56 protein-coding genes, 1 tRNA gene and 1 pseudogene (2 of these 58 running past the window's edge) are annotated in these 55,873 nt (G+C 64.0%); 28 read left to right on the forward strand and 30 right to left on the reverse strand.

Features of this window, described 5'->3' with window-relative positions:
- The 4 genes from LB532_RS17500 to sppA all read right to left on the reverse strand — a co-directional run.
- Positions 1-328, reverse strand: partial view of an ornithine cyclodeaminase family protein gene (locus tag LB532_RS17500; protein WP_140640542.1) — the 5' end (the start) only. Its footprint begins 638 nt before the window's first position; the window shows 328 of its 966 coding nt (coding positions 1-328); it begins with the start codon at positions 326-328; its stop codon lies beyond the left edge, outside the window.
- 57 nt (positions 329-385) lie between these two features.
- A complete protein-coding gene (locus tag LB532_RS17505) occupies positions 386-718 on the reverse strand; it encodes a DUF1049 domain-containing protein (RefSeq protein WP_140640544.1) in 333 nt (110 codons plus the stop codon).
- Between the two features lie 53 nt (positions 719-771).
- Positions 772-1,056, reverse strand: coding sequence for an integration host factor subunit beta (locus LB532_RS17510; RefSeq protein WP_006200394.1), 285 nt, complete (start codon positions 1,054-1,056; stop codon positions 772-774).
- An 80-nt stretch (positions 1,057-1,136) separates the two neighbouring features.
- Positions 1,137-2,093, reverse strand: coding sequence for a signal peptide peptidase SppA (sppA, locus tag LB532_RS17515; RefSeq protein ID WP_140640546.1), 957 nt, complete (start codon positions 2,091-2,093; stop codon positions 1,137-1,139).
- Between the two features lie 383 nt (positions 2,094-2,476).
- Between sppA and lptC the strand changes: the two genes are divergently transcribed.
- The 6 genes from lptC to ptsN all read left to right on the forward strand — a co-directional run bounded on the left by lptC (position 2,477) and on the right by ptsN (position 7,688).
- Positions 2,477-3,190: an LPS export ABC transporter periplasmic protein LptC gene (gene lptC, locus LB532_RS17520; protein WP_140640548.1), complete on the forward strand. Its 714-nt coding sequence runs from the start codon at positions 2,477-2,479 to the stop codon at positions 3,188-3,190.
- Positions 3,177-3,761: an LptA/OstA family protein gene (locus LB532_RS17525; RefSeq protein ID WP_140566097.1), complete on the forward strand. Its 585-nt coding sequence runs from the start codon at positions 3,177-3,179 to the stop codon at positions 3,759-3,761. The genes lptC and LB532_RS17525 overlap by 14 nt, the downstream gene beginning before the upstream one ends.
- Positions 3,761-4,579, forward strand: coding sequence for an LPS export ABC transporter ATP-binding protein (gene lptB / locus LB532_RS17530; RefSeq protein ID WP_140500202.1), 819 nt, complete (start codon positions 3,761-3,763; stop codon positions 4,577-4,579). The genes LB532_RS17525 and lptB overlap by 1 nt, the downstream gene beginning before the upstream one ends.
- A gap of 193 nt (positions 4,580-4,772) precedes the next feature.
- Positions 4,773-6,299: an RNA polymerase factor sigma-54 gene (gene rpoN / locus LB532_RS17535; protein ID WP_140640550.1), complete on the forward strand. Its 1,527-nt coding sequence runs from the start codon at positions 4,773-4,775 to the stop codon at positions 6,297-6,299.
- Positions 6,300-6,564: 265 nt separating this feature from the next.
- On the forward strand, positions 6,565-7,143 hold the full coding sequence (gene hpf, locus LB532_RS17540) for a ribosome hibernation-promoting factor, HPF/YfiA family (protein ID WP_140640552.1): 579 nt from the start codon (positions 6,565-6,567) through the stop codon (positions 7,141-7,143).
- Between the two features lie 80 nt (positions 7,144-7,223).
- Positions 7,224-7,688, forward strand: a complete 465-nt coding sequence (gene ptsN / locus LB532_RS17545; protein ID WP_135898701.1) for a PTS IIA-like nitrogen regulatory protein PtsN — start codon at positions 7,224-7,226, stop codon at positions 7,686-7,688.
- 69 nt (positions 7,689-7,757) lie between these two features.
- On the opposite strand, the gene LB532_RS17550 is transcribed toward ptsN, so the two are convergent.
- Both LB532_RS17550 and LB532_RS17555 read right to left on the reverse strand, forming a co-directional pair.
- On the reverse strand, positions 7,758-8,027 hold the full coding sequence (locus tag LB532_RS17550; RefSeq protein ID WP_140500195.1) for a DUF1150 family protein: 270 nt from the start codon (positions 8,025-8,027) through the stop codon (positions 7,758-7,760).
- Positions 8,028-8,103: 76 nt separating this feature from the next.
- Positions 8,104-8,529 (reverse strand): Hsp20 family protein, encoded by a 426-nt coding sequence (locus LB532_RS17555; protein WP_013893014.1) that lies wholly within the window; start codon positions 8,527-8,529, stop codon positions 8,104-8,106.
- A gap of 301 nt (positions 8,530-8,830) precedes the next feature.
- On the opposite strand from LB532_RS17555, the gene LB532_RS17560 reads away from it, so the two are divergent.
- Complete coding sequence (locus LB532_RS17560; protein WP_140640554.1) at positions 8,831-9,772, forward strand: nucleoside hydrolase; 942 nt, start codon at positions 8,831-8,833, stop codon at positions 9,770-9,772.
- A 118-nt stretch (positions 9,773-9,890) separates the two neighbouring features.
- Here the strand turns inward: LB532_RS17560 and LB532_RS17565 are convergent, their stop codons facing one another.
- The 4 genes from LB532_RS17565 to LB532_RS17580 all read right to left on the reverse strand — a co-directional run bounded on the left by LB532_RS17565 (position 9,891) and on the right by LB532_RS17580 (position 14,013).
- Positions 9,891-10,505: a LysE family translocator gene (locus tag LB532_RS17565; protein ID WP_140640556.1), complete on the reverse strand. Its 615-nt coding sequence runs from the start codon at positions 10,503-10,505 to the stop codon at positions 9,891-9,893.
- Between the two features lie 111 nt (positions 10,506-10,616).
- A complete protein-coding gene (locus LB532_RS17570; protein WP_140640558.1) occupies positions 10,617-12,062 on the reverse strand; it encodes an amidase in 1,446 nt (481 codons plus the stop codon).
- Positions 12,063-12,072: 10 nt separating this feature from the next.
- The gene (locus LB532_RS17575; RefSeq protein ID WP_140640560.1) at positions 12,073-12,978 is read right to left on the reverse strand and encodes a ribokinase; all 906 of its coding nucleotides are present in this window, start codon (positions 12,976-12,978) and stop codon (positions 12,073-12,075) included.
- Between the two features lie 156 nt (positions 12,979-13,134).
- Positions 13,135-14,013 carry a methylated-DNA--[protein]-cysteine S-methyltransferase gene (locus LB532_RS17580; RefSeq protein ID WP_140640561.1) on the reverse strand — a complete coding sequence of 293 codons (879 nt, stop codon included), beginning with the start codon at positions 14,011-14,013 and terminating at the stop codon, positions 13,135-13,137.
- Positions 14,014-14,126: 113 nt separating this feature from the next.
- Between LB532_RS17580 and LB532_RS17585 the strand changes: the two genes are divergently transcribed.
- Positions 14,127-14,942: a class I SAM-dependent methyltransferase gene (locus tag LB532_RS17585; protein ID WP_140640563.1), complete on the forward strand. Its 816-nt coding sequence runs from the start codon at positions 14,127-14,129 to the stop codon at positions 14,940-14,942.
- Between the two features lie 47 nt (positions 14,943-14,989).
- Here the strand turns inward: LB532_RS17585 and LB532_RS17590 are convergent, their stop codons facing one another.
- Complete coding sequence (locus LB532_RS17590; protein ID WP_140640565.1) at positions 14,990-15,484, reverse strand: DUF2244 domain-containing protein; 495 nt, start codon at positions 15,482-15,484, stop codon at positions 14,990-14,992.
- 22 nt (positions 15,485-15,506) lie between these two features.
- Here LB532_RS17590 and nth point away from each other — a divergent pair, with 22 nt between their 5' ends.
- The gene (gene nth, locus LB532_RS17595; RefSeq protein WP_140640567.1) at positions 15,507-16,316 is read left to right on the forward strand and encodes an endonuclease III; all 810 of its coding nucleotides are present in this window, start codon (positions 15,507-15,509) and stop codon (positions 16,314-16,316) included.
- Here the strand turns inward: nth and LB532_RS17600 are convergent.
- From LB532_RS17600 to LB532_RS17610, 3 genes are all read right to left on the reverse strand, one after another.
- Positions 16,313-17,821, reverse strand: a complete 1,509-nt coding sequence (locus LB532_RS17600; protein WP_140513750.1) for a tripartite tricarboxylate transporter permease — start codon at positions 17,819-17,821, stop codon at positions 16,313-16,315. The genes nth and LB532_RS17600 overlap by 4 nt on opposite strands.
- 10 nt (positions 17,822-17,831) lie before the next feature.
- Entirely contained in the window at positions 17,832-18,305 is a 474-nt protein-coding gene (locus LB532_RS17605) for a tripartite tricarboxylate transporter TctB family protein (protein ID WP_140640569.1), read from the reverse strand.
- A 73-nt stretch (positions 18,306-18,378) separates the two neighbouring features.
- Entirely contained in the window at positions 18,379-19,356 is a 978-nt protein-coding gene (locus LB532_RS17610; RefSeq protein WP_140640571.1) for a tripartite tricarboxylate transporter substrate-binding protein, read from the reverse strand.
- Between the two features lie 309 nt (positions 19,357-19,665).
- Between LB532_RS17610 and LB532_RS17615 the strand changes: the two genes are divergently transcribed.
- Positions 19,666-20,205 carry a GNAT family N-acetyltransferase gene (locus tag LB532_RS17615; RefSeq protein ID WP_140640573.1) on the forward strand — a complete coding sequence of 180 codons (540 nt, stop codon included), beginning with the start codon at positions 19,666-19,668 and terminating at the stop codon, positions 20,203-20,205.
- Between the two features lie 112 nt (positions 20,206-20,317).
- Here the strand turns inward: LB532_RS17615 and LB532_RS17620 are convergent, their stop codons facing one another.
- A complete protein-coding gene (locus LB532_RS17620) occupies positions 20,318-21,166 on the reverse strand; it encodes an IclR family transcriptional regulator (protein ID WP_224557010.1) in 849 nt (282 codons plus the stop codon).
- A gap of 183 nt (positions 21,167-21,349) precedes the next feature.
- Here LB532_RS17620 and LB532_RS17625 point away from each other — a divergent pair, with 183 nt between their 5' ends.
- From LB532_RS17625 to LB532_RS17645, 5 genes are all read left to right on the forward strand, one after another.
- Entirely contained in the window at positions 21,350-22,327 is a 978-nt protein-coding gene (locus LB532_RS17625; protein WP_140640575.1) for a Bug family tripartite tricarboxylate transporter substrate binding protein, read from the forward strand.
- A 127-nt stretch (positions 22,328-22,454) separates the two neighbouring features.
- Entirely contained in the window at positions 22,455-22,991 is a 537-nt protein-coding gene (locus tag LB532_RS17630; protein ID WP_140640577.1) for a tripartite tricarboxylate transporter TctB family protein, read from the forward strand.
- Positions 22,992-22,995: 4 nt separating this feature from the next.
- Positions 22,996-24,519 carry a tripartite tricarboxylate transporter permease gene (locus LB532_RS17635; RefSeq protein ID WP_140640579.1) on the forward strand — a complete coding sequence of 508 codons (1,524 nt, stop codon included), beginning with the start codon at positions 22,996-22,998 and terminating at the stop codon, positions 24,517-24,519.
- A gap of 15 nt (positions 24,520-24,534) precedes the next feature.
- A complete protein-coding gene (locus LB532_RS17640; protein WP_140640581.1) occupies positions 24,535-25,719 on the forward strand; it encodes a CaiB/BaiF CoA transferase family protein in 1,185 nt (394 codons plus the stop codon).
- Positions 25,716-26,567 carry a citryl-CoA lyase gene (locus tag LB532_RS17645; RefSeq protein ID WP_140640583.1) on the forward strand — a complete coding sequence of 284 codons (852 nt, stop codon included), beginning with the start codon at positions 25,716-25,718 and terminating at the stop codon, positions 26,565-26,567. The genes LB532_RS17640 and LB532_RS17645 overlap by 4 nt, the downstream gene beginning before the upstream one ends.
- A gap of 5 nt (positions 26,568-26,572) precedes the next feature.
- Here the strand turns inward: LB532_RS17645 and LB532_RS17650 are convergent, their stop codons facing one another.
- Together LB532_RS17650 and LB532_RS17655 are read right to left on the reverse strand one after the other, a co-directional pair.
- Positions 26,573-27,049, reverse strand: a complete 477-nt coding sequence (locus tag LB532_RS17650; protein WP_140640585.1) for an NUDIX hydrolase — start codon at positions 27,047-27,049, stop codon at positions 26,573-26,575.
- Between the two features lie 123 nt (positions 27,050-27,172).
- Positions 27,173-27,481: a hypothetical protein gene (locus LB532_RS17655; protein WP_140513740.1), complete on the reverse strand. Its 309-nt coding sequence runs from the start codon at positions 27,479-27,481 to the stop codon at positions 27,173-27,175.
- A gap of 148 nt (positions 27,482-27,629) precedes the next feature.
- On the opposite strand from LB532_RS17655, the gene LB532_RS17660 reads away from it, so the two are divergent.
- Complete coding sequence (locus LB532_RS17660; RefSeq protein ID WP_224557011.1) at positions 27,630-28,397, forward strand: invasion associated locus B family protein; 768 nt, start codon at positions 27,630-27,632, stop codon at positions 28,395-28,397.
- A gap of 73 nt (positions 28,398-28,470) precedes the next feature.
- Here LB532_RS17660 and coaBC read toward each other — a convergent pair whose 3' ends face one another.
- From coaBC to ubiE, 3 genes are read right to left on the reverse strand one after another with little or no spacing between them, the layout of a single operon-like run.
- Positions 28,471-29,949 (reverse strand): bifunctional phosphopantothenoylcysteine decarboxylase/phosphopantothenate--cysteine ligase CoaBC, encoded by a 1,479-nt coding sequence (coaBC, locus tag LB532_RS17665; protein WP_210239892.1) that lies wholly within the window; start codon positions 29,947-29,949, stop codon positions 28,471-28,473.
- 56 nt (positions 29,950-30,005) lie between these two features.
- Positions 30,006-31,580, reverse strand: coding sequence for a 2-polyprenylphenol 6-hydroxylase (gene ubiB / locus LB532_RS17670; protein ID WP_140640589.1), 1,575 nt, complete (start codon positions 31,578-31,580; stop codon positions 30,006-30,008).
- 13 nt (positions 31,581-31,593) lie between these two features.
- Entirely contained in the window at positions 31,594-32,370 is a 777-nt protein-coding gene (gene ubiE / locus LB532_RS17675; RefSeq protein WP_140640591.1) for a bifunctional demethylmenaquinone methyltransferase/2-methoxy-6-polyprenyl-1,4-benzoquinol methylase UbiE, read from the reverse strand.
- 133 nt (positions 32,371-32,503) lie between these two features.
- On the opposite strand from ubiE, the gene LB532_RS17680 reads away from it, so the two are divergent.
- The 3 genes from LB532_RS17680 (at position 32,504) to LB532_RS17690 (ending at position 34,989) form a co-directional block, all read left to right on the forward strand.
- On the forward strand, positions 32,504-33,478 hold the full coding sequence (locus tag LB532_RS17680; RefSeq protein WP_140640593.1) for an adenosine deaminase: 975 nt from the start codon (positions 32,504-32,506) through the stop codon (positions 33,476-33,478).
- Positions 33,479-33,608: 130 nt separating this feature from the next.
- Positions 33,609-34,238, forward strand: a complete 630-nt coding sequence (gene upp / locus LB532_RS17685) for a uracil phosphoribosyltransferase (protein ID WP_140496366.1) — start codon at positions 33,609-33,611, stop codon at positions 34,236-34,238.
- 187 nt (positions 34,239-34,425) lie between these two features.
- A complete protein-coding gene (locus LB532_RS17690) occupies positions 34,426-34,989 on the forward strand; it encodes a TIGR02281 family clan AA aspartic protease (protein WP_140640595.1) in 564 nt (187 codons plus the stop codon).
- 45 nt (positions 34,990-35,034) lie between these two features.
- Here LB532_RS17690 and deoA read toward each other — a convergent pair whose 3' ends face one another.
- The 6 genes from deoA to LB532_RS17720 form a co-directional block, all read right to left on the reverse strand.
- Positions 35,035-36,354, reverse strand: a complete 1,320-nt coding sequence (deoA, locus tag LB532_RS17695) for a thymidine phosphorylase (protein WP_140640597.1) — start codon at positions 36,352-36,354, stop codon at positions 35,035-35,037.
- A complete protein-coding gene (locus tag LB532_RS17700; RefSeq protein WP_140640599.1) occupies positions 36,354-37,160 on the reverse strand; it encodes a purine-nucleoside phosphorylase in 807 nt (268 codons plus the stop codon). Before LB532_RS17700 ends, deoA begins: the two co-directional genes overlap by 1 nt.
- On the reverse strand, positions 37,157-37,549 hold the full coding sequence (gene cdd, locus LB532_RS17705) for a cytidine deaminase (RefSeq protein ID WP_140640601.1): 393 nt from the start codon (positions 37,547-37,549) through the stop codon (positions 37,157-37,159). Before cdd ends, LB532_RS17700 begins: the two co-directional genes overlap by 4 nt.
- Positions 37,550-37,618: 69 nt before the next feature.
- A complete protein-coding gene (locus LB532_RS17710) occupies positions 37,619-38,590 on the reverse strand; it encodes an ABC transporter permease (protein ID WP_140640603.1) in 972 nt (323 codons plus the stop codon).
- Entirely contained in the window at positions 38,590-39,729 is a 1,140-nt protein-coding gene (locus tag LB532_RS17715) for an ABC transporter permease (protein WP_140640605.1), read from the reverse strand. Before LB532_RS17715 ends, LB532_RS17710 begins: the two co-directional genes overlap by 1 nt.
- Complete coding sequence (locus LB532_RS17720; protein WP_140640627.1) at positions 39,726-41,258, reverse strand: ABC transporter ATP-binding protein; 1,533 nt, start codon at positions 41,256-41,258, stop codon at positions 39,726-39,728. The genes LB532_RS17715 and LB532_RS17720 overlap by 4 nt, the downstream gene beginning before the upstream one ends.
- Before the next feature lie 215 nt (positions 41,259-41,473).
- On the opposite strand from LB532_RS17720, the gene LB532_RS17725 reads away from it, so the two are divergent.
- The gene (locus LB532_RS17725) at positions 41,474-41,683 is read left to right on the forward strand and encodes a SlyX family protein (RefSeq protein ID WP_140513732.1); all 210 of its coding nucleotides are present in this window, start codon (positions 41,474-41,476) and stop codon (positions 41,681-41,683) included.
- Between the two features lie 18 nt (positions 41,684-41,701).
- Positions 41,702-42,109 carry a hypothetical protein gene (locus LB532_RS17730; RefSeq protein ID WP_140640607.1) on the forward strand — a complete coding sequence of 136 codons (408 nt, stop codon included), beginning with the start codon at positions 41,702-41,704 and terminating at the stop codon, positions 42,107-42,109.
- Positions 42,110-42,232: 123 nt separating this feature from the next.
- Here LB532_RS17730 and LB532_RS17735 read toward each other — a convergent pair whose 3' ends face one another.
- From LB532_RS17735 to LB532_RS17745, 3 genes are all read right to left on the reverse strand, one after another.
- Positions 42,233-43,222: a BMP family protein gene (locus LB532_RS17735; RefSeq protein WP_140496350.1), complete on the reverse strand. Its 990-nt coding sequence runs from the start codon at positions 43,220-43,222 to the stop codon at positions 42,233-42,235.
- A 192-nt stretch (positions 43,223-43,414) separates the two neighbouring features.
- Complete coding sequence (locus LB532_RS17740; RefSeq protein WP_140513730.1) at positions 43,415-43,732, reverse strand: hypothetical protein; 318 nt, start codon at positions 43,730-43,732, stop codon at positions 43,415-43,417.
- Positions 43,733-43,858: 126 nt separating this feature from the next.
- Positions 43,859-44,500 carry a hypothetical protein gene (locus LB532_RS17745; RefSeq protein ID WP_224557012.1) on the reverse strand — a complete coding sequence of 214 codons (642 nt, stop codon included), beginning with the start codon at positions 44,498-44,500 and terminating at the stop codon, positions 43,859-43,861.
- A 478-nt stretch (positions 44,501-44,978) separates the two neighbouring features.
- Between LB532_RS17745 and LB532_RS17750 the strand changes: the two genes are divergently transcribed.
- The 4 genes and pseudogenes from LB532_RS17750 to LB532_RS17765 all read left to right on the forward strand — a co-directional run.
- Positions 44,979-45,068, forward strand: a tRNA-Ser gene (locus LB532_RS17750).
- A gap of 281 nt (positions 45,069-45,349) precedes the next feature.
- Positions 45,350-45,652 carry a DUF982 domain-containing protein gene (locus LB532_RS17755; protein WP_140640609.1) on the forward strand — a complete coding sequence of 101 codons (303 nt, stop codon included), beginning with the start codon at positions 45,350-45,352 and terminating at the stop codon, positions 45,650-45,652.
- A gap of 651 nt (positions 45,653-46,303) precedes the next feature.
- Positions 46,304-52,411: an autotransporter domain-containing protein gene (locus LB532_RS17760; RefSeq protein ID WP_224557014.1), complete on the forward strand. Its 6,108-nt coding sequence runs from the start codon at positions 46,304-46,306 to the stop codon at positions 52,409-52,411.
- Between the two features lie 218 nt (positions 52,412-52,629).
- Positions 52,630-52,983: pseudogene (locus LB532_RS17765) on the forward strand (3-oxoadipyl-CoA thiolase); the annotation flags it as partial.
- Positions 52,984-53,259: 276 nt separating this feature from the next.
- Here the strand turns inward: LB532_RS17765 and LB532_RS17770 are convergent.
- A complete protein-coding gene (locus LB532_RS17770; protein WP_140641748.1) occupies positions 53,260-53,427 on the reverse strand; it encodes an Arm DNA-binding domain-containing protein in 168 nt (55 codons plus the stop codon).
- A 354-nt stretch (positions 53,428-53,781) separates the two neighbouring features.
- On the opposite strand from LB532_RS17770, the gene LB532_RS17775 reads away from it, so the two are divergent.
- The 3 genes from LB532_RS17775 to kdpA form a co-directional block, all read left to right on the forward strand.
- Positions 53,782-54,084: a DUF982 domain-containing protein gene (locus LB532_RS17775; protein WP_140641746.1), complete on the forward strand. Its 303-nt coding sequence runs from the start codon at positions 53,782-53,784 to the stop codon at positions 54,082-54,084.
- A 431-nt stretch (positions 54,085-54,515) separates the two neighbouring features.
- Positions 54,516-54,605, forward strand: coding sequence for a K(+)-transporting ATPase subunit F (gene kdpF / locus LB532_RS17780; RefSeq protein WP_140641745.1), 90 nt, complete (start codon positions 54,516-54,518; stop codon positions 54,603-54,605).
- A gap of 22 nt (positions 54,606-54,627) precedes the next feature.
- Positions 54,628-55,873, forward strand: partial view of a potassium-transporting ATPase subunit KdpA gene (gene kdpA, locus LB532_RS17785; RefSeq protein WP_140641743.1) — the 5' portion only. It continues 455 nt past the right edge of the window; only the first 1,246 of its 1,701 coding nucleotides appear in the window; its start codon is at positions 54,628-54,630; its stop codon lies beyond the right edge, outside the window.

Here is a 55,873-nt window from a genome sequence, read left to right on the forward strand (position 1 = left end):
GGCCGTCGATCAGGGCCTCCGGTTCGCCGGTGGCGCCGTTGAGCAGGAGATAGACCCCCATCACTGCCGGTTTGCCGATGGCATTGTTGTCGGGCGAGACGGTAACGATCTTGACGCCGATATGCCCCCCGGCCGAGATGCCGGCTGCGTTGAAATCGGTCCAGGCCGGCATCAGCAGCAAGGTCGAGGCCGCACCGTCCGGCCGTTCGACCGTGTGATGATGCCGGACGGGTTGCACCGCGCCGTCACGGAAAGCCACGCGCAGCGTGTCCACCAGCCCTGGGAAGGTCAACGCCTGGTCGACCTCTGCGGCCGAAATGGTCAGCATGGGAAACTCCGTGAAGAAAATCGCCGGCCCGAGAGGGCCCACAGCGCCGTGCGGCGGTCAGGTGGTCGGCTTCGGCAGCACCGGTCCCTGCGGTGTCGACGGGGTGCGGCTGATCGCCTGGCGCAGGTTCTCGGCCTCGACGCCGCGCTGGCGCGCCAGCTTGCGGTAGCGTCCCTGCTTGACCCAGGTCGCCAGGCTGCCGACGACCATGCCGACGGCGAGGGCCAGGAACAGGAAGATGAACAGCGGCAAAGTGAGCGTCAGCGCCGGATTGCCGGGATTGAACGGATCCAGCGTGAAGGCGACGAGTTCGCGATTGGCGACGGCCAGCGCGATCAGGATGACCGCCAGGGGCACGAAGACCACGATGAGCATGAAGCGATTGAGCATGATGTTTTCCGTCGGAAACCGGCGTCCCGGGAAGGGCCGGTCTGGCGTCGCGCCTACTTTCCGCCATTCAGCCTTTCGCGCAGTTCCTTGCCGGTCTTGAAGAAAGGCACCCATTTCTCCTCGACCTCGACGGATTCACCGGTGCGCGGGTTGCGGCCGGTGCGGGCGGGGCGATTTTTCACCGAAAAGGCACCGAAGCCACGCAATTCGACCCGGTTGCCTTCGGCGAGCGCGTCGGTGATCTCGTCGAAAATCGCACCGACGATGTTTTCAACGTCGCGCAGGAAAAGATGCGGATTGCGCGTGGCAATAATCTGCACAAGTTCGGACTTGATCATCGGACGGGTCCCCTGAAATCGGTGCGGTCGAAATTATGAGGATGATTTTGTTTGCTTTTTCATCCACCCCAAACGGCATCTCAAGGGTGCCAGACGGAAACGAGACCGTCAAGAAACAAGCGGTCGGCGCCAAGTTCATGGATGATATCGCCGCTGTAGTCCGGCAGGCCGAGCGCGCCGGCGATCGTTCTCACCATCGCTTTGGACAACAGGAAGCCGCCGCGCCGCTCCGTGTTCTTCCATTCGACCACGTTGAGTTTCGAGTCGACGCCCTTGGTCGCCAGCCAGTCGATCGCCTCGGTCTCGCCGCCAACGGCGTCGATCAGGCCGTTGGCGACCCCTTGGCGACCGGTGAAGATCGATCCGTCGGCGAGCGCCAGCGCTTGCTCGCGGGTCATCTTACGGCGTTCGGCGACGATGCCGACGAACCAGTCGTAGCTGTCGAGGATGAGCTTGCGGACCATGGCGCGCTCGTCGTCGTTGGTCGGCTTGAAAGGCGAGGGCGAGGCCTTGAGCGGCGAGGATTTCACTTCCTCCAGCTTGACGCCGAGCTTGTCCATCAGGCCGCTGACATCAGGATACTGGATCAGCACGCCGATCGAGCCGACGATCGAGGTCTTGCGGGCGACGATGTGATCGGTGGCGCTCGCGATCATGTAGCCGGCCGACGCGGCGAGCGTGCCGACCTCGGCCGCGACAGGCTTGTCGGCGGCGAGCTTGCGCACCTCCTCATAGATCGATTCACCGCCGACCGTCGTACCGCCGGGGGAATCGATGGCGAGGATCACGCCTTTTACTCTTGACGATTTGCGGATGGTTTCCAGCCGCTTGATCAACTCGTCGTCCTCGGTGATGGTGCCTTCGATCCTGACCTTGGCGATATGATCGACGGCCGAGCCGCTGAAATCATCGCGATAGAACCAGGCCGAGATCGCAACGATGCCGAGCGCAACGATGGCGATGGCCGCAACGCGCCAGAAAGTCAGCTTACGCCGCAAGCGGCGGCGGTCGATCAGGTCGTCGGCTCTCAATGCCATGGTCAGCCTCACGGTCGATGGAAAGAGATGCTTTTAGACCATGACGTCCCGGTCTGGAAGCAGTTCCGTCTGCGCATGACGCGGCAATCCGCGCGCGGCGCACGCGAGGCAAGTGCGCGTCAGCGTCCGCCAAGACGTCGGTTTCGTGATTGGTCCGTGAAACGAACGGCAGGTAAAGGGGAGAGCCGGTGGTAACGAAAAATGTACGCCAGACGTCTATTTCTGCTATGAAGCAGGGCTGCCGGTGTCGATCCGTTCTGATCTGCACGACCGCAACTGTCACATTTTCGCGGTTTTCGTCGGCTTGTGCTTGCTTGAAAGCGCCGACGTCCCACCTATAGGCGGTGTTGCCCGGCGGGCAGGGGTTTTAGAAGAAAGCAGTTATGTTAGCGCGAACGAGTGAAGCGAGCAGCACCGAGACGGAGTTGCCTCCCCCGGCGGACGGCCCGGCGAGGGGGGACGCGTTCGATCGCGCACGGCGGCATTCGCGCCGCGTGCGCGTGCTCAAATTCGCCGTGCCGGTGCTGGCGGCGTTGATCGCCATCGCCTTCCCGGTCTATTCCTACCTCGCCGCACCGGTGTCCGTCGCGGTCCAGGCGGAAGGCACCGCCTTTTCCAACGGCAAGCTGGTGATGGCAAACCCCAAGCTCAACGGCTTCACGAAGCAGAAATTGCCCTATTCCATGACGGCATTGCGCGCCATACAGGACGTCAGCACGCAAGGCATCATCGAACTCGACGGCATCGACGCCAAGGTGCCGATCGCGGCCGACAATGTCGCTGCGATCAAGGCCACGCATGGTACCTACGATCGCGAAGGCAATACGATGCACCTGACCAGCGACGTCACGATCGCCACGACCGACGGCCTTCAGGCCAGGTTCAAATCGGTCTTCCTCGACATGGGCAAAGGCACTATGAAGACGGATGATCCCGTGGACGTCAGCCGTGACGGGTCGCAGATCAGCGCGAATTCCTTGTCGGTGCAGGACAATGGCAAGGTTCTGGTGTTCGAGAACAAAGTGCGCGTCAATATCGATCCCGCCAATCTGAAGGCGGCAGAGGCAAAGGGCGAAGAAGCGAATGTGGCTCATTAGTTCGACACGGCTTGCCGCCGCAGCTTCGGCGCTGCTTTTGCTGGGGCTTGCGCCGGCGCTGGCGCAATCCAGCGCCGAGAGCGCGTCCGGGCTCAAATTATCGGGCGACAAGCCCATCCAGATCGAGAGCGACAAGCTGGAGGTCCGGCAGGCGGACAACGTAGCCGTGTTCACCGGCAACGTCACGGTCGTGCAGGGACCGACCCTGCTCAAGTCCGGCAAGATGATGGTCTACTACGTCAAGGACCCGAACGCGGCCGCAAAGGGGACGGAAGCAGCGGGAGCGGCGATGACCGGCTCCGCCAATATCGACCACCTTGAAGTCAGCGGAAAAGTCTACATCAAGTCGAATGACCAGATCGCGACCGGCGACAATGGCACCTTCGACATGAAGACGCAGGTGCTGGTCCTGTCCGGCAAGGAAGTGGTGCTGTCGCAAGGCCCCAATGTCCTCAAGGGCTGCAAGCTCACCGTGCAGATGAAGACCGGCCTCGCCAATGTCGACGGCTGCGGCGGACGTGTCATCATGTCGATGACGCCACCGCCGAAATCGGGAGCGACGAACCCCTGATGGCCAGCCTGTCGTCGCTGACGGCGCGTCTTCCGGGGCGGGCCGCCGGCAAGGTTTCGGCTCCGGCCACGGTCACCGCCGATAAGGCGAAGTTCAAGGGAACCTTGATCGCCAAGGGCCTGACCAAGAGCTACAAGGGTCGCAAGGTCGTCAGCGGCGTCACGCTCGGGGTGCGTGCCGGCGAGGCGGTCGGGCTGCTCGGTCCCAACGGTGCCGGCAAGACCACCTGTTTCTACATGGTCACCGGCCTGGTGCCGGTGGACGAGGGCACGATCGAGATAGACGGCTTCGATGTCACCTCCATGCCGATGTACCGGCGTGCGCGTCTGGGCATCGGCTATCTGCCGCAGGAGGCCTCGATCTTCCGCGGCCTCAGCGTCGAGCAGAACATTCGCGCCGTGCTGGAAGTGGTCGAAAAGAGCCGCAAGGAGCGCGAGCGCAGCCTCGACGAACTGCTCGAGGAGTTCCACATCAGCCATCTGCGCAAGGCGCCGTCTATGTCGCTTTCCGGCGGCGAACGTCGGCGCCTGGAGATCGCGCGTGCGCTGGCCACGCGCCCGGCCTACATGCTGCTCGACGAGCCTTTCGCCGGTATCGATCCGATCGCCGTCGCCGACATCCAGCAATTGGTGCGTCATCTGACGGCGCGGGGCATCGGCGTGCTCATCACCGATCACAATGTGCGCGAGACGCTCGGCCTGATCGACCGTGCCTACATCATCCATGCCGGCCAGGTGCTCACTCATGGCCGGGCCGACGAAGTGGTCGCAAATCCCGATGTGCGGCGGCTCTATCTGGGCGAGGGATTCACGCTCTGAGCGCGAAATTGTTTCCTGACGCGATTTTTGCCTGTCAGGGGCTGTTTTCTCGCGATTTTGCTCCGGGATAACGCTCCGGTAAGCGGGTTTTGCTAGCGTTTGCCTTGACAGGCAAAAGCCGGGCCAGTTTCTATCGGTCCGCGAAAATTCCTTCCGGCAGTCCGGATGCAGACGAGGCGTTTGAAACCGAACCATGGCGTTGGCGGCGAAACTACAGCTACGACAGTCGCAGTCGCTGGTGATGACGCCGCAACTGATGCAGTCGATCCGGCTGCTGCAGTTCACCCATGCCGAACTCGAGCACTTCATCGACGAGGAGATCGAGCGCAATCCGTTGCTGGAGCGCGCCGAGCCGCAGGACGACGCCGCCAGTGACCAGGTGCCGAGGACCGAGGCGGCCCCGGAAACGGCCGCCGATGGCGACTGGTTCGAGACCGAAGCGGGATGGAGCGCCGAGGCGATCTCGGAAAAGCTCGACACATCGCTGGAGAATCTGTTCCCGGACGACCCGGGCACCAGCGAGCGGCTCGGACCAGACCTCACGGCGCAGTGGAAATCGGCGACCGGCAATGGCGGCACTTCCTCGTCCGATGGCTTCGACGCCGGCGATATGGCGGCGACCGCGATCACGCTGCGCGATCATGTCAGCGAGCAGATTGCGCTCGCTTTCGCCGATCCGGCGGCGCGCCTGATCGCCGGCGAACTCGCAGATGGCCTCGACGAGACCGGCTATATGCGCGCCGATATGGCTGAGATAGCCTCGCGCCTTGGTAGCAGCGCCGACTCCGTGGCCAAGGTGCTGTCGGTATGCCAGACCTTCGAGCCCGCCGGCCTGTTCGCCCGCGACCTTGCCGAATGCCTGTCGCTGCAACTTGCCGTGCGCGACAGGCTCGATCCGGCGATGAAGGCGCTGATTGCCAACCTCGAACTCCTGGCGCGCCGCGATTTCCACACGCTGAAGCGGATCTGCGGCGTCGACGAAGAGGACCTGCTCGACATGCTGGCCGAGATCCGGGCGCTCGATCCCCGGCCGGGCATGGCATTTTCGGGCGGCGCCAGCGACGCCGTCATTGCCGATGTCGAGGTGCGCGCGGCCAATGACGGCAGCTGGACGGTGGAGCTCAACGCCGAAACGCTGCCGCGCGTGCTGGTCGACCACATCTATTTCGCCCAGGTTTCGCCGCACGCCAAGAACCAGGCCGAAAAGGATTTCCTGGCCGAGTGCCTGCAGAATGCCAATTGGCTGACGCGCAGCCTCGATCAGCGGGCAAAGACCATTCTCAAGGTGGCATCGGAGATCGTGCGCCAGCAGGATGCCTTCTTCGTCCATGGCGTGCGCCAGCTGAAGCCGCTCAACCTGCGCACGGTGGCCGACGCGATAGGCATGCACGAATCGACCGTCAGCCGGGTTACCGCGAACAAGTACATGCTGACGCCGCGCGGCGTGTTCGAACTGCGCTATTTCTTCACCGCCTCGATAGCCGCGTCGGGCGGTGGCGAGGCGCATTCGTCGGAAGCGGTGCGCGACCGCATCAAGCAATTGATCGACGAGGAAAAAACCGTCGACGTCCTGTCCGACGACGCGATCGTCGACATGTTGCGCGAAAGCGGCGTCGATATCGCCAGGCGCACGGTCGCCAAATACAGGGAAGGCATGAATATCCCGTCCTCGGTGCAGCGCCGGCGCGAGAAGCGGGCCCTTGCCAGCGCCGGGCGCTAGGTTCGGCGATTTTCCACAGCCTTCGCGCTTCATTGACAAGCTGCGGTGAAGTGGCTAGAAGCCCGCCCGCATGAGACGGGCTCGACGCCCGCTAGCGGATGGTCCGTCACGACAATGGCCTAGGGATGGTCAAGAAGGCGGCTTGTGATCAACCGGAAAGTTTGGATTTAAATCGGCGCGAGTGACGCCGCAAAGCTTGTGCGCACGGACCACGAGTATAAACTCCGGCCAGTTTGAAGCCTGAGCAAGGAAGGTCAGTTTTCAGATGAATCTGCGCATATCGGGAAAACACATGGATATCGGCGATGCGTTCCGTACGCGCATCAACGATCGTGTCGGCGAGGCGATCGGCAAATATTTCGACCGCGGCTTTGCCGGACATGTCACCGTCATCAAATCGGGCTCGCGCTATTCGGCGGATTGCATGATCCGGCTGGATTCCGGCGCTTCGCTGCAGGCGACCGGCGACGCCCAGGACCCGACGCTGGCCTTCGAGGCCGCGGCGGATCGTCTGGAAACCCGGCTTCGGCGCTACAAGCGCCGGCTGAAATCGCACAATTCGGGCAATGGCGAGCTCACCGATATCGCCTACACGGTGATGGCGCCGCTTGCCGATGACGACGAGGACATTCCGGAGGATTTTGCGCCGGCCATCGTCGCCGAATCGACCATGACGCTGAAGACCATGTCGGTGGCGTCAGCGGTCATCGAACTCGACACCAAGGACAGTCCGGTCTTCGTCTTCCGCAACGCCGGAAACGATCACGTCAACATCGTCTATCGCCGGCCGGATGGGAACATCGGCTGGATCGACCCGTCCACGACCAAGGTCGCACAAGCGTGACGACCGAGGTCGCACAGGGATAAGACCGGCCGCACGAGGGTGGGGACTGGTGACGGCAGGCGAACAAGGGATTTTCAAGTATGGATCTGAGCGATCTCATCAACGTTCCGGCGATATTGCCGGCGTTGAAGGCGAACTCCAAGAAGCAGCTTCTGCAATTGCTGTCGGAGAGGGCGGCCGCGATTTCCGGCATTCCGGAGCGGGAGGTGTTCGACACCATCCTGCAGCGCGAGCGGCTCGGCTCGACCGGGGTCGGCAACGGCATCGCCATTCCGCACGGCAAGCTGGCCGGCGTGAAGCGCATCGCCGGCGTGTTCGCCCGCCTGGAGACGCCGGTCGATTTCGAGGCGCTCGACGACCAGCCGGTCGACCTGGTGTTCCTGTTGCTGGCCCCTGAAGGGGCGGGCGCCGATCATCTGAAGGCGCTGTCGCGCATCGCGCGGGTGCTGCGCGATGCCGATACGGTGGCCAAGATCAGGGGAACGCGCGACGCCGTGGCGATCCACGCGCTTTTGTCGGACACCCAGGCCTCGCACGCGGCCTGACGTTTTCTGGATAAACGACGATCGAGGGCCGCCACGGGCGGCCCCGTTCGTTTTCAGCGGGAAATCGCTTTAATGGATGGCGACCGTGGTCAGGTCGTTTTCCATGGCGCCGGCCAGCGCGCGGTCGCGGGCATCCGAAAGCAGGATCGGCTGGCCATTGGCGGCAAACAGCGCCCACAATTCCATGCCGGGCGCGATTTCGCCAATGCCCGGGAAACGGCCGAGCAGTTCCTCGCTCGTGACCTTGCGCAGATAAGCGACCGAGCCCTCGCCGAGATGGGCGAATTCACCGCTGGTCATGGTGGGATTTTGGGTAGGATTTTGGTCAGTTCTGGTCATTTCAAGCCTCCTTGGCGCGAGACGCCGCCCTGGTCCTGGGCAGTAGGCCATCCCGCATGAGAGCCATCGGCAAAGATCAGTCTTTCACCGATATGTTTATTTTCCGTACCAGCCGCTCGGACTCGGGCCGATCGAGATCGATCGACAAAAGGCCGTTCTTCAGCTCCGCCGCGATCACCCGCATGCCGTCGGCCAGCACGAAGCAGCGCTGGAATTGGCGTGCGGCGATGCCGCGATGAAGAAATTCGCGCTCGGTATCGTCGGTCTGACGACCGCGCACGACCAACTGGTTTTCCTCCGTGGTGACATCGAGATCGCTTTCGGCGAAACCGGCGACAGCGAGCGTGATGCGCAGCCTTTCGGCCTTGCCGTCGGCGCCGCTGAGCCGCTCGATGTTATAAGGAGGATAGCTGTCACCGGATTTCGCCAGGCGCTCCAGCGTCTTTTCCATGGCGTCGAAACCCAGGAGAAGCGGGCTGGAGAAAGGCGTCATTCGGCTCATGTTACATTGTCCTCTCAAGAGCGACATAAACTGGAAAAACCCAGATGGCATTTTTCCCGATGGTCTTGATATGGTCCGCCCCACGACCAAGTTCAAGCCATCAAAACACCCGCCCAAAAAGACCACGTCGTGGACTCACAAGAATGATCGACATGGCGCTTGAAACGGCAGTGAGATGCAAGGAGAAGCGCTGCGCCGGGATTCGTCCCCCGGGCGGAGCGGTTCGGCAGCTCAAGGCCGGTTCGGTGCGTTTCGCATGCTCGCTCGGACGCATGAGCTCATGGCCAAACAAGGAATTGAAATGCCCCAAACACGCAAGATCATCATCGACACGGATCCTGGCCAGGACGATGCCGTCGCCATATTGCTGGCGCTTGGCAGCCCCGAGCTGGAGATCGTCGGCATATCCGCCGTCGCCGGCAACGTGCAGCTGAAGCTTACCGAGAAGAACGCCCGCAAGATCTGCGAACTGGCCGGCCGACCCGACATCAAGGTCTATGCCGGCGCCGTCCGTCCCTTGGCGCGTGAACTGGTCACGGCCGAGGCGGTGCATGGCCAAACCGGCCTCAACGGGCCGCAATTGCCCGAACCGACGATGAAGCTGCAGGAGAAGTACGCCGTCGATTTCATCGTCGAGACGCTGATGAAGGAGGAGAGCGGCAGCATAACCCTGTGCGCGCTCGGGCCGCTCACCAACATCGCGCTGGCGCTGATCCGCGAGCCGAGGATCGCGCCGCGCATCAAGGAAATCGTCCTGATGGGCGGCGGCTTCTTCGAAGGCGGCAACGTCACGCCGGCGGCCGAATTCAACATCTATGTCGATCCGCACGCGGCCGAGGTGGTGTTGAAATCCGGCATTCCGATCGTGTTGATGCCGCTCGACGTCACCCACAAGGCGCTGACCACCGCCAAGCGCACCCAGGCCTTTCGCAAGCTCGGCACCAAGGTCGGTACCGCGACGGCCGAGATGCTGGAGTTTTTCGAGCGTTTCGACGAGGAGAAATACGGCACCGATGGCGGGCCACTGCATGACCCCTGCGTCATCGCCTACCTGTTGAAACCGGAGCTGTTCGGGGGCCGCAACTGCAATGTCAGCGTGGAAACCAGCTCGGAACTGACCATGGGCATGACCGTGATCGACTGGTGGGGCGTCACCAAGCGGGAAAAGAACGCCAAGGTGATGCGCGACATCGACCATGACGGCTTCTTCGCGCTGCTGGTGGAAAGGCTCGGGCGGCTTTAAAAGCTCCCTTCTCCCCGTTCCACGGGAAGAAGGCGCCGGCAGGCGGATGAGAGGCGACGCAGGGGCCAACATTCTGCGGGGCGGCCCCGGGCTGCCCCGTAACTGCGAGGGAGGAGCCCTACTTTGACCGCGAAAAAGCCAGCCACAGGCCGCCGCCGACCATGAAGCTGCCGCTGATCCTGGACAGGAGCTTGACGCGGCCGGCGGACAGCATGCGACCGGCGCGGCCGGCGGCCAGCGCATAAGTCGAATCCGACACGGCGGCGAAGATCATGGCGGTGAGGCCCATGACGGCGATCTGCAGCGAATAATTGCCTTGCGGCGCAATGAACTGCGGAAAGAAGGCGCCGAAGAAGATCAGCGTCTTGGGGTTGCTGAGCGCCACCAGCAGGCCCTGCAGGAAAAACCCGCCACGCGGCTTCCGCGCTGTTCCGTCGGCATTCAGCTTGCCCTTGGACCGGAACATCTGCACGCCCATCCAGATCAAGTAGGCGGCGCCGATGAGCCGCACCCATTCGAACCAGTGCCCCATGCCCGATATCAGCGTGTTGAGGCCGATGCCGACGATGGCGATCATGACGGCCAGGCCGGCCTGCGTGCCGGCGACATTGGCGAGGCCGGCGCGGGAGCCATGGCGGATGCTGTTGGCGATGATCAGCGTGACCGTCGGCCCAGGCACCAGGATGATGACGACGCACGCAAGGACATAGGCGGCATAGAGTTCCAGCGACATGATTTTCCCTCGGGCAGAATGCCGCCTGCGCGGCGCCCTACAATCAATGCATGACGGCGATGCCGGTGCAAGCCGGCACATGAAGGCGCGCGATACGCAGATTCACCGGATTCAGGCGCCGGACGGCCACCGCAGCGTCGCCTCATAGGCCGCCGCCGCCTTCAGGACGGCCATGTCGCCGCGCGGCCGGCCGATCAGTTGCATGCCCATCGGACGGCCTCTGGCGTCGAAGCCGACCGGCACGCTGACGGCCGGGCAGCCGCCCATGGTGGCGGGCGCCGAGACCTGCATCCAGCGATGATAGCTGTCCATGGCGTGGCCGGCGACATCGCGCGGCCAATGCGTGCCGGCGTCGAACGGAAAGACCTGCGCGGTCGGCAATGCAATAAGGTCGAAGCGGTCGAACAGCGACAGCAGCGTCCGGTGCCAGGACGTGCGGACGACCGAGGCGGCGCGAATCCGAGGCGCCGTCAGGAGTTGCGCGTTCTCCACCTCCCAGACGGCTTCGGGCTTCAACAGGGCGCGCCTGGCAGGATCATCATAGTGCACTTTCAGCGCACAGCCGCTGCTGGCCTGGCGTAAGATCACGAAGGCCTGCCACAGCGCTTCGAAATCGAAGTCCGGCACCAGTGCCTCGGCCTTGAAGGATGCTTCCCCGAAGCGGTCGAGGGCGGCCTGGCAGAGCTCGAGAATGCCCGGCTCCATGGGCAGGTGGCCGCCCAGATCGCCGAGCCAGGCGACACGGCCGCCCGCGGCGGGCATCCGCAACCCTTCGAGGAAAGAGCCTTGTTTCTCATAGGACAAGGGTGCGTGCGGATGATAGCCCGCCTGCACGTCGAGCAGCAGCGCCATGTCGCCGACATTGCGTCCCATCGGCCCGTCGACGCCCATCTGGGCATGAAAGACCTCGACGTCCGGGCCGCCGGGGACGAGCCCCTGCGATGGCCGGAAACCATAGACATTGTTCCAGGCGGCTGGATTGCGCAACGAGCCGCCGAAGTCGCTACCGTCAGCGACGGGCACCATGTCGAGCGCCAGCGCCACCGCGGCGCCGCCGCTCGAGCCGCCGGCGCTCAGATCAGGATCAAAGGCGTTCAGCGTCGGCCCGAACACGGGATTGTAGGTGTTGGAGCCGAGGCCGAATTCGGGAACGTTGGTCTTGCCGATGATGATGGCGCCGGCCCTGCGCATGCGCTCGACGAAGAAATCGTCCTCCTGCGGCACGAACTCGGCAAAGATCGGCGAGCCGAAGGAGGTGCGCAGGCCGCTCGTCATTGCGAGATCCTTGACCGCGATCGGCAGGCCGAAAAGCGCACCGGCACCGGCGCGGTCCGGATGGGCATCGGCTGCATCGGCCTCGCGCAGGAGATCGCTACGATCGCGCAAGGAAACGATGGCGTTGACGAGCGGGTTGACGACTTCGATGCGGTCGAGGAATGCCGTCACCACCTCACGTGCCGAAAGTTTCCTTTGCCGGATCGCGTCGGCCAGTTCGACGGCGGACAGGCGACAGATGTCGCCGGCCGGTGGCGCGGCATGTTTCGTCTGGGGGCGCATTCTGGCTATCTCAACGGGATTTCAGGAGTGCCTGGTCGACATCGGCGGCCAACGGGATTGCCGGCTGGGCGCCCGGCTTCAGGCATGCCAGCGAGCCGGCCGCGCCGGCCCGGGCGAGCGCCTGCTCGAGAGGCAGGCCCGAGGATAGGCCGGCGGCGAAATAGCCGCAAAATGTGTCGCCGGCACCAACGGTGTCGACCGGGGTGATCTTCAATGCGGGAACGGTCAGGGAATCGGTCGGGGTCGCCGCCATCACGCCGTCGCCTCCGAGCGTGACCACGATGGTGCGGCCGGTTTTCCCGGCAAAGTCGCGCATCCGTGCCGCGCGGTCGCGCCCGCTCAGCGACAGCACCTCGCCATAGAGGTCGAACTCGGTCTCATTGGCGACGACATAGTCGGCCTTGCCGAGCAAGCCGGCTGCGTCGCGATGGAAGGGCGCCGTGTTGAGCACGGTGACGGCGTCGGCTCCCCTTGCCTGGTCGAGCGCGGCATCGATCGTCGCGAGCGGGATCTCGTGTTGCAGAAGCACGACATCGCCCTTTTTCAGAAAGGTCTTGGAGAGGTCTCCGGGCACCACGGAAGCATTGGCGCCTGGCACCACGGCGATGATGTTCTCGCCGTCGTCGCCGACCATGATCAGCGCGGTGCCGGTCGAGGCAAAAGTTTCGCTCACGCCAGACAGGTCCACCTTGGCCTGGCGCAGCAGGGCCAGGGCCTCGCCGGCGAAATTATCCTTGCCGACGGCTCCCACCATACGCACCTTGGCGCCGGCGCGCGCGGCGGCCAACGCCTGGTTGGCGCCCTTGCCACCGGGCGCGGTGGCGAAACCGGAGCCGCTCACCGTCTCCCCAGGGCTCGGCAAGCGGTCGACATTGGCGATAAGGTCCAGATTGATCGAGCCGACGACGATGATCAAGGATGCCTCCTGATGAATGCGAGGGAGGCTATCCTGTAAGATCACGGCTTTCCAGAGGATGCTGTTGGGACAGGCCTCAGGACGCTGCGCCATTTGCGCGGGGCGGCAGGGCGATGCTGGCGAAGGCCTTAGCCGATGTTGCCTTGTCCGGGGCCTTCAGGACGAAATCTGCCCAGCTTCCCAGCCCAGGATCGCGCGCTTGCGGGTCAGGCCCCAGTGGTAGCCGGTGAGGTCGCCGGACTTGCCGATGGCGCGGTGGCAAGGCACCACGAAGGAGAGCGGGTTGGCGCCGTTGGCGGCGCCGACGGCGCGGCTGGCGCTCGGCGCGCCGATGCTGGCGGCGATCGAGGAATAGGTGCGAGCCTTGCCCATCGGGATCTGGAGCAAGGCCTCCCAGACGCGAACCTGGAAGTCGGTGCCGATCATCACGACATGCAGCGGCTGGTCGGGGCGCCACAGCGTCGGGTCGAAGATGCGCGCGGCGTAGGGGCCGGTCGCGGCCATGTCCTCGACATAGACGGCATTCGGCCAGCGGCTGGACATATCGGCGAAAGCGGCGCGCTCCTCGCCCGGATCGCTGAAGGCGAGGCCGGCAAGCCCGCGGTCGGTGGCCATGATCAGGGCGGTGCCGAATGGCGAGGCATGATAGCCATAGCGGATGGTGAGCCCGGCGCCGCGCGTCTTGTAGTCGCCCGGCGACATCGCCTCATGGGTGACGAACAGGTCGTGCAGCCGGCCGGGGCCGGACATGCCGAGCTCGAATGAGGTTTCGAGCAGCGGCATGCCGGAATCGAGCAGCCTGCGGGCATGGTCCAGCGTCACCGCCTGCAGGAATGCCTTGGGCGACAGGCCGGCCCAGCGTGTGAACAGCTTCTGCAGGCCGGTCGGCGTCTCGCCGACCTCCTCGGCAAGCTCCTCGAGAGAAGGCTGGTCGCGATAGTCGAGGCTGATCTTCTCGATGGCGCGGCGCACGATTTCGTAGTCGTTGCCTTCGGGCGTGATGTCCTTCTTGAGGACCGCTGTCTGTGTGCTCATGGGACTTCTCCTTGAGCCGGAATATCAGCCCTTGGGACGCCGATCGCCACCCGAAACTTGCCTTCTTGCGGCGCATACCCAGATAAACTCTGGTTTTGAGCCCAGGAGTCGTCATGGCGGGCGAAAAGGTAAATCTCGCCGGCGCGAAAGAAACCTTGCTGATGACGCTCTACGGTAAGGCGCTGGAAAGCCGGATGCCCCATTCGCTGCTTGGGGATCGTTTCGCCGACGAGGCGGTGCGCAAGATCGACTATGATTTCTCAAGGCTCAAGGTCGACAGAAATCTCGGCATCGGCCTGGCGATCAGGGCAAAGACGCTGGACGTCCGCGTCGAGGAGTTTCTGGCCAGAAATCCTGGGGCCATCGTGCTGCATCTGGGGTGCGGGCTCGACACGCGCATCTTCCGGGTCGATCCCCCACCAGGCGTTGACTGGTTCGATGTCGACTATCCGGAAGTCATTGAACTCAGGCGCAAGCTTTATCCGCCGCGCGACCGCTACCGTCTCATCGCTTCGTCGGTGACTGAACCGGACTGGCTGGCTGAAGTGCCCCGCAACCGACCGGCCATCGTGGTGGCGGAGGGGCTGACGCCCTATCTTCCGGCCGAGGAAGGATTCCGCCTGTTCTCGCGCCTGGTCATACATCTTGCCGGCGGCGACCTGATTTTCGACGCTTACAGCGGTTTCGGCCTGAAGCTGCTGCGCCTCAATCCGGCGATCAAGGCGACCGGCGCCGAGGTCCACTGGGCGATCGAGGATCCGCACGAACTGGAGCTGGCTGTCCCGAAGCTGCGATTCATCGAAGACATTCCGGCCTATAGACCTGAACATGCCGCCCGCATGAGTTGGTCCGCGCAGCTGTTCGTTCGGCTTTGGAAACACATCCCCGCACTGCGCAAGATCGGCAGGCTTTTGCGCTATCGCTTCTAAGTCGTCGTACCACTTGTTCGAAGCGGGCTGGACGCAAATCGTTTCGGCTAGCGCGCCTTGGCGGTGGCGAGCGCACGTGAAAAGGCGGTGGCGAAGCTTTCGCGGGAATCGGGGTCGAGAAAGCTGCCGATCGGCACGTTTTGTCCCTGCGCCTCGACCGCCATCCGGGTGATGCCGATTTCGGCGTGACGGGCGACCGAAAAGCGTGCCCAGAACGGGTTGAAGCGGTGCGCTTCCGATTTTCCCGACGGCGCGGTTTTGCGGATATTGAGGCTGGTGCGCGAGATCGACACCTCCTCGCGGGCGCGGGCGGCGCGATAATTGATGCGGAAGGCGATATAGACGGCGACCACGTCCAGACCGAAGAAGCCGAAAACCGGCCAGGCGCCGCGCGACAGAAAAAAAGCCCCGGTCACCAGCCAGCCGAACAGCAGAGCGCCCATCAGCACGGCGAAGCCGGTCTTGCCCAGCGACCGATGCGGGGTCAGCAAGGCGCTGAAGAAGGGTTCGTCCGCCTGGAACGAGGCGTTTGTGTCGTCCATATCTGGATATTATAGGAAGGAAATGGCAAGCCCCAAGTCCAAAGTACCCGCACAATCCGAAAAGAAGCCGTTGCCTGGACGGCGCGACGGCTCGAACGCCAAGCCGCGTCCGAGGCCCGTCCGATCCAGGCCGCTCTACAGTCCGGCGGAGGTGCACGAGATTTTCCGACGCTTTGCCGTCCAGCGGCCGGAGCCGAAGGGCGAACTCGAACATGTCAACGCCTTTACGCTGCTGGTGGCCGTCGTGCTGTCGGCGCAGGCGACCGACGCCGGCGTCAACAAGGCGACGCGGGCGCTGTTCAAAGTCGCCGATACGCCGCGCAAAATGCTGGATCTGGGTGAGGCAAGGGTGGGCGACTATATCAGGACCATCGGTCTGTGGCGCAACAAGGCCAAGAATGTCATCGCGCTCTCGCAGGCGCTGATCCGAGATCATGGTGGCGAGGTGCCGGACAGCCGGGACGAACTGGTCAAGTTGCCGGGGGTCGGGCGCAAGACCGCCAATGTCGTGCTCAACATGGCCTTCGGCCAGCACACGATGGCCGTCGACACGCACATCTTCCGCATCGGCAACCGCATAGGACTGGCGCCCGGCAAGACGCCCGAACAGGTCGAGCAGGGGCTGTTGAAGATCATTCCCGACGAATATATGCGCCACGCGCATCACTGGCTGATCCTGCATGGCCGCTATGTCTGCAAGGCGCGCAAGCCGGATTGCCCGGCCTGTGTCATCGCCGATCTCTGCAAGGCGCAGGAAAAGACGACCAGCGTGCCGGCGCCGCTGGTCGAGATCGCACCGCTCGAGGAAGCTAGCGGAATTCAAATAAGTTAACTCTCCTCCACAAACACCTCTTCGCGCTTCTTCTTGACCGCGGGCAGGAAAACGATGACGAGCACAGCGAGCGCGATGAGGAGCAGGCCGGCGCTGATCGGTCTCGTCACGAAGGCGCTGGGATCCCCACGCGACAGAATCATGGCCCGGCGGAGATTTTCCTCAAGCAGGGGGCCAAGCACGAAGCCGAGCAGCAGGGGCGCGGGTTCGCAGCGCAGTTTGGTCAGGAGATAGCCGAGGAAGCCGAAAAAGGCGACGGCGTAGAGGTCGTAGACATTGGTGTTGACGCTGTAAACGCCGATCGAGCAGAACGCCATGATGATCGGGAAAAGCACGTAATAGGGGATCGTGAGCAGCTTCACCCAGAGCCCGATCAGCGGCAGGTTCAGGACGATCAGCATCAGGTTGCCGATCCACATGGAGGCGATGATGCCCCAGAAAAGCGCCGGCTGTTCGGTCGCGACATTCGGGCCGGGCACGATGCCCTGGATGATCATCGCGCCGATCATCAGTGCCATGACCGGATTGGCTGGAATGCCGAGCGTCAGCATGGGGATGAAGGAGGTCTGCGCGCCGGCATTGTTGGCCGATTCCGGTCCGGCGACACCTGCGATCGCGCCCTTGCCGAATTCTTCCGGATTTTTCGATACGCGCTTTTCGACCGTGTAGGAGGCAAAGGCCGCGAGGATCGCGCCGCCTCCCGGCAGGATGCCGAGCGCTGAACCGATGATCGTTCCGCGCACGATGGGCGCCGCCATGCGCCTGAAGTCGTCGCGGGTGGGCATGAGCCCTGAAACCTTTCGGATCATCACCGAGCGCTCATGCTCGTTCTCGAGGTTGCGCAGGATCTCGGCGATGCCGAAGACGCCGACCGCCACGGCGACGAAATTCAGTCCGTCGGCATATTCGGGGATACCGAGCGTGAAGCGCGGCGTGCCGGTGTAGATATCGGTGCCGACAATGCCGAGCAACAGACCGAGCACGACCATCGCCAGCGCCTTGACGATCGAACCGTGGGCAAGCGCGACCGACGAGACAAGGCCGACGACCATCAGCGAAAAATATTCGGCCGCGCCGAATTCCAGCGCAATCGAGGTCAGCGGCGGGGCGAAGATGGCGACGAGGAAGGTCGAGACGGTGCCGGCGAAGAACGAACCGATCGCCGCAATCGCGAGTGCCGCGCCGGCGCGGCCGTTCCTGGCCATCTGGTAGCCGTCGATCGCCGTGACGGCCGAGGACGATTCGCCGGGCATGTTGATGAGAATGGCCGTGGTCGAGCCGCCATATTGCGCGCCGTAATAGATGCCGGCGAGCATGATGAGGGAGGAAACCGGATCGCCGATCTGGAAGGTGATCGGCAAGAGCATGGCGATGGTCGCGGTGGCGCCAATCCCGGGCAGGACGCCGATCAGCGTGCCAAGAAGGACGCCGATCAGGCAGAAGCCAAGGTTCGTCAGCGATGAAGCGGTCGAAAAGCCGAGCGCCAGATTGTCGAGGAGCTCCATGCTCATCTCCTCACAATGGCAGCCACGGAGTGAGCCATGGGCCGAAGCGCCGGAACGGAAGGCCGAGTGCGTAGCTGAAGACGACGAACGCAAACAGCGTCAGAGCGGTCGACAGCACGAACGCGGTCAGCGGTCTCATGCGGCCGCTGGCAAACGATGCGATCAGCGCCGTCAGGAAGATTGACGGAATGAAGCCGAGGCCGCGCACCGTCAGGCCGAAGAAGATCGGAGCGGGAAGGATGAACAGCAAGCCGCGCCATGCAATGTGGCCGATCGGATCGCCCTCGAATCGCATCGCCTGGACGAGGATGACGAGACCAAGCAGGATCAGCACGATCGCCAGCACCAGCGGGAAATAGCCCGGCCCCATGCGGAAGGCGGTGCCGATTTCCAGGCCGAGCGACTGCAACGCGAAAAATGCGCCGAAACCGATGAACAGCGCAGCGCATATGCCGTTCGTCCTGTCGATTGCGAAAGCCTTCATGACGTTCCTCCCAGGCTGCGGGCGCGACGATCCCGAAGCGAAAACGGGGCGCGGGCGGCGCCCCGTTCAAACCTCAGTCGGCGTACTGGCCGGCAGCTTCGATGATCGGCTTCCAGCGCGCAATCTCGTTTTCCAACTTGGCCTTCAGCGCGGCCGGCGTCGCGTCGGCCTCGGGCGACGGCCTGGTGCCGAGCTCGGCGAAGCGGGCGGCGACGTTCTCGTCCTTCAGTGCGACCTGCAGGGATTTCGACAGCCGTTCGGTGATCTCCGCCGGAGTGCCCTTGGGGGCATAAAGGCCGTGCCAGATGCTGACCTGCACTTCGGGAAGGCCGGCTTCCGTCGTCGTCGGGACATCGGGCAGCACATCGAGGCGCTCCGGCGAGGTGACGGCGTAGGCCTTGATCGTACCGCCCTGGATCTGCTTGGTGGTGTTGGTCGTCTGGTCGCACATGATGTCGACCTGGCCGCCGAGGAGATCGGTCATGGCAGGGCCGGTGCCCTTGTAGGGGACGGTGACCAGCGGCGTCTTGATAGCGCTCATGAACAGCATGCCGCAGAGATGCGAGGCAGCACCTATGCCGGCATTGGCTACGGTGACGCTATCCTTGTTGGCCTTGGCGTACTCGACCAATCCCTTCAAATCGGCCGGCTCGAGGTCCTTGCGGCCAACGATGGTCATTGGCACCTCGGTGACGAGGCCGACATATTCGAAGGCGTTCAGCGTGTCATAGGCGAGCTTTCTGTAGAGTGTGGCACTGGTGGCCATACCGATGTGATGGAGAAGCAGGGTGTAGCCATCCGGCTCGGCCTTGGCGACGCGGCCTGCGCCCAGCGTGCCGCCGGCGCCGCCGACATTCTCGACGATAACCTGCTGGCCGAGATCCTTCGACATGGCTTCCGCGACGAGACGTGTGACCGTGTCGGTCGGGCCGCCGGCCGCAAATGGCACCACGACGGTGATGGTGCGTTCGGGATAGGTTTGCGCGCCTGCGGCGAGCGGATAAAGCGTGACAGCCACGGCGGCAGCCAGAGCGGCGACAAATCTTCTCATCGTGATTTCCTCCCAGAGCTTAAATCTTCAACCGCTGCGCGGAGTTCTCCTCGACACCGGCTGCACGGGTACAACTAGGGCAGGCTAACAGATTGCAATCGTACTCAAATGGCAAAGTGCTGATATCCGCAACCGTTCTGGCTTGCGGTCCATGAGGCGCGGCCGGACCATCGGAGGAATGGCTGTCCCGGCTGGATCGGGCACGCCAAGCGCGCGCCGTCTGTCTGGAAGATGATCCGTCCTGGCCTGGCCCTTGCTCGCAGCCGGTGATTTGCTAGGTGCTTTGCAGGTTTAAGCGAGGGCGACCCCATGAACCATCACGACGCAAGCGGCGTTCCGGTGATCGAAACGGCGCGCGCCATCCTGCGAGCGCACCGGCTGGAGGATTTCAACGCCTATGTCGCCATGTGGGCCGATCCGGTCGTCACCCGCTTCATCGGCGGCAGGCCGCGCACGCGGGAAGAGAGCTGGATGCGCTTCCTGCGTCACGCCGGGCTCTGGTCGCTGCTCGGCTACGGTTTCTGGGCGATCGAGGATAAGGCGACGGGCCGTTTCGTCGGCGAGGCCGGTTTTCACGACCTCAAGCGCGATATGGAGCCGCCGATAGAGGGCATTCCGGAGGCCGGGTGGGCGCTCGCTCCGGCCGCCCACGGCGCTGGCCTCGCCACCGAGATCGTCAGCCGCGTGCTTGGCTGGGGCGACGAGACCTTCGGACGTGGCAAAACCGTCTGCATCATCGACCCCGAAAACACCGCTTCCTTGAACGTGGCGACGAAGTGCGGCTACCGGGAGGTGGCGCGGACCGTCTATCACGAAACCCCGACCATCCTGCTGGAGCGGTTGGCCTGAGCACTCGGCAAGTGTCTAAAGCGCGTCGCGTGGAAACGGACTCATGCGCTGCGCTTAGCGTTCTTGTTTTATGTCGTTCTCCAGAAACCGAGGTCCCTTTGGGCGGCATGCATTAGCGGTCGTTCCGCAAGGGCGTCGAAATGATCCGAGAACGCCGTCTGCTCCTGATAACCGCGCCGGGACTGGCATTATCCGTTTGCACCGCGGCTTCGCGAGCCGCTTCATCGAGCATCGAGGCATCCTCGCCGAAGGCGCGGGTGGCGCGGGCCGCCGCCTCGAGCAGCGGCCGCCGCATGCGCCGCAGGAAGGGCGCGTCGACGCGTGTGCTCGGGCCGGCCAGGGTCAAGGCGCCGAGCAGAACCCGCCCCGGCCCGAACACCGGCGCCGACAGGCCCGCCGTCTGCGGGTCGCGGTCGCCGATGGCGAGGCAGTTGCAGGTCTTGCGGATGGTTTCGTAGGGTTCGCCCGGCTGTCCGGAAAACGCCGCCAGCACACGCCCGCCGGAGCCCACCAGCAACGGCAGGACGTCACCCTCGCGGATCGTATAGCGGATAGGATGCTTGGACTCGACCCGGTAGAGACAGGTGCGCACGTCTCCCGAGCGGACATAGAACGCAACGCTTTCCCAACTTAGCTCGCAGAGGTCGCGCATGATCGGCAGCAGGATGTCGACCGCCACGACCGACCGCTGATAGAGCGCGCCGAGCCGGAAGCTGGCTGGTCCGATGCGGTAACGGCCGTCGTCCAGGCGCTCGAGCAATTGTCCGCGCAAAAGCGAATTGGCCAGGCGCAGAATGGTGCTCTTGTAGAGGCCGGTTCGGGCCGCGATCTCGGAAAGGCTGAGCGAGCGGTCCGCCGTGGTGAATGCATCGAGGATGGCAATGGCCCGGTCAAGCGCGGCAACACCGTCGGCTGACGTACTCCGGATTTCGATGCCAGCTGGTTTGCCTGCCGAATTCATTGGTCCCCAGTCGAACAAAAGTCGAGCGGCGCGATTGTGTCGCGCAGCTCGAGCATTCTGTCCAGCAGAATATCGTTCCTGTTGACGGAACGCGGTAAAGTCTGCTTGAACTCAAGCACGGGTCTGGTTTCAGGCGCGTTTTTGGCGGGCACCGGAGGAGGTGTCGTGATTTGGAGGAATCCCATGCTGAACAGACGCAGATTTTTGATGAGCACCGCTGCCGCGGGGGCCGCCGGGCTGGTGGCGTCGCGTCTTTCTCCCGCCCTTGCCCAAGGCACGCCGCAGATCCAGATTTTCGTGCCGGCGGCGCCCGGTGGCGGCTGGGACCAGACTGCGCGCACGATGGACCAGGTGCTGCGCAGCGAGAAGCTGATCTCCGGCTCGCAGATCACCAATGTCGGCGGCGCCGGCGGCACGGTCGGGCTGCCGCAATTCATCAGTCAATGGAACGGCAAGGGCAATTCGCTGATGGTAGGCGGCATGGTCATGGTCGGCGCCATCATCGCCAACAAGGCTGCCAATAATTTGACGCAGGTCACGCCGATCGCCCGGCTCACCGGCGAGTTCGAAGCGCTGGTGGTACCGGCGGCCTCGCCGTTCAAGACGGCCGCGGATTTCGTCGCCGCGCTTAAAGAGGATCCGACGAAGGTTCCCGTCGCCGGCGGTTCGGCCGGCGGTTCGGACCATATCCTGTTCGGGCTGATCGCCAAGACGGCGGGCGTGCCCGCGACAAACCTGTCCTATGTGCCGTTCGCCGGCGGCGGCGAGGCCCTGTCGGCGCTGCTCGGCAATCAGGTGGCGGCGGGCATTTCCGGCTTCGGCGAGTTCTCCGAACAGGTCAAGGCAGGGGCGCTGAGGCTGCTCGCCATTTCCGCCGACAAGCGGCAGGAGGGCATCGATGCGCCGACGCTGAAGGAAGCCGGCATCGACGTCGAACTGTTCAACTGGCGTGGCGTCTTCGCGCCCCCCGGCGTCTCCGATACCGATAAGGCGTCGATGATCACGCTGGTCGAGACCATGGCCAAGAGCGATGCCTGGGCCACGGAATGCAAGAACCGCAACTGGACGCCCATCCTGCTCACCGGCGACGATTATGCGAAGTTCCTTGCCGAGGATACGGCTCGCATCGAAGCCATCCTCAAGGATCTCGGCCTCGCCTGATTTCCAGTGAGGGCGGTCCATGGTCCGCTCTTTTTCCTCCCGCCGTTCGCATGGACATGCGATCCACCGGGGGTGAAGATAGGATAAAAGCCGGCTGTGAGACGCCGGCTGTCTTGGGAGGACATTCATGAGCACCAGCGACCAGCAGGCTGCGTTCTCGCGCCTTGCCGTACCCGAACTGCTGATCGGCATCGGGCTTCTGGCCTGTGCCGGGGCGGTTGCCTGGCAGACCTTGGCGATCCCGGTGTCGCCGCTCTACTCCAAGGTCGGCCCGACCGTCTTTCCCTATCTCACCATGTTCGGGCTGGTGGTTCTTTCGCTCCTGCTCATCGTCGCCGCACTGCGCGGCGGCTGGCAGCCGGAGGAGGAAAGGGAGACGCCGACCGACTGGAAGGCGATGGGCTTCGTCGTCATCGGTCTCATCGCCAACCTGCTCCTGATCCAGCCGCTCGGCTTCACCGCGGCATCCGTCATCATGTTCGTTCTGGTCTGCTACGGCTTCGGCAGCCGGCATACGCTGCGCGATGCGCTCACTGGCCTCGTGCTGGCGCTGGCCGCCTATTTCGGCTTCGCCAAGGCGCTCGGCGTCAATATCGGCGCCGGTTTCATCGAGAACCAGCTGAATACGGTGATCGATGCGTTCACCAGCACGCTGGGAGGCTGACGCCATGGAAACGCTAGGCCATCTCGCACACGGTTTCGCCGTCGCCTTCACCCCGGTCAATCTTCTGTGGTGCCTGCTCGGCACCACGCTTGGCACCGCCATCGGCGTGCTGCCCGGCCTCGGACCGGCACTGACCATCGCGCTGCTTCTGCCGATCACCTATCAGGTTGCGCCGGAGGCTTCCTTCATCCTGTTTGCCGGCATCTATTACGGCGCCATGTATGGCGGCTCGACGACGTCGATCCTGCTCAACACGCCAGGCGAAAGCGCCACCATCGTCACCGCGCTGGAAGGCAACAAGATGGCCCGGTCCGGGCGCGGCGGCGCAGCACTTGCCACCTCGGCGATCGGCTCCTTCGTCGCCGGCACGCTCGGCACGCTGGGCGTCGCCTTCCTGGCGCCTATCGTGGTCAGGTTCGCGCTGGCCTTCGGCCCGGCCGAGTATTTCTCGCTGATGGTGCTTGCCTTCATCACAGTTTCGGCGGTGCTCGGCTCGTCCTCGGTGCGCGGCTTGACCAGCCTGTTCGCCGGCTTTGTTATAGGCATGATCGGGGTCGACCTGCAGACCGGCCAGCCGCGCTTCACCTTCGGCATGACCGAACTGCTCGACGGCGTCGACGTCATCATCGCCGCCGTCGGCCTGTTCGCCGTCGGCGAGACGCTCTACATGGCCTCGCGCCGTTATGCCGGCAAGGACGAGATCGTGCCGCTGAAGGGCTCGCTCTATATGACGGCGGCCGAATGGGGGCGCTCGTGGAAGCCCTGGTTGCGCGGCGCCGCGATAGGCTTCCCGATCGGCGCCATGCCCGCTGGCGGCGCCGAGATACCGACCTTCCTGTCCTATGCCATCGAAAAGAAGCTTTCGAGACACAAGCAGGAATTCGGCACGGTTGGCGCCATCGAGGGCGTCGCCGGTCCGGAGGCCGCCAACAATGCGTCGGCCGCCGGCGTGCTGGTGCCGATGCTGACGCTCGGCCTGCCGACCTCGGCGACGGCGGCGATCATGCTTTCGGCCTTCCAGAGCTACGGCATCAATCCAGGCCCTCTGCTTCTGACGACACAAGGCAATCTGGTCTGGGGACTGATCGCCAGCCTGTTCATCGCCAACGTCATTCTCGTCATCCTCAATCTGCCGCTGATCGGGCTTTGGGTGCGGCTGTTGAAGATCCCGGCGCCGCAGCTCTATGCCGGCATCCTGGTTTTCGCCACCGTCGGCACCTACGGCATCTCGCAGTCGCCGATCGACCTCGCCATCCTCTATCTCCTGGGCGCGGCCGGCTTCCTGATGCGGCGCTTCGATTTCCCGACTGCGCCCGTCATCATCGGCATGATCCTGGGACCGCTCGCCGAAACCCAGTTTCGCCGTGCCATGACGATCTCGAACGGCGACTGGTCGGTGTTCTACAAGCACCCGCTGTCGCTGACCCTGCTGACGCTGGCCTTCATCGGCCTGGTCGGGCCGCATATCTGGGCCTACATCGAACGCCGCCGATTGCGCGGTCCGGAGCATGTGCCGGGCGATGCCTGATCGATTTGAAGTGACATGACAGACCTGCTTTCCGGTATCCGCGTGCTCGACCTGACCAACGTCCTGGCCGGGCCCTATTGCGCTTACCAGTTGGCGCTGCTCGGCGCCGACGTGATCAAGGTCGAGGCGCCGCAAGGCGGCGACCTGGCGCGCCAGCTCGGCGGTTCGCCGGAACTCAACCAGGCCGGCATGGGCGCTTCGTTCCTGGCGCAGAATGCCGGCAAACGCTCCGTCGTGCTCGATCTCAAGAAGGAAGCCGAGCGCGAACGCTTCCTGGACCTGGTCGCCAGCGCCGATGCGCTGGTGGAGAACTTCCGCCCCGGCGTCATGGACCGGCTTGGCCTCGGTTACGAGGCGCTGAAGGCGGTTCGCCCCAGCCTTGTCTACTGCGCGATCTCGGGCTTTGGCCAGACCGGGCCGATGCGCGACAATCCGGCTTATGACCAGATCATCCAGGGCCTTTCGGGCATTATGAGCATCACCGGCACGCCGGAGACGGCACCCTTGCGGGTCGGCTATCCCGTCGCCGACACGCTGGGCGGACTGGTCGGGGCCTTCGCCATCGTCTCGGCGCTGGTGAGGCAGAAGACGAGCGGCGAGGGTGCCTTCCTCGACGTATCGATGCTTGAATGCACATTGTCGGCGCTTGGCTGGCCGGTTTCAAACTATCTGACGGCCGGGGTCGATCCCATGCCGATGGGCAATGAGAACATGACGGCGGCACCGTCGGGCGCCTTTCGCACCGGCGACGGTCTGCTTAACATCGCCGCCAACAAGCAGGAGCAGTTCGTAACGCTTTGCCGGCTTATCGAGCGGCCGGAGTTGGCGTCGGATCCGCGCTTTGCCGAGCGCGAGACGCGCAAGAGGAACCGTGCGGCGCTGAAGATCGAGATCGAGGAAGCGCTGGCGAATGGCCCGGCGGCTGCGTGGGAGGAAAAACTGAACCGCGCCGGGGTGCCGGCGGGCAGGGTGCTGACGATCCCGCAAGTGCTGGCCGAACCGCAGGTGCTCGAGCGCCAGATGACCAGGGATTTCGACGGCGTGGCTGACATGGAGAGGCCGCTGACGGTTCTGCGCGGCGGCTTCACGGTCGATGGTGCCGCGCCCTTGCCGACGCTGCCGCCGCCGGCCCTGGGCGAGCATATGGACGAGGTGTTCGCCGGCCTGTCGCCGCGAGCCAAGGCAAAGGCACTGACATGAGCGGGACGGACGAGAAAACCGGCCGCGAGCGCGGCGAGGAGTGGTGGCAGACTGGCATCATCGAAATGCGGCCGGGCGTCATCCGGCTGCGCGGCTATGAAATCCAGGACCTGATCGGCCGCGTCAGCTTTCCGGCTGTCATCTGGCTGATGCTGCGCGGCGAATTGCCCAGCGAGGAAGAGGCCGCGCTGCTCGGCATTGCCCTGGGCGCCGCAGTCGACCACGGGCCGCAGGCGCCGTCGATCGCCATTGCCCGCATGGCGGCGACCTGCGGTGTCGGCATCAACAGCGCCATGGCGTCGGCCATCAACGTGCTTGGCGACGTGCATGGCGGCGCCGGCGAGCAGGCGCTTGCCTTCTATGGCGACATTGCCGCGGCGCTCGATGGCGGTACGACGCTGAAAGAGGCTGTCTCGGGGCGGCTTGACCGGTTCTTTGCCGGGGGAAAGGGCTACGTGCCGGGGCTGGGCCATCGCTTCCATCCGGTCGACCCGCGCGCGCCGCGCCTGATGGAACTGACTCGGGAGTTTGCCGCCCGCGGCGTGATCAATGGCCGCTTCGCCGACATCGCCGAGGCGATCGAGGCGGAGGTCGCGCGACGCAAGGGCAAAAAGATACCGCTCAACATTGATGGCGCGACCGCCGTCATTTACGGCGAGCTCGGCTTTCCGCCGCCGCTGACGCGCGGGCTTTTCGTGCTGTCGCGCTCGGTCGGCATCCTGGCGCATGCCTGGGAACAATCGCAGCAAGCCGAGCGGAACAAAGGTCCGCTGCCACGCGAATGGCTGTGGGCCTATACCGGTACGCCGGTGCGATCGCCCCCCGAAGAGAACGGCGCCGGGGCGTGAGGCCTTTACGCGGGGCCGATTTGTGCGGGCTGGGGAAGCTTCAAGGTCCTTACCAGCGTCGAAAGTTCGGGTTCGTCGATGAGCATGGCCGCATCGGCCGGCGCCAGCCAGGCCCGTTGCCGCCGTTTGGCTTCCTGCCAGTCGGCAAGCTCTTGCGTTACTTCCAACAGATAGACGATGACATCGACGCGGACGAAACGGTTGGCCAACCGCTTCCAATAGGAATAGGTGCCCGCCGGCTGCTTCAGGGTCTTGCCGAGTACGCCCGCTTCTTCCTGCGCCTCGATGGTGGCCGCCTTGCGTCCGCTCTTGCCTTTCATCGGCCAGCCCTTGGGTACGATGAAGCGCCTGGTGGTGCGCGAGGTGACCAGCATCACCTCGATGTCGCCGCGCTGGTCCAGCCGAAAAGGGATAGCCGCGACCTGGCGGATCGTGTCGCCCTTTTTGGCCTTGCGCACGGCCTTTTTCTTGGTGGCTGCCATTCGTAAAATCCAGTCGGTGCAGTGCCCATACCGTGACGCGGTGTCGTTGCAAAACCCAAACTGCCGCAGGGGCACCTGAACGCCCCTACCATGTAAGTCGGCTAAATAAAAGGGAAGCCCGCCTCAGCGGCAGGTGCTTACGGCGGTGTTGCCGATTATCTGCGTCTGGCAGTTCGGCCTGACCCGCGGCACGATGGGCGGCGGCTGTTGCACGATCACCCGGTCCTGAGCCCGATTCTGTTGCTGCTGCTGCTGAAACTGCTGCCGCTGGACACGATTTTGCAAGGCCTGCAGATCGTTCTGCTGGATCAACGCGTTGTTGTCGACGGAGGGAATGAGCACCTGCGCGGAAGCAGGCAGACAAATGCCCGCCAGCGTCGAGGCTGCCAATGCCGCCGTCATGAAAACCGTCGATGGCCGAAGCGCCAACATTTGCTTATTCCCGCACAAACAAAACTTCACTCTACATATAGTGCGTTTGTCCTCTCATGCTACGCCAGAGTGCCGATTAACAGGAAATCGCGTGATCGCACCCCCTTCGCGGCGGAGGAGAATCTGCCCCCGCAACCCGGCATCGCACTTGACGGAAGCGGTCGATTCACCGCTCTATCGGGTTGACGCTGGCCTCGAATTCCATGGCGTCAACGGCGTCGGCATGTCTATCGGATGTAACGGCGCCTTCGAAGAAACGGTCAAACAGAACGCCGACAGTGCGTCCCTCAGGGTCAGCATCCAGCTGGCTCAGGGATGGAGCCGGGCAAAAGGGGTCCTTATGAGGAAGCATGCGTATCTGGTAGCGATGCTGGGGGCTGCCTGCATTGCCGGTCTGCCGGCCGCGGCGGCGCAGACAAAAGGCGACAAAGCGGCGGCCGCGCCCGCCGCCAACCAGCCACAGTTGCCCGGCGGCGCATCGGCCCTCTCCGAAACCCATGGCGACTGGGCGGTCAACTGCCAGATATCGGGCGCTGCCAAGGCATGCAGCCTGTCACACCAGCAGTTCAACAAGCAAAGCAACCAGCGTCTGCTGGCGATAGAGCTGTCGAGCAGGACGGGCGAAGACGCGACCGGCACGCTCGCTTTGCCGTTCGGCCTGGCGCTCGCCAAGGGCGTCAGCCTTACGATCGACGACCAGAAACTGGACGGCAGTTTGCAGTTCAACACCTGCCAGGCCGTCGGCTGTCTGGTGCCGGTGGCGTTCGATGCCAACGCAATCCCCATGCTCAAGGCGGGCACCACCTTGAAGATCGATGCCTTCGCGGCGGATACGGGCCAAGCGGTCAGCTTCTCCATTCCGCTCAATGGCTTCGGCAGTGCGCTTGCACGGACCGCGGAGCTACTTGCCGACTAGCGGTTCAGGGTTCCATAGAATCGCTAGCCTGCGCTAAGCCTTTGTTTTTGCGGAATTCCGACGGTCCAGCTCGTCACGCTGCGGTCGTCTTCAGCCGTTCTGCGATCAGGGTGGCGAGCCGGGTCGCCACTTCGTCCTTGCTCATCTCGGGCCATTCCTCGACGCCGGTCTTCGAGACGATGCGAACACGGTTGCGGTCGCCGCCCATCACACCGGATGGACCGATGCCGCTTTCGAGCGACACGTCATTGGCGACAATGAAGTCGGCGCCCTTCTTCCTCAGCTTGGCTTCGGCGTTGCGCAAAAGGTCCTGCGTCTCGGCTGCGAAGCCGACCACCAGCGTCGGCCGCTGCTTGTGATGCCCGACGCCCGCAAGGATGTCGGGGTTCTCGATCATGCGCAGCACCGGCGGGCCTTCGCCCGGCGCTTTCTTGATCTTCTCGCCGGCTGGGCTGTCGGTGCGCCAATCGGCGACGGCGGCGACGAATACCGCCGCATCGGCCGGTAGAAGCTGTTCCACGGCATCGCGCATCTCCTGCGCCCGCTCGACATGGATGGTCTTCACACCAGCCGGATCGGCGATGCTGACGGGACCGGAGACCAGCCTCACCTCGGCGCCGAGCCTGGCCAATGCCGCCGCTATGGCATGGCCCTGCTTTCCCGACGATCGGTTGGCGATGTAGCGCACCGGGTCGATCGGCTCATGCGTCGGGCCCGATGTGACGATGATCCTCTTGCCGGCCAGCGGCTTGGGAGCGACATCGAGCAGCGCTTCGATCGCGGCGACGATCTCCAGCGGCTCGGCCATGCGGCCTTCGCCAGCCTCGTTGCTCTCGGCCATCTCGCCTTTGGCGGGGCCAACGAAGGTGATGCCATCCTTGTGCAGCGCCGCACGGTTGCGCCGCGTCGCCGGATGCGCCCACATTCTGGGGTTCATGGCCGGCGCCATCAACACCGGCTTGTCGGTGGCCAGGAGCACGGTGGAGGCAAGATCATTGGCGTGGCCGTTGGCGAGCTTGGCCATCAGATCGGCGGTGGCGGGCGCCACAACCAGCAGATCGGCCTCGCGCGACAGCCTGATATGGCCGACATCGTGCTCGTCATTGCGGTCGAACAGGTCGGTGAAGACATGGTCTGCCGAAAGCGCGCCGACCGAGAGCGTGGTGACGAACTCCTGCGCCGCCGATGTCATCACTGTCCGCACCGCAGCGCCCCGCTCGCGCAGCCGGCGGATGAGGTCGAGCGCCTTGTAGGCGGCGATGCCGCCGCCGATGATGAGCAGGATGCGCTTGCCGGAGAGGCTCATGCGGCTTCCCAAGGATTGACCCCGTTGGGGCAAATCAATTGCGAAACCGCCGTGCGGTTCGACCAAATCTCGGATAGCCGCATAAAGGGTTTTACCGTCGGACGCAGCATCTGCTTCCACGGATAGAACGCTTTTGGCGAGCACCTCACGCGCCTCTTCTTCCATCGACACACCGCGCGCCGCAGCCCGCTCTCGCAGCTTCTGCTTCACGTCGTTGGCAAGATTGCGGACAGTGATCGTGCCCATTTTCACTCCTCGGTCGCTTGCAATGCTAGCAATGATATTGCTAGCATTGCAAGCGATCAAAACAGCTTCCAGGCTATATAGACCAGCGTCAGGGCTATCACCCAAAGCGCCACGCGGCCGGAGCGGTTGTAGCGCGCTTCGGCCTTGCCGATGGCGCGGGCCGTCGCCTCGTCGAAGCGCAGGCCATGCTCGGCCATCAGGTCGATCTCGCGCGACAGCCGCTCGGTGCGCGCTGCCAACTCGGGGGCTTGGCGGATCAGCGTCAGCATCGCCTTGCCGCCGTCGCGGGCGTCGGCCAGCAGGCCGCTTGGCCCAAGATTTCCGGATATCCAGCCGCTGACCACAGGTTCGGCGGTCTTCCACATGTTGAAGGCCGGATCGAGCGTGCGCGCCACGCCCTCGACCACCACCATGGTTTTCTGCAGGAGGATCAGTTCGGGCCGCGTCGCCATGTCGAAGAGTTCGGTCACCTCGAACAGCAGCGTCAGAAGCTTGGCCATGGAAATGGTTTCGGCCGGCTGGCCATGGATCGGCTCGCCGATGGCACGGATCGCCTGGGCGAAGGCCGCGACATTGTGCTGGCGCGGCACGTAGCCGGCCTCGAAATGAACCTCGGCGACGCGCAGATAGTCGCGCGTGATGAAGCCGTAGAGAATTTCGGCTAGGAACCGGCGCTCCTTCTTGCCGAGCCTGCCGGCAATGCCGAGATCGACGGCGACGATCGTGCCATCAGCCTCGACGAACAGGTTGCCCGGATGCATGTCGGCGTGGAAGAAGCCGTCGCGCAGCGTATGGCGCAAGAACGACTGGATCAGGTTGGCCGCGATTGCCCTCAGATCGTGTCCCGCGGCGGCGAGTCCGGCGATGTCGTTCATCTTGATGCCGTCGACCCACTCCATGGTCAGCACGTCGCGGCCGGTGCGTTCCCAGTCGACGGAAGGGACGCGAAAGCCCGGATCCTCCCTGGTGCCTTGACCAAGTTCCGAAAGCGCGGCCGCCTCGAGGCGCAGGTCCATCTCGATCTTGGTGGTCTGCGCCAGCGTCTCGGTCACCTCCACAGGCCGCAGCCGGCGTGAGGAGGGGATGTATCTCTCCTGCAGACGGGCGGCGAGGAAATAGCTTTCGAGATCCTGGAAGAAGCGGCGGCGCACGCCCGGCCGGATCACCTTGACCGCTACCTTCCTGGCGACGCCGCCATCGACCGTTTCAGCGGCATGGACCTGGGCGATGGAGGCCGCGGCGACCGGGTCGCCGAACTGCGTGTAGAGGTCGCCGAGCTTGCGTCCGAGCGAGCCCTCGATGGCCGCCACCGCCTCGGCCGTCGGGAAGGTGTGCATCTTGTCCTGCAGCATGGCGAGATCGAGCGCCATGTCGTTGCCGACGACGTCGGGTCGTGTCGCCAGAAACTGGCCAAGCTTGACATAGGACGGCCCAAGCCGGACCACCGCCTTGGCCAGCCGGTCGCTGCGCTCATAGGCGAGCGCGCGGCGGCGGGTAAACAGCCGCGCCAGCCGCCAGCCTAATTTCGGCAGGCCGGACAGTTCCTCGCCAGGCAAAGCGGCGACGACGCCCTCGCGTACAAGCACCCAGCCGGCCCGCATGAGCCGAAATCCAGCGCTGACGGTGCTCATGCCCGGGCCTGCCTCAAAGCTTCCAGCCCGAATGAAGCGCGGCGATGCCGCCGGAATAGTTGCGGAACGAGACCCGATCGAAGCCCGCGCGGGTTATCATGGAAGCAAAATTCGCCTGGTTGGGGAATTTCGCGATCGACTCGACGAGATAGGAATAAGGCTCGCCGTCGCCGGTGACGGCCTTGCCGATCTTCGGAATGGCCTTGAACGACCAGGCCTCATAGACCTTGTCGAGCAACGGCATCTCGACCTCGGAAAATTCCAGGCACAGGAATCGACCGCCCGGCTTCAGCACGCGGAATGCTTCGCCGAGCGCGACGTCGATCCTGGGCACGTTGCGGATGCCGAAAGCGATGGTGTAGGCGTCGAAGGTGGCGTCCGCGAAGGGCAGTTCCTCGGCATTGGCTTCGACGAAGTCGGTGTTGCCGGACATGCCTTTTTTTTGCGCCCTGTCGCGACCGACGGCGAGCATCGAGCCGTTGATGTCGAGCACGGTGGCATGAGCATGCCCATGGCTGGCATCGACGACGCGAAAGGCAATGTCGCCGGTGCCGCCGGCGACATCGAGCACGCGCCAGCCCGGCCGCTTCGGCGGATTGAGCCAGGTTACCATGGCATCCTTCCACAGCCGGTGCAGGCCGCCCGACATCAGGTCGTTCATAAGGTCGTAGCGGTTGGCGACCTTGTGGAAAACATCGTTGACCAGGGGCTGCTTGTCGCCTGCCCCTACACGCTTGAAACCATAGGAGGTTTCCATGCCGCCGGCGGCCGTGGTTCTCTCAACTGACATTTTTTTGATCCGTCATAAAACCGGCGGGACCATAGCCGATCGATGGTGCGGGCGCTATTGTTTAAGGCGCGGTGTTCGGCCGCGCTTCCAGGTGGCGGGTTTCGAGACCTGGACTGACCGACGGGATGTTTGAATGCCTTTGAAAGCGGAACTGCACTGCCACATCGAAGGGGCAGCGGCACCGGAACTCGTCATCCGACAGGCGCAGAAATACGGCAAGGACACCTCGCCCTATATCCAGAACGGCTCTTTCGTCTGGCACGATTTCACCTCCTTTCTCGCCGCCTATGATTTCGCCTCCGACCTGTTCCGGACCGAGGAAGACTATGCGCGGCTGGCTGACCATTATCTGACCAGCTTGGCTCGTGACGGCGCCATCTACTCAGAGGTCTTTACCTCGCCGGATCATGCCACGAAGGCGGGCCTGTCGCCCAAGGCCTATACTGACGCGCTCGGCGAAGGCATGGCCCGCGCCAAGGCCAAGACCGGCATCGAGGGCCGCATGATCGTCACCGGCGTGCGCCATGCCGGCGTCGAGTCCATAGAGCAGGCAGCGCGCTTCGCCGCGCGCTGCGGACATCCGCTGGTGACCGGCTTCGGTGTCGCCGGCGACGAGAGGGTCGGCGAGATGGAGGACTACGTCAGGGCATTCGAAATCGCCCGCGAGGCCGGGCTCGGGATTACCGTCCATGCAGGCGAACTGACGGGGTGGGAGACGGTCCAGGCGGCGCTCGATCACATCCGCCCGTCGCGCATCGGCCATGGCGTGCGCGCCATCGAGAATCCCGATCTTGTCCGGCGCATCGCCGAGGAGGGGGTGGTGCTGGAATGCTGTCCCGGCTCCAACATTGCGCTGAAAGTGTTCGACAGTTTTGCTGCTCACCCATTCTCCGCCCTGCTCGCGGCCGGCTGCAAGGTGACGCTCAACTCGGATGACCCGCCCTATTTCTGGACCTCGCTGAAACGCGAATACGACATCGCGGCGGAATATTTCTCGATGAACGAGAAGGCGCTGGCCGCCGTCACCCGAACGGCCATCGAGGCGGCTTTCGTCGACAGGAAGACCAAGGCGACGCTGCTCAGCCGGCTGGATGCGAAGGCCAGGTGAATGAAGGCAGGGTGAACAGTGACTGGCCAGCAGTGGGCAGTTGGGCCGAGCGAGCATCGGGACTCGCAAATCGGCTCACTATTCACTACTCACTATTGGCTACTCACCACGAACCACGTCGGAGCACATCATGAAGGGCGTCACCGTCGTCGACCACCCGCTTGTCCAGCACAAGCTGAGCATCATGCGCAAGAAGGAGACCTCGACGGCCGGTTTCCGGCGGCTGCTGCGCGAGATCTCGCTGCTGCTCGGCTATGAGGTGACGCGCAATCTCGAACTCACGACGACGACCATCGAAACGCCGATCGAAACGATGGAGGCGCCGACGCTGGAAGGCAAGAAGCTGGTCTTCGCCTCCGTGCTACGCGCCGGCAACGGCTTGCTCGAAGGCCTGCTCGATCTGGTGCCGGCGGCCCGCGTCGCCCATATCGGCCTCTACCGCGACCATGAGACGCTGGAAGCGGTCGAATATTTCTTCAAGGCGCCGAGCGATCTCGCCGACCGGCTGGTCATCGTCGTCGATCCGATGCTGGCCACCGCCAATTCCGCGATCGCGGCGATCGACAAGTTGAAGGGGCGCGGCGCCACCAACATCCGCTTTCTGTGCCTGCTGGCGGCGCCCGAAGGCATCGAGCGCTTCACGAAGGCACACCCCGACGTTCCCGTCTTCACGGCTTCCATAGATCGCCAGCTCAACGAGAAGGGCTACATCATGCCCGGCCTCGGCGACGCCGGCGACCGCATGTACGGGACAAAGTGATTTACCGAAAGTTTACGCAACGGCGCGGTTTCGAGCGGCGTTAAAACGGCAAACACCATCCCGGTGTTAAGGATCGGCCTTCACGACAGCGCCGCGCGTCCTGTCGGACGCCGCAGCACTTTGATTTGCGCGTGATCCTTTCCGAAAATCGATCCCGATTTTCGGGGTCATGCGCCGGGGCCGATCCATGCTGCGCAAGCTACTTATCCTCAGCGTCCTTGCCGGTACATCGGCATCCATCCCGATTGTCTATCAGTCGAATCCGCAGATGTTCGAAAGCCTGCTGAAAAAGGCGATGACGGCCAAGCCGGCGGGCGACGCCCGTCCGGAAGTCGCCTTGGCAGCGGCTTCCGACAAGCCGGTGGCGCCGTTGCCGATGGGCCGCAAGGTTGTCGTCACGGCTGACGCGCGAGGGCATTTCTCGTCGGCCTTCAAACTGAACGGACGCCAGATCGACGGCATGATCGATACCGGAGCGACACTGGTCGCCGTCAACACCTCGACGGCGCGCAGGATCGGATTGTCGCTGAACCCGTCGGACTTCAGTCATGAGGTCAACACGGCTAACGGCACGATCAACGCGGCGGTGGTGATGATCGACCGTCTGCAGATCGGCGGCATCACCGTCAACGACGTGCAGGCCATCGTGCTCGATGACAAGGCGCTGCGCACCAATTTGATCGGCATGAGCTTTCTCAATCGGCTGGGCAAATACCAGGCCGAAAACGGCACACTGCTTCTTGTCCAATGAGCGGGCATCGCCGGTCGGAACCGTACACACTTTCCTGGAGTTGCTTTAGCCACGCGGCAGGATGCGCCGGATGACCGACTTGTCGGCAGGCGGCTTGGAAGCGCCGATCGCATAGGCCGAAAGCACCGTTGCCGCCGCAGCTTCGGCGTCGGACACCGAGCGGGCATGGACCAGCGCCAGCGGCTCGCCAGCTCGAACCTCGGCGCCGACCGGCAACAGCCTGGTGATGCCGACCGCCGGGTCGACCTTGTCGTCGGGCCGGGTGCGGCCGCCGCCCAGCCCGACCACGGCAAGGCCGATATCGCGCGTGGCAATGCCGGTAACGAAGCCGTCCGCGGTCGCTCTCACCGCGTGTTCCGTTGGCGCAACGGGCAAATACCTTTCCGGCTTGTCGATGAAATCGGCGGGGCCGCCGAGCACCGTCACCATGCGCGCGAAGGTGGCGGCGGCGCGGCCGCTGGCAAGCGTTTCGGTGGCGCGCCGCATGCCGTCCTGGTTGGACGGCACCAGACCAGCCGCCTGCAGCATTTCGGCGGCGAGCGCCAGCGTTACGTCCTCCAGGCGCCGGTCGCGAAGGCGGCCGGTCAGGAAATCGACGGCGTTGCGCACCTCGACCGCATTGCCCGCGGCCGAGGCCAGCGGTTCGTTCATGCCGGTGACCAACGCCGAAACTTTCAGTCCGGCGCCGCTTGCGACTTCGACCAGGCTGTTGGCGAGCGCCGTCGCGTCGCGCGACTTCTCCATGAAGGCGCCATTGCCGACCTTGACATCGAGCACCAGCGAGCCCAGGCCCGCCGCCAGTTTCTTCGACAGGATCGAGGCGGTGATCAGCGGCACCGACTCCACGGTTCCGGTCACGTCACGGATGGCATAGAGCCGGCGGTCGGCCGGCGCGAGGTCCGCGGTCTGGCCGATGATGGCACATCCCGCTTCCAGCACGGCCCTGCGAAACAGCGCGATGTCGGGCTGGCTGGCGTAGCCGGGAATGGAATCCATCTTGTCCAGCGTGCCGCCGGTATGGCCGAGGCCGCGGCCCGATATCATCGGCACATAAGCGCCGCAGGCAGCGACGATGGGCGCCAGCATCAGCGAGACGTTGTCGCCGACGCCGCCTGTCGAATGTTTGTCCGTGACCGGGCCGGGCAGGTCCGACCAGTCGAGCACGTCGCCGGAATCGCGCATGGCCAATGTCAGCGCCACGGCCTCGTCGCGGCTCATGCCGTTGAAGAACACCGCCATGGCGAAAGCCGCGACCTGGCCGTCGGTGACGGCGCCATCGGTTACGCCGGCGATGAAGTCGGCGATTTCGCGCGCCGGCAGCCTGTGGCCGTCACGCTTGTGGCGGATGATTTCCTGCGGAAGCATCAGTTCTCCAACAGCCCGTCGCGGAACACACGCTTCAGGATCGTCGCCAGCCGCGCGCCGCCGACCGGGGCCATATCCTTGGTCTCCTGGTGCGAAAGCTCGGCTCCGGTCATGCCGGCGGCAAGATTGGTGATGATCGAGCAGGCGGCGACACGCAGGCCAAGGAAGCGGGCAAGAATGACTTCCGGCACGGTCGACATGCCGACGGCGTTGGCGCCCATGATGCGCGCCATGCGGATCTCGGCCGGCGTTTCGAAGCACGGGCCGGAGAACCACATGTAGACGCCCTTGTGCAGCGCCGTGCCGGTCGCCTTCGCCGCCTGTTCGATCGCCGTGCGGATGCCGGCATCGTAGGCTTCGGTCAGGCCGACGAAACGGCGGTCGCTCGGCTCGCCGATGAGCGGGTTGGTGCCCGAGAAATTGATGTGGTCCGATATCACCATCACCGAACCCGGCCCCATCTCCGGATCGACCGAGCCGGCGGCATTGGTGAGGATCAGCTTGGTGATGCCAGTGCCGGCAAGCACCTCCAGCACGGGCCGCATGGCCGCCGCGTTGCCGTGCTCGTAATAGTGGGCGCGGCCCGACAGCATCAGCACCGGCGTGCCGGCAACCAGCCCGGCTACCACCTCTCCGGCATGGCCGGAAACGCCGCTTCGGGGAAAGCCGGGCAGGTCGGCATAGGAGACACGGATCGGGTTCTCAACCTGGCTGACCAGCCCTCCCAGGCCAGACCCCAGCACCAGCGCCGTGGTCGGCGCCAGGCCGTCCAGCCGTTCGATCAGATGGTCGAGCGCTTCCTTCATTTCAGCATGTCGCCGCGAAAGCCGTAAGGCAGCATGTCGCCCATGGCCACGGTTTCGGCGACGCCCGCATTGTCGCAGAGATAGAGTTTCGTTTCCGGACGGCAGAATTCGGCCAGCCGCTGCCGGCAGCCGCCGCAAGGCGAGCATTTGGCCATGCGCTCGGCAATGACGGCGATCTCCACGATCTTGCCGCCGCCGCCCATGATGTAATGGCCGAGCGCCGTCGTCTCGGCGCACCAGCCTTCCGGATAGGAGGCGACCTCGATATTGGCGCCTGTGAAGACGCGCCCGTCTTCGGTACGAAGTGCCGCACCGACCGGAAATTTCGAATAGGGGGCATAGGCCTTGGCCATGGCAGCCTTCGCCGCTTCGAACAATTCATGCGACATTTCAGTGTTCTCTCCGATGAACTTGTCCAAAAGCCGGCGCTTCTTTTGCGCCGGGCCGCGCCTCGATCCTCAGCGTTCCTTGACATAGGGCACGCCGCCGGCGCGCGGCGGGATCGCCTTGCCGATGAAACCGGCGAGCAGGATGACGGTGAGAATATAGGGCAGAGCCTGCATGAACTGCACCGGCACCTTGCCGATGAGCGGCAGCGGCGAGCCTTGCAGGCGGATCGACAGGGCGTCGAGGAAGCCGAACAGCAGGCAGGCGAACATGGCGTTGACCGGCTTCCACTTGGCAAAGATCAATGCGGCCAGCGCGATGTAGCCCTTGCCGGCGGTCATGTCCTTCACGAAGCCGCCATTCTGCACCATCGAAAGGTAGGCGCCGGCGACGCCGGTAAGGATGCCGGTGCAGATCAGCGCCCTGTAGCGCAGCCAGGCGACCGAGATGCCGGCGGTGTCCACGGCGGCCGGGTTTTCGCCGACCGCGCGCAACCTGAGGCCGAAGCGCGTGCGAAACAGCACCCACCAGGTGAACGGCACCATCGCGAAGGCGAGATAGACCAGTATCGAGTGGCCGGAGATCAGTTCCGAATAAATCGGTCCCAAGATCGGCACATCCCTGACTGCGGCAGCGCCCGGCCAGACAATCGCGTCGAACCGCTCGCCCGGTTGCAGCGCCGGCGTGCGCCCGCCCTGCTGGAACCAGGCCTGGCCCAGGATAATGGTCGAACCGGCGGCGATGAAGTTGATCGCAACGCCCGAAACGATCTGGTTGCCGCGATGGGTGATCGAGGCAAAGCCGTGCACCATGGCGAAGGCAACCGAGATCAGGATGGCCATGCCGAGACCGAGAAGGGCCGAGTGGAAGACCGACGCGGCGGCGGCGCCCGCGAAGGCGCCGACCAGCATCTTGCCTTCGAGGCCTATGTCGAAAATGCCAGCCCGCTCCGAGTAGAGGCCGGCGAGACAGGCAAGCAGCAGCGGTACCGACAGGCGGATGGTCGAGTCCAGAACCTGGACGATGGCGTTGAGGAGGTCCATCAGGCGCCCTTTCCCTTGACCGCTTCCATGCCGACGGATCTCGGATTGAAGGAGGCAAACAGTGCCTGGATGTAAGGCCTGAACATGTGCTCGAGCGCGCCGGCGAACAAGATGACCAACCCTTGAATGATGACGATCATGTCGCGGCTGATCGCGGGCATCTCGAAGGCAAGTTCGGCGCCGCCCTGGTAGAGCATGCCGAACAAGATTGCCGCCAGCACGATGCCGACAGGGTGCAGGCGGCCCATCAATGCCACCGCGATGCCTACGAAGCCGGCGCCTGAGACAAAATCGATCGCGACATTGTGCTGGTCGCCCATCACCGGATTGAGCGCCATCATGCCGGCAAGCGCGCCCGAGATCATCATGGCAGTGATGATGATGCGGGTTTCCGAAATGCCGGCATAGCGCGCCGCCTTTGGGCTGTGGCCGTAGGTGCGCATCTCATAGCCGAGCTTGGTGCGCCAGATCAGTAGCCAGACCAGGAAGGCCATGACCAGCGCCAGCAGGAAGGAGATGTTGAGCGGTGCCGAGCGGATCTTGGCGCCGAACAGCTCGATGACCCAGTTGAGTTTCGGCAATTCCGCGCCCGCCAGGAAGTTGCGCGTCTGCGGCGCCTGCGAGGCTGCCGGTTTCAACGGGCCGACCAGCAGGTAAACCATGATCGAAGCGGCGATGAAGTTGAACATGATGGTGGTGATGACGATGTGCGAGCCGCGCCTGGCCTGCAGATAGGCGGGGATCAGCGCCCACAAGGCGCCCACGGCCGCCGAAGCCACGATGGCCAGCGGAAATGTCAGCCACCATGGCAGCACGCTGTCGAAGGAAAGACAGACGATGGCGATGCCGAGGCCGGCGATGTAGGCCTGCCCCTCGGTGCCGATGTTGAACAGGCCGCAATGCGCTGCCACCGCCACCGAAAGCCCGGTGAAGATGAAGGTGGTGGCATAGAAGAGGGTGAAGGCGATGCCTGTTCCCTTGCCGAAGGCGCCCTCGACCAGGATGACGGCGGCACGGAACGGGTTCTCGCCGACCAGAAGCACGACGAAGCCGGCGACGATGAAGGCCACCGACAGATTGATCAGCGGGATCAGCCCATAGTCGGCCCAGGCCGGCAATTTGGCATAGGGCGTGCTCATTGCGCCGCCTCCTGGCGCTCAACACCCGCCATCAGCAGGCCGAGCTCGCCCTCGCTCGCCTCCGGCCCGCGCTCGCCGACAATGCGGCCGGCAAACATCACCAGGATGCGGTCGGAGAGCGAGCGGATCTCATCGAGCTCGACCGACACGACCAGCACGGCCTTGCCCTGGTCGCGCATGGCGATCAGGCGCTTGTGGATGAATTCGATGGCGCCGACGTCGACGCCGCGCGTCGGCTGGCCGACGATGAGAACGCCAGGGTCCTGTTCGATTTCCCGCGCGAGCACGATCTTCTGCTGGTTGCCGCCGGAGAAGTTGGCGGTCTTCAGCCGAGGATTGCCGGGGCGGATGTCGTATTTCTCGATCTTGTCCTTGGCATCGGCAACGATGGCGTCGATGTTGAGGAAGGGCCCTCTGAGGTAGCGGGGATCGTCATGATAACCGAGGATGGAATTCTCGTTCTCCTCGAAGGCCAGCACCAGCCCGACATGATGGCGATCCTCAGGCACATGGGCCAGGCCGCGGTCGCGCAGTTCGCCGGGATCCGCCTTGCCGGTGAGATCGATCGGCTTGCCCTCGAGCATCACCGAACCGGAAACGGCGTGCCTGATGCCGGAGATCGCCTCGAGCAGTTCGGACTGGCCGTTGCCGGCGACACCGGCGATGCCGACGATCTCGCCGGCGCGCAGGTCGAAGGAGATGTCGTCGACCATGGTGACGCCGCGGGAATCCTTGACCGTCAGGTTCTTGACCGCGAGTTTTACCGCGCCGGCTTCCGCTTCGCCCTTCTCCACCCGCAAGAGCACGCGGCGCCCGACCATCAGCTCGGCCAGTTCCGCGACGGTGGTCTTCTTCGTTTCCCTGGTTGCCACCATCGTGCCCTGGCGCATCACCGAAACCGTGTCGGTGATGGCCATGATCTCGCGCAATTTGTGGGTGATCAGCACCACCGTCTTTCCCTGCTCCTTCAATTGCTTGAGGATGCGGAAGAGGTGGTCGGCCTCGGCCGGCGTCAGCACACCGGTCGGCTCGTCGAGGATCAGGATCTCGGCGCCGCGATAGAGCGCCTTCAGGATCTCGACGCGCTGCTGCAGGCCGACCGGCAATTCCTCGATGATAGCGTCGGGATCGACTTCGAGGCCGTATTCACGCTCCAGCCGCTGCAGTTCGGAACGCGCCTTGGCGATGCTTTTCTTCAGCAAGGCGTCGCTTTCGGCGCCGAGGATGACGTTCTCCAGGACCGAGAAATTGTCGACCAGCATGAAATGCTGGTGCACCATGCCGATGCCGAGCGCGATCGCATCGTTGGGCGTGCTTATCGATGCCGGCTTGCCGCCGACGCGGATCTCGCCGCTGTCGGCCTGGTAGAAGCCATACAGAATCGACATCAGCGTCGACTTGCCGGCGCCGTTCTCGCCGACGATGCCGTGGATGGTGCCGCGCGCGATTTCCAGGTTGATGTCGCGGTTGGCGCGCACGGCGCCAAAACTCTTGTTGATGCCGATCAGTTCGATTGCAGCCAGTTCGATCGCGGCATGCGCCATGCAGCCTGTCCCACTCTTATTTTTTTATCGCTTGGTCAAAATGCCTAGCATGACGCTCCGCCCGTGCCAATTGGCCGGAGCAGCGTCCACTCTCGACAAATCCCGGCGCGCTTGTCAATTTCGAACGTGGCCGAAGCTCTCATATTCGCTAATATGGGCAATCCGGTTTGACGCTGCGACGCAACGCCTGAGGACTTCGCATGACCATGCCCGCCGACCGGCTGACGACGCTGGAGATCCGCTCCGCCGAGCAGGAGAAGACCATCGAGGAACTGTCAGGCCAGATCGCCGAGCAGTGGAAGGTGATCGAACGCATGCAGCGCAAGCTCGACGCGCTGACCGACCGCTTCCTGGCGCTGGAGGAACAGGCGGCACCCGACGTGCCGGTGACCAAACCGCCGCACTGGTAGGGAAGGGAAGCGGGAGCGATGGCCAGCGACCGCATTGCAAGGGCCGGCGACTACGTGCTTGGCCTGATGAACGATGCAGAGCGCGAACGGGCAGAGCGCGATCTGGAGATCGACCCCGCCTTTCGGGATGCCGTGGTCCAGCTTGCCGAGCGCATGCATCTTTTCGACCGCGCCGAACCTTCCGGCGACGATCGCTGGCGGCTAATCTCGCAGCGCATCGCCGAACTGCCGCAGATGCGCCCGCCCGGCGATGACGAGGCGAAACCTTCGGTGGTGATCCGCAAGCTGGGGCGCCAGCCCTACGGCGTGGGCGTGCACGCGCTCGGCGGCCGGCGCGGCGCGGTCATCGCCATCTTGCTGATCGCGGTCTTTGCCCTTGGCTACCTCGTGGGGGCTTGGTCGACGGGCGGGGCGCTTCTGCCCTGACGTCCACGACAATCTCACGGGCGCTCCCCACTGGCACTGTCCTATGCGACCGGGCCCGACCTCCGGCCTCAAAAACAAACCGCCGGACTTTCACCCGGCGGTTCGAAACTTAGTGCTTACCGATCAATACGGGCAGGCGTTGTCGGCGGTGTAGTCGTGTACCTCGACCTTGCCGGCGATGATGTCGGCCTTGGCCTTCTCGACCGCCGCCTTCATCTCGTCGGTCACCAACGCCTTGTTGTTGTCGTCCATGGCGTAGTCGACGCCGCCTTCCTTGAGGCCGAGATTTTCGACGCCACCCTTGAAGGTGCCGTTCTTGCCGTCCATGAAGGCGGTGTAGACGGCAACGTCCACGCGCTTCAACATCGAGGTCAGAACCTTGCCGGGCTGGAGGCCGTTCTGGTTGGAATCGACACCGATGCCGAGCTTGCCGGCATCAGCCGCCGCCTGCAGCACACCGACGCCGGTGCCGCCGGCGGCCGCATAGACCACGTCGGAACCCTGGTCGATCTGCGTCTTGGCGATCTCGCCGCCCTTGGCCGGGTCGTTCCAGGCGGCCGGCGTGTCGCCGGTCATGTTCTGGATGACGTCGGTCGCGCCTGCCGATTTGGCGCCGCCGACATAGCCGCATTCGAACTTGCGGATCAGCGGAATGTCCATGCCGCCGACGAAGCTCACCTTCTTCGTCTTGGAGGCCATCGCCGCCATGATGCCGACGAGATAGGAGCCTTCATTCTCCTTGAATACGAGCGAGCGGACATTGGGCAGGTCGACGGCATCGTCGATGATGGCGAAGTTGAGATCGGGATATTCGGTCGCGACCTTCTTCAGCGCATCCTCCCAGGCGAAGCCGGCCATGACGATCGGGTTGTGGCCGTCCTCGGCGAAGCGGCGCAACGCCTGCTCGCGTTGCGAAGCGTTGGAGACCTCGAACTCGACATAGGGAACGCCGGTCTCGGTCTTGAACTTTTCGGCGCCATGGTAGGCCGCCTCGTTGAAGGATTTGTCGAACTTGCCGCCGAGATCATAAAGGATGGCCGGCTGCACATCCGCGGCGAAAGCCGGAAGAACCATTGCAGTTGCGGCCAGAAGGCCGAGAACGATACGTTTCATGTGATCCACACCCTGTCGGTTATTTTTTCCGTTACGCCCCGCCCGCCTGCCCGGTTCTCCGGCATGCGCGCGACGTCAGCCAGGAGTGTATATTCCCCTCCCGCTCAGCGGCAATCTGGCACGGCCCGAAACAAAATTCACGTGGAATTTTGACCTTTTGGAAAAGCATGGCGGGTGTGATGCCGGTGCCCTTCAGGCAAATTGTCCCGTGCGCCGCTGCCGCCTGTAGCCGATGGCGTAGAGCAGCAAGGCAAGCACCGCAAACACGGCAAAGCCCGGCTGGTTGAGCACCCAGGCGATGGCGCCGTCCCATAGCAGCGGGCCGGCCTTGGCGCGAACGAAGCTTTCAAAGGCGGCGCGCGTGTCGGGCGACACGGCCAGCCAGCTTGCATTGAGCGGGGTCAGCACCAGTGCCGAGGCGGCGACCGTGCGCGTCGTGTCAAGCACCGCCATGATGACCGAAATCGACAGCGCGACCATGGCCGCGAGACGAAAGACAAAGCGAAACATCAAAGACCCTTCCCCTGGCCGATCCCCAAACTCCCGAGGATCACCGGCGGTGTTCCGAACGAGAAATAGAGCGCGCAGGCCCCATTCGCAATCACGGCACGCGAATTGAATCGCGGCCGACGCAGCCTACCCGGCCGGCCTGCGCTTGCGCCGGTTGGCGAGCCAGACGGCGAGAATGCCGCCGGCAATGGCGCCGACCACCAGCCCGACCAGGCCGATGAAGGCGGCGAAGTAGCCGCACGCACCCTCGAAGCAACTCACGTCGGTGACATCGGCGATGAGCGAACCGGCCAGGAAACCGCCCACCGCGCCGACGACCGCGCCGAGGATGATGCCGAGCAGCGCGGCGACAATGGAAACGAAGACCGACGGCGCTTCGGCTCGCGGCTTGGCATAAACGGTCTCGGCGCCGGAGCCGCGGCGCAACAGGTAGATGCAAAGCAGGCCGATGGCGATCTCGGCGGCGGTGCTGGCTAGGCTTCTGGCGGAGAAGACGAAGCCCGGCACGACGAGTGCATAAGCGTGACTTGCCAGCAGCCATATGATCGTGGCGGCCTGCCAGATGGTGAAGTGGCTGGGGAAGCGCGCCGACCGGCCGAAGGCGAGGCCGAGCAGGTAAAGTCCCCATAGGATGGTGATGACGTCGGCGACGAGCCCGCTGAAGACGAAATAGAAAACGGCGTCCGGCAGGCCTGAACTCCCCACCAGCCACAAGGCCGACGCCAGCCAATAGACCGACAGGGCCATGACGATAACGAGCCAGCCCACCGGGACGTAGGAAAGTCCGCTGTCCGGATGTCGGGCCGGGACCTTTCCCTCGGCCGGTGGCTGCCCATTGTCAGGCTTACCGCCCGGAATTCCGCTGCTCGACGCCATGTTGCGACGATGCCCCCGCAAAGCCTTTCGGACACTCGACAGGCCGCTCGGGACGAAGTCAAGCGCGGCTGGCCTCGCAGCCTTGCCCGTGCACATCATCAAGCAGCGATTGAAGTGGCGGGCCTCCGATCGGATGTGCCGGCGGCCCCCATGAACGCCGTGTGGCCGGCAAAGCGAATTGACCGCCGTTATGGCTTGGCATTCGGCGCCGGATCGACTAGATGAGCCCCGCGCCTGTTGCTTTGACGGCTCAGGTGCGGGCAGGGCGTCCGCTGGTTGGCGGCGCCCGGTGCGGGAAGTTCCGCAGCCCCAAAGGGAGAGCATCTCCCCAACCCGCGCGGCGAAACCGGCCGACGCGAAAGGCAAGGACGGAGAGGTGGCCGAGTGGTTGAAGGCGCACGCCTGGAAAGTGTGTTTACGGGAAACCGTAACGCGGGTTCGAATCCCGCTCTCTCCGCCAGTTTTCGCCGATTGGCTTGATCGATTGAATTTGTTCCGCCTTCGGCGAGGGCAGATGTCTCACGCCGATACCTTGGAGTGGAATGCGCCCGGGTCGAACCGCGATCAGCGGCGGCGGTTTTTGTTGTGTTGTTCCATGCGCCCGGCAAGCCACCACCCGCGCATGCCTAAAAATGCGTCTCTCCGCTCTGGAACTTCCCGCCCCATACCGCGTTTCCCGGCGTCTCATTAGTCGATCCCGCCAGGATTTTCAAAGCACTGTGACAACCAGGAGCCCGCTTCATGCACGACAAGCTGTTTCACTCACCGGTCGCGTTGACCGTCGGCCTCGGCTTCAAGCGTGAAATTGCCTCGCTCGCCGAAATGCACGATTTCCTCACCGAGTGGACGACCTCCCGCCGCGGCCCGCTCTATCGCAATGCGGTGAAGGCATGCGCCCTCGCCATCCCCGGTTACATCACCATCGAGCAGGCGCGTCGAGCGCTGGTCGAATTTGCGGAAGCCGCCGGTATCCTTTGGCCCGAGGTCGATCCGGCCCTGGGGGCACGCGTCGTTGCGCGCGGCCGCGGCGGCTACGCCGCCTGATCATCGTGGCGTCGCGGTGACCTGATCCGCGCCACCTCCAAAGGCCCGGCCTGGTCTCCCAGCCGGGCTTTTCCTTCGCGGACTATGCGGCCTCGGCAGTGATAGCGCCGGCAATCGTCGAAGGCGATGGCTTGCGGGCCATCGCCCGAAGACCGGACGACGACAGATAATTCCGGACATCACACTGGAATTGGCTGATCTGAAATTCCATCGGACCCTGCCAACAGCCGCAACGGCAACAGCTTGTCTGTTCTGAGACTCTCAAAGGAGAGCGACCCGTTTGCGCGAAGAGTCTCGGGCACCGGCAGACGTACAAAAACTCCAAAGAAAAGAGCCAGAAGGCCGCCGATTCGACCTTTCAGATGGAGCCGTGCTGCATCCGCTTGCGCGTCGGTGCGAAAATCTCCTCCGCCAGCGTTTTGGACCGCAGGGGGACGCCGGTGGTGTGAGTTTTTAGCTCTGCGCTAGCGTATCGTGCACACGCATTTACTCTATCTTCCTCAACCTGTAATAGAGTGCCCGTGGCGGTTGGTCTGAACGGTGCCCACTGCTAACCAATGCGAAACGCCAGTTCGGGGTGGCGGCCTCGACGGTGGAGGGGGACTGCTGGTGTCTCATATTCTTTATCCAATTGGCAGGGGTAGAGGGTTCATGTTGCGGCAAACGACCGCGATGAGCAGCAACGGCATTTCGCCGGCCAGGAAACCGTCGTTCACCGGTCACCCCGGCTACCCGACAGGAGCCGCCTGGGAACGGCCGTCTTCGATCGGCGAGCAAGCCAGGTGCTTGTCGGCCTCGCAGTCGAATCCGCTTTTGCGCGCTCTGGTCGCTGCCGGATTATTCGTCGGCATCGCTTCGCCTGCCATGGCGCAGGTGGTTTGTTCTCCCGTGGCAGGCACCGCCTGCGGTGCGGCGGGCGGAGCTGGGGGGCCTGACCGTGCTTCCAATGGCGGCGAAGGCAATGGGCAGGGTGGGGCGTCACAGGACCTCTCGCAAGGGCGCGCGCCTGTTTACGGGCTGCCGGCATCCGATGGCCACGGCGGCGCTGGCGCCACTGGCACTGATTCAGATGGTTCCAGCGGCCCTGCGGGCGGACAGGGCGGTAACCTGGGCACGCTGGCCGGCAGTGTCGTGACCGGAGGACGTGGTACGGATGGCTCCCTGGACGAACACATAGCGAGCGGCGGCGGCGGCGGCGGGGCGGCTGAATTTATCCCAGGGGGCGTCTTCACGTCCGGTGGGATCTCTTATGTAGGCGGCGGAGGCGGCAACGGTGGCGCGCCCACACAAGCCACCGGCGGCGGCGGCGGGGGCGGCGGCGGCGCTGGGCTCATCGTGGGTACGGCGAGCGGCAACCATCAGCTAACGATAACCGGTGGATCTTCCGTCACAGGTGGCGCAGGCGGCAATGGCGGCGAAAACATAGCCGCTACCCCCCCCACTTGGGGCGGTGGCGGTGGCGGCGGCGGTGACGGCGTGCTGCTGCTTGGCCAAGATGCCGCGGTCGTCATCGATGCCACCGGCCTTGTTGCAGGCGGCGCCGGCGGCGCGGGCGGCTATGGCACCTTCGCTAAGGGAGACGACGGCGATTCTGGCGCGGGCATCCGGGCCATGGGTATCGGCCTCAACGTAGACAACCATGGCACGATCCGAGGTGGTAGCGGCACTGGCGGCGGCGCGGCGGGCGTCGGCATCATCACGCAGGGTGCGGCCAACATCACCAACTACGGCATGCTTTCGGGCGGCACGGACACAAACGGCCGCGCATCCTCGGTGCTGTTCAACGGGACGAACAACACGCTCAACCTACAATCCGGATCGACGGTGCTTGGCGCCGTCGAGGTGGGCTCCGGTGCTTCCGCGACGATCGATCCGGACACCACGGTCACCATCGACGGAGCCAGGCTGGATGGCGGTGGCGCGCAGCTTCTGCTCGACCTGGCATCGGCGTCGCTCGACATGGGGTCGAGCATCACCGGCACAGGGGACGTCTCGGCTTCCGGCACCGGTGCGTTGACGCTGCACGGCGTCAACCTCATGGGCTCGCTCGATCTCGCCAACTCGGGCGGCGTGGTTACGTCCGGTGGCGTCATCGGCACCAGCGGCCTGCAGCACTATGCCGGCCCCGTCCAGATCGGCGCCGACACGACATTCTCGAGTACGAGCAATTCCATCACCTTCGACCGATCCATCGACGGCAGCCATGCGCTCGAGGTGGATGCGGTGACGGGCAATGTAAACTTTGGCGGCGCGCTTGGTGGATTGCAGGCGTTGAGTTCAGTGGTTGTGCACTCGAACACGCTCTCAATCGGCGGGGTAAACGCCGGGTCGCTCTATCTCGATGTGGCAACCAGTATCACGCAGTCCGGCGCGTTCTCGATCACCGGCGCCAGCATCTTCCAGACCGATGGCGATCTTACCCTCACCAATGCGAGCAACGCCTTTGGCGGCGCTTTGCAGATTCAGAGCGCCAATGTCGACGTTACCGCATCAGGCGACCTGAATGTCTCGTCGCTGTCGGCCGCCCCTCTCGGTGACATCACGCTGACCAGCGGCGGCGTCCTCACCTTGCCCACGACCGGTCTCTCCACGGGTGGTACGATCATCCTCAAGGGCGCCTTTGTTCCTGGCGAGCTGTCCGCGCGATCCATCGATCTGGACGCAACAGGCGGCCTCATCTTCGACGACAATGTCATCGCGACTGAAGACCTCGCGCTGCATGCCATCGGAAACATCAGCCAGACGGCGGGCGTGATCGTCGCTAACATGATAAGCGCCGATGCAGGCAGCAACGACGTGACCCTGAGCCAGGCCGGCAACGCGATCAATACGGTCGAGGACATATCCGCGCGCGCTTTGAGCATCGCGAACAGCACGGCGCTGACCTTCGCAGGCACCGTCCATGTGGATACGCTCGATCTGAACGTCGGAGTGGGTGCATCCATCACTGGATCGGTCACGGCGGATACGGTTGCTAATCTGTCCACCGGCACCACGCTTACCGTCGGCGCCGGCGGAACGGCCGGCACCCTTCAGGCCGACGTCGTCGATGATGGTGTGTTGGCATTCAATCGCAGCGATGCGGTGAGCTTTGCCGGTGCCTTGAGCGGCTCGGGAACTCTCGTACAGCGCGGAAGCGGCAGCCTAGTCTTCGACGGCGATGGCTCGGCCTTCCAGGGTCAGACGCGCGTCGAGGCTGGCGAATTTGTGGTCGGCAGTGTCTCGGGAAGCGGCGCCAATCTGGCGGGCGACATCACCGTTGCCGATGGCGCGACGCTTGGCGGGCATGGTTCGGTCGGCACGACGACAGTGCTGAGCGGTGGCACGCTGGCGCCCGGCGCCTCGATCGGGACGCTGACCGTCAATGGCGACCTGGTGATGGCACAAGGGACGAAGCTGGACTTCGAGTTCGGCGCGCCGGGAGTGGGCGACAGCGTAAGCGTCAACGGCAATCTCTCGCTCAATGGCGTCGAGCTGGACGTCACGGATACCGGGACGATGGGACCTGGCGTCTACCGTATTTTCGATTATAGCGGCACGTTGTCGGAGACCAATGGCGGGATTACTTTCGGCTCTATTCCAGGCGGCTCGCAGTTTCAGTTGCAGACGCTGCTCGGACAGAAGCAGATCAACCTGCTCAATGTCGGCGGAGCGACGCTGAATTTCTGGAATGCCAACGGCCTGGCATCGGGCAGCCAGCGCGGAGGCGGCGACGGCACCTGGTCGACCACGTCACCGGTATGGACGGATGAAAACGGCTCGATAACGGGAGCGATGAGCCCGCAGCCGGGCTTCGCCATTTTCGGCGGTGAGGCCGGCCTCGTCTCGGTGGACGGCATCGACGGGAACGTCGTGGCATCAGGCATGCAATTCACCTCGGACGGCTATCATTTGGTTGGCGATGCATTGACGCTGGTGGCGGATGCCGGTCATCCGGCTCCGGTGGAGATCAGGGTCGGCGACGGCGGCGCGGGTTCGGAGAACTGGATCGCGACGATAGACAACGAGGTCGCCGGCACCGACGGGCTGAGGAAAACCGGCGCCGGCACACTGGTGCTTGGCGGGACCAACACCTATTCGGGCGACACCGAGATCGACGCCGGCGTGCTTTCTGCTTCGGCGGATGCCAATCTTGGGGACTACAACGGCGCGCTCACGTTCAATGGCGGTACGTTGCAGGTGACCGGCACCACCTTCGACGCGACGGCCCGTGCGGTGACGCTGGGCGCCGCCGGCGGCACGATCGACATCGTCGATGCCGGCAACCAGTTCCGGATCGGCGCGAGGATCGAAGGCGACGGAGGCCTGACCAAGGCCGGCGCGGGCGCGCTGCGGCTCGGCGCGGCGAGCTCCTATGCCGGTGCGACGGTGGTCGAGGCGGGCACGCTGGCACTGGATGGCGACGGCTCGGTCGCGGCGAGTTCCAGCCTGTCGCTCAATGGCGGCAGCTTCGACATCGCCGGCATCGCCGCCGATGCGACCGGCGTCAACACGCTCTCTGGCGCCGGCGGTAGCATCGCGCTGGGCGGCAAGACGCTTGTCGTGAGCCAGGCCGCGGATGCCGTCTATGCCGGTACGATCAGCGGCGGCGGCGTCTTCGTGAAAGAGGGCAATGGCAGCCTCACCATGACTGGCGACAGCAATGACGGCGCCGGCGGCAGCGTGACGGTGGAAGGCGGCGTGCTTGCCCTTGCCGGCACCGGCTCGCTCGCAAGCCGGTCGCTCGTCGTCGACGGCGGCATATTCGACATTGCGGCTCTGGCGGCCGGCGGCACCACCGTGCAGGGCCTTTCCGGCACGGGCGGCGTGCTTTCGCTGGGCGACAAGACGCTGACCACCGATCAGGCTGTGGACGCGACCTTCGCCGGCGTGCTGAGCGGCACGGGCGCCTTCGTCAAGGAAGGCGATGCAGAGCTGACGCTGACCGGCGACAGCTCGGCCTTTGCGGGTCTGGTCTCGATCATGGGCGGTGGTCTGTCGACGCAGGCACAGCTTCTCAGCGGCGATGTCGATATTGCCGCCGCGGGCACCCTTACCTTCGACCAGACGAGCAATGCCGCCTACGCCGGTGCGTTTTCAGGTGCTGGCGCCTTCATCAAGCAAGGATCGGCCATTCTTGCCTATGACGGCGACGGCTCGGGCTTCACCGGCACCACCACGGTTGCGGAAGGATCGCTGATCGTCGGTTCGGACAGGGCGCATGGGGATGCCGTGCTTGGCGGCGCGGTCGATGTGCTGACCGGCGCGTTGCTCGGCGGCCATGGCACGTTGGGCTCTGTGACGCTCGGCAGCGGCGCCACCATCGCGCCCGGCAACTCGATCGGCACGATAAACGTCGCCGGCGATATTACCTTCGCCGCCGGCTCCACCTATGAGGTGGAAGTCGATCCGGCCGGCACCGACAGCGACCTGATTCACGCCACCGGCCAAGCCACGCTCAATGGCGCCTCGGTTGCCCATATCGGGCTCGGCGGAACCTACAAGCCGTCCTCCCTTTATACGATCCTCACCGCCGATGGCGGGCTGACGGGCACCTTCGGCGACGTGACCTCCGATTTCGCGTTCCTCAACCCGGCGCTCAGCTACGATGCCGACAGCGTCAATCTGCGACTGGTACGCAACGACGTCGACTTCTGCATGGCCGGCATGACGGCGAACGAATGCGCGACCGGCACGGGGGCAGAGTCTGTCGGCTCCGGCAATGCCATCTATGACGCCATTGCCGGCCTCAGCGCGTCCCAGGCCGGCAATGCCTTCGACCAGCTTTCGGGCGAGGTGCATGCGAGCGTGAAGAGCGTGCTGATCGACGACAGCCACTTCGTGCGCGATGCCGCCACCGACCGCATCCGCTCAGCCTTCGCAGCCGTCGGTTCCGAGATCACGCCGGTGCTTGCCTATGGAGAAGACGGCAACAGGCTGGCCGCCGCCGATACGCCCGGCACCGCCGCCTGGGGCAGGGCTTTCGGGGCTTGGACCGATCTCGACGGCGATGGCAATGCGGCGGCGCTTAGCGCCTCCACCGGCGGCTTCCTCACCGGCATCGATGCGGGCCTCGGCGACAACTGGCGCGCCGGCGTCATGGGCGGCTACAGCCACACCTCGTTCGACGTCGGGGGCCGAGCCTCTTCCGGCGACAGCACCAACTGGCATCTCGGCCTCTATGGCGGCGGGCAATGGGGAGCATTGGGGGTAAGAGCCGGTGCAGCTTACACTTGGCACGACATCGAGACCGCCCGTTCCGTCGCCTTCCCGGGCTTCGCCGACAGCCTGTCGGGTGATTATAGCGCCGGCACCGCGCAGGTGTTCGGCGAAGTAGCCTACGACATCAAGGCGGGCGCGATCGGTCTCGAGCCCTTCGCCAACCTCGCCTATGTCAACCTGCACACCGACGGCTTCACCGAGAAGGGTGGGGCGGCGGCGCTGACCAGCGCCTCCTCCGATACCGACGTCACCTTTACCACGCTCGGCCTTCGTGCCTCGACCAGCCTCACGCTCGGCACCGTCGAGGCGACCGCGCGCGGCATGCTGGGCTGGCTCCATGCCTATGGCGACACCGCGCCGCTGTCGTCCTTCGGCTTCGCCGGCTCCGACGCCTTCTCGATCGCAGGCATCCCCATCGCCAAAGACGCCGCCTTCGTCGAGGCCGGACTCGATCTCAATCTCTCCCCCAACACAACGCTGGGCATCGCCTATCAAGGCCAGTTCGCAGGTGGCGCAAATCAGAACGGATTCAATGCGACCTTCAAGGTTCAGTTCTAGGGAAGGCCAGCCAACCATGCCTATTTCCGAAAGCATTCTGTCGCAAATCGGAAACAGGGCCACACAAGGGAAGCCCATATGTGGAACGGCTCAGGCTGCAATGATTTCGAACTGCTCGTGAGTGAAGGACGCGGATTATAATAGGCAACCTCGCCGGTTGTGTCGCCAATCCGGGATGAGGTCGCAGTGAGACGCCTTGCGCTAATCAGGCCGGCGAGGACAACCGCAACGTGGCGCGCATGTCGTCCCTGCTCGCGGGCCTGCCGGTCGATGTTCCAGGAACTACCATCAACCGGCTTTGCGGCTCCGCATGGATGCCGTCATCACCGCCGCCCGCGCGATCAGTGCGGGCGAAGGCCGAGCTGATGGTCGCTGGCGGCGTGGAAAGCATGTCGCGCGCGCCCTTCGTGGCGCCGAAAGCCGAGGCCGCATTTTCGCGTAATGCCGAGATCCACGACACGACGATCGGCTGGCGCTTCGTCAACCCCCTCATGGAGAAACTCCACGGAACCGACACCATGCCGCGGACCAGCCAGAACGTCGCCGACGATTTCGGCAAGGTGTGGTTCTGATCGCGGCGATCGACAACAATCCCTAAGGCGAGGTTTACGCCGATCGCCTTGACGCGCTCGCCGGCGGGGCTGGCTGCGGCTTCGAGCGTCTTTCGCCGCGCGAGGAGGACTGGAATGCTGAACGGAAGGCCAAGGGTGATGAGTAAGCCAAAGGCAGGAAGAAGAGAGGAGGAAGACCGGCTGCCGCATGCCCGCCGCTAGACATGGCTGGGCTTCTTGGAAGCTTTTCGAACTTTCTGGGTTGCGCCTCCGCCCGAATTGCGCGTGTTTATGAGACTACTTGGGACATCGCAATAGCCATGATCGCCCGCCGCCCGGCGTGATTTGGAGCATGAGCCCGGCAACACCGCCAACGGCAAACAGAGCGTTGACCGGTTTGATCGATCCGGGGTGTTTCAAGTTCTTGACGGTTAGTGCTGAAAGCTCCTTCACGATCTTCGGCATTTCTAAACCCATCATCTTACCCGCCAAAAATATTGGCATTGGATGATGCGAATTGCAACGGCGCGAGACAGCCATTTCAGATTAACACGTTGATATGTCTATATGGTTTGCACTTGTTGAGACAACTTGAGATCGCAATAATGGCTGTCGCTCTCTCCGCCATCCTGCTTCGCTCTTTCGAGCTTTGCAGGACAAAGCTCGCAACGGCGGCTTTCAAAAAATTCGGATAGATCAATTGCGGAACATTCAGCCTGGTTGTTCCGGAACCTCCTGCTTCCTAATGCTTTCCCGGCGTCTCATTAGTCGATCCCGCCAGGATTTTCAAAGCACTGCGACAAACCAGGAGCCCGCTTCATGCACGACAAGCTGTTTCACTCACCGGTCGCGCTGACCGTCGGCCTCGGTTTCAGGCGCGAGATCGCTTCGCTCGCCGAAATGCACGATTTCCTCACCGAGTGGACGACCTCCCGCCGCGGCCCGCTCTATCGCAATGCGGTGAAGGCATGCGCCCTTGCCATTCCTGGTTACATCACCATCGAGCAGGCGCGTCGAGCGCTGGTCGAATTTGCGGAAGCCGCCGGTATCCTTTGGCCCGAGATCGATCCGGCCCTGGGGGCACGCGTCGTTGCGCGCGGCCGCGGCGGCTACGCCGCCTGATCATCGTGACGTCGCGGTGACCTGATCCGCGCCACCTCCAAAAGGCCGGCCTGGCCTCCCAGCCGGGCTTTTCCTTCCCGGACTATGCGGCCTCGGCGGTTGACAGCGCCGGCAATTGTCGAAGGCGATGGCTTGCGGGCCATCGCCCGAAAACCTTTATAAAATTCCTATTTCTTTCCCACCCGCACCGTCTCGAACCTTTATGGCGGTCGGGTCCATATTCGCCTGACCAAATTTGAAGCGTCGTGCCATGAAATTACGCCGGTCGTCTTCGCGGTATTGCGGGCCATTCAACACAAGATTCGCAGTACAAGGTTCATAAGGAAAAATTCACAATGGACATCGTCGTTCTCGGGATAGGGGCTTTGTTTTTCGCCCTGTCCTTCGCTTACGTCAAAGCCTGCGACAGAATTTGAGCGGAAGATCGGACCATGCTTATCGATTACATCCTCGGTGGCGGCGTGACGTTGTTCCTGCTCGCCTATCTGACATACGCCCTGATCCGCCCGGAACGCTTCTGACCGGCGCACGGAAAGCCAAATCATGACTATCAACGGATGGATACAGATCCTTCTCTATTGCGGGATCCTGGTTTTGCTCGTGAAGCCGCTGGGCGGCTACATGCATCGCGTATTCACCGGCGACCGCAGCTTGCTGTCGCCGGTGCTCGGCCCCGTCGAGCGGGGCCTTTATCGCCTGGCTGGAACCGGCGACCAGGAGCAGCACTGGACGGGCTATGCCGCCGCCATGCTGTTGTTCAACCTTGCCGGTTTCCTGTCGCTCTATTTCCTCCAGCGCCTGCAAGGCGGCCTGCCCTACAACCCGGCCGGCATGAGCGCGGTCGAATCGGGGCTCGCCTTCAACACCGCGGCCAGCTTCATGACCAACACCAACTGGCAGAACTACGGCGGCGAGAGCACGATGTCCTATCTCGTGCAGATGGCCGGCCTCACCGTGCAGAACTTCCTGTCGGCGGCCACCGGCATCGCCATCGCCATGGCGCTGATCCGCGGCTTTGCCCGCGCTTCCGGCAAGTCGATCGGGAATTTCTGGGTCGATATGACCCGTGCCACGCTCTACGTGCTTTTGCCGCTCTGCGTCGTGCTCACCATGGTCTATGTCTGGCTCGGAATGCCGCAGACGCTGGGAGCCTATGTCGACGCCACCACGCTGGAAGGCGCGCAGCAGACCATAGCCGTCGGGCCGGTCGCCTCGCAGATCGCCATCAAAATGCTCGGCACCAACGGCGGCGGCTTTTTCAACGCCAATGCCGCGCATCCCTTCGAGAATCCGGGCGCCATCTCCAACCTGATCCAGATGCTGTCGATCTTCGCCATCGGCGCGGCGCTCACCAATGTCTTCGGCCGCATGGTCGGTAACCAGCGCCAGGGCTGGGCGATCCTGGCCGCCATGGGCGTGCTGTTCATCGCCGGGGTCGCCGTCTGCTACTGGGCGGAAGCCGCGGGCAATCCGCTGCTCCATGCGCTGGGCATCGACGGCGGCAACATGGAAGGCAAGGAAACCCGCTTCGGCATCGCGCTTTCGGCGCTGTTCGCGGTCATCACCACGGCGGCTTCCTGCGGCGCGGTCAATGCCATGCATGACAGTTTCACCGCGCTCGGCGGCATGATCCCGCTCATCAACATGCAGCTCGGCGAAGTCATCGTCGGCGGCGTCGGCGCCGGCTTCTACGGAATCCTGATGTTCATCCTGATCGCCGTCTTCGTCGCCGGTCTGATGGTCGGGCGCACGCCCGAATATCTCGGCAAGAAGATCGAGGCCAAGGAGG

This window comes from Mesorhizobium sp. ESP-6-2 (assembly GCF_020164675.1).
In the GTDB taxonomy this organism is placed as follows: Bacteria; Pseudomonadota; Alphaproteobacteria; order Rhizobiales; family Rhizobiaceae; genus Mesorhizobium.

Coding starts and splice junctions, on each gene's coding strand:
- LB532_RS17505 (WP_140640544.1), bottom strand. CDS start 718: ATGCTCAATCGCTTCATGCTCATCGTGGTCTTCGTGCCCCTGGCGGTC.
- LB532_RS17510 (WP_006200394.1), bottom strand. CDS start 1,056: ATGATCAAGTCCGAACTTGTGCAGATTATTGCCACGCGCAATCCGCAT.
- sppA (WP_140640546.1), bottom strand. CDS start 2,093: ATGGCATTGAGAGCCGACGACCTGATCGACCGCCGCCGCTTGCGGCGT.
- lptC (WP_140640548.1), top strand. CDS start 2,477: ATGTTAGCGCGAACGAGTGAAGCGAGCAGCACCGAGACGGAGTTGCCT.
- LB532_RS17525 (WP_140566097.1), top strand. CDS start 3,177: ATGTGGCTCATTAGTTCGACACGGCTTGCCGCCGCAGCTTCGGCGCTG.
- lptB (WP_140500202.1), top strand. CDS start 3,761: ATGGCCAGCCTGTCGTCGCTGACGGCGCGTCTTCCGGGGCGGGCCGCC.
- rpoN (WP_140640550.1), top strand. CDS start 4,773: ATGGCGTTGGCGGCGAAACTACAGCTACGACAGTCGCAGTCGCTGGTG.
- hpf (WP_140640552.1), top strand. CDS start 6,565: ATGAATCTGCGCATATCGGGAAAACACATGGATATCGGCGATGCGTTC.
- ptsN (WP_135898701.1), top strand. CDS start 7,224: ATGGATCTGAGCGATCTCATCAACGTTCCGGCGATATTGCCGGCGTTG.
- LB532_RS17550 (WP_140500195.1), bottom strand. CDS start 8,027: ATGACCAGAACTGACCAAAATCCTACCCAAAATCCCACCATGACCAGC.
- LB532_RS17555 (WP_013893014.1), bottom strand. CDS start 8,529: ATGAGCCGAATGACGCCTTTCTCCAGCCCGCTTCTCCTGGGTTTCGAC.
- LB532_RS17560 (WP_140640554.1), top strand. CDS start 8,831: ATGCCCCAAACACGCAAGATCATCATCGACACGGATCCTGGCCAGGAC.
- LB532_RS17565 (WP_140640556.1), bottom strand. CDS start 10,505: ATGTCGCTGGAACTCTATGCCGCCTATGTCCTTGCGTGCGTCGTCATC.
- LB532_RS17570 (WP_140640558.1), bottom strand. CDS start 12,062: ATGCGCCCCCAGACGAAACATGCCGCGCCACCGGCCGGCGACATCTGT.
- LB532_RS17580 (WP_140640561.1), bottom strand. CDS start 14,013: ATGAGCACACAGACAGCGGTCCTCAAGAAGGACATCACGCCCGAAGGC.
- LB532_RS17585 (WP_140640563.1), top strand. CDS start 14,127: ATGGCGGGCGAAAAGGTAAATCTCGCCGGCGCGAAAGAAACCTTGCTG.
- LB532_RS17590 (WP_140640565.1), bottom strand. CDS start 15,484: ATGGACGACACAAACGCCTCGTTCCAGGCGGACGAACCCTTCTTCAGC.
- nth (WP_140640567.1), top strand. CDS start 15,507: ATGGCAAGCCCCAAGTCCAAAGTACCCGCACAATCCGAAAAGAAGCCG.
- LB532_RS17600 (WP_140513750.1), bottom strand. CDS start 17,821: ATGGAGCTCCTCGACAATCTGGCGCTCGGCTTTTCGACCGCTTCATCG.
- LB532_RS17605 (WP_140640569.1), bottom strand. CDS start 18,305: ATGAAGGCTTTCGCAATCGACAGGACGAACGGCATATGCGCTGCGCTG.
- LB532_RS17610 (WP_140640571.1), bottom strand. CDS start 19,356: ATGAGAAGATTTGTCGCCGCTCTGGCTGCCGCCGTGGCTGTCACGCTT.
- LB532_RS17615 (WP_140640573.1), top strand. CDS start 19,666: ATGAACCATCACGACGCAAGCGGCGTTCCGGTGATCGAAACGGCGCGC.
- LB532_RS17620 (WP_224557010.1), bottom strand. CDS start 21,166: ATGAATTCGGCAGGCAAACCAGCTGGCATCGAAATCCGGAGTACGTCA.
- LB532_RS17625 (WP_140640575.1), top strand. CDS start 21,350: ATGCTGAACAGACGCAGATTTTTGATGAGCACCGCTGCCGCGGGGGCC.
- LB532_RS17630 (WP_140640577.1), top strand. CDS start 22,455: ATGAGCACCAGCGACCAGCAGGCTGCGTTCTCGCGCCTTGCCGTACCC.
- LB532_RS17635 (WP_140640579.1), top strand. CDS start 22,996: ATGGAAACGCTAGGCCATCTCGCACACGGTTTCGCCGTCGCCTTCACC.
- LB532_RS17640 (WP_140640581.1), top strand. CDS start 24,535: ATGACAGACCTGCTTTCCGGTATCCGCGTGCTCGACCTGACCAACGTC.
- LB532_RS17645 (WP_140640583.1), top strand. CDS start 25,716: ATGAGCGGGACGGACGAGAAAACCGGCCGCGAGCGCGGCGAGGAGTGG.
- LB532_RS17650 (WP_140640585.1), bottom strand. CDS start 27,049: ATGGCAGCCACCAAGAAAAAGGCCGTGCGCAAGGCCAAAAAGGGCGAC.
- LB532_RS17655 (WP_140513740.1), bottom strand. CDS start 27,481: ATGTTGGCGCTTCGGCCATCGACGGTTTTCATGACGGCGGCATTGGCA.
- coaBC (WP_210239892.1), bottom strand. CDS start 29,949: ATGGGCACGATCACTGTCCGCAATCTTGCCAACGACGTGAAGCAGAAG.
- ubiB (WP_140640589.1), bottom strand. CDS start 31,580: ATGAGCACCGTCAGCGCTGGATTTCGGCTCATGCGGGCCGGCTGGGTG.
- ubiE (WP_140640591.1), bottom strand. CDS start 32,370: ATGTCAGTTGAGAGAACCACGGCCGCCGGCGGCATGGAAACCTCCTAT.
- LB532_RS17680 (WP_140640593.1), top strand. CDS start 32,504: ATGCCTTTGAAAGCGGAACTGCACTGCCACATCGAAGGGGCAGCGGCA.
- upp (WP_140496366.1), top strand. CDS start 33,609: ATGAAGGGCGTCACCGTCGTCGACCACCCGCTTGTCCAGCACAAGCTG.
- LB532_RS17690 (WP_140640595.1), top strand. CDS start 34,426: ATGCTGCGCAAGCTACTTATCCTCAGCGTCCTTGCCGGTACATCGGCA.
- deoA (WP_140640597.1), bottom strand. CDS start 36,354: ATGCTTCCGCAGGAAATCATCCGCCACAAGCGTGACGGCCACAGGCTG.
- LB532_RS17700 (WP_140640599.1), bottom strand. CDS start 37,160: ATGAAGGAAGCGCTCGACCATCTGATCGAACGGCTGGACGGCCTGGCG.
- cdd (WP_140640601.1), bottom strand. CDS start 37,549: ATGTCGCATGAATTGTTCGAAGCGGCGAAGGCTGCCATGGCCAAGGCC.
- LB532_RS17710 (WP_140640603.1), bottom strand. CDS start 38,590: ATGGACCTCCTCAACGCCATCGTCCAGGTTCTGGACTCGACCATCCGC.
- LB532_RS17715 (WP_140640605.1), bottom strand. CDS start 39,729: ATGAGCACGCCCTATGCCAAATTGCCGGCCTGGGCCGACTATGGGCTG.
- LB532_RS17725 (WP_140513732.1), top strand. CDS start 41,474: ATGACCATGCCCGCCGACCGGCTGACGACGCTGGAGATCCGCTCCGCC.
- LB532_RS17730 (WP_140640607.1), top strand. CDS start 41,702: ATGGCCAGCGACCGCATTGCAAGGGCCGGCGACTACGTGCTTGGCCTG.
- LB532_RS17735 (WP_140496350.1), bottom strand. CDS start 43,222: ATGAAACGTATCGTTCTCGGCCTTCTGGCCGCAACTGCAATGGTTCTT.
- LB532_RS17740 (WP_140513730.1), bottom strand. CDS start 43,732: ATGTTTCGCTTTGTCTTTCGTCTCGCGGCCATGGTCGCGCTGTCGATT.
- LB532_RS17755 (WP_140640609.1), top strand. CDS start 45,350: ATGCACGACAAGCTGTTTCACTCACCGGTCGCGTTGACCGTCGGCCTC.
- LB532_RS17760 (WP_224557014.1), top strand. CDS start 46,304: ATGTTGCGGCAAACGACCGCGATGAGCAGCAACGGCATTTCGCCGGCC.
- LB532_RS17770 (WP_140641748.1), bottom strand. CDS start 53,427: ATGCCGAAGATCGTGAAGGAGCTTTCAGCACTAACCGTCAAGAACTTG.
- LB532_RS17775 (WP_140641746.1), top strand. CDS start 53,782: ATGCACGACAAGCTGTTTCACTCACCGGTCGCGCTGACCGTCGGCCTC.
- kdpF (WP_140641745.1), top strand. CDS start 54,516: ATGCTTATCGATTACATCCTCGGTGGCGGCGTGACGTTGTTCCTGCTC.